This window comes from Sulfitobacter sp. AS59 (genome assembly GCF_038899995.1).
Classification (GTDB): domain Bacteria; phylum Pseudomonadota; class Alphaproteobacteria; order Rhodobacterales; family Rhodobacteraceae; genus Sulfitobacter.
Genome location: NZ_JBBMQK010000003.1, coordinates 286,020 through 342,230 on the forward strand (window position 1 = coordinate 286,020; position 56,211 = coordinate 342,230).

At 56.0% G+C, this 56,211-nt stretch carries 57 protein-coding genes (2 of these 57 running past the window's edge); 18 read left to right on the forward strand and 39 right to left on the reverse strand.

Annotation, left to right across the window (positions count from 1 at the left end):
- A protein-coding gene (locus tag WNY39_RS08840) for a carbohydrate kinase (RefSeq protein WP_342845194.1) crosses the window boundary here: on the forward strand, nt 1-143 show its end. It extends 781 nt beyond the left edge of the window; 143 of the gene's 924 nt are visible here — the last part of the coding sequence; the start codon falls outside the window, past its left edge; its stop codon occupies nt 141-143.
- On the opposite strand, the gene WNY39_RS08845 is transcribed toward WNY39_RS08840, so the two are convergent.
- The 7 genes from WNY39_RS08845 to WNY39_RS08875 form a co-directional block, all read right to left on the reverse strand.
- Nucleotides 129-1,517 carry a hypothetical protein gene (locus WNY39_RS08845; protein ID WP_342845195.1) on the reverse strand — a complete coding sequence of 463 codons (1,389 nt, stop codon included), beginning with the start codon at nt 1,515-1,517 and terminating at the stop codon, nt 129-131. The genes WNY39_RS08840 and WNY39_RS08845 overlap by 15 nt on opposite strands.
- A 41-nt stretch (nt 1,518-1,558) precedes the next feature.
- A complete protein-coding gene (locus tag WNY39_RS08850) occupies nt 1,559-2,326 on the reverse strand; it encodes a methyltransferase domain-containing protein (RefSeq protein ID WP_342845196.1) in 768 nt (255 codons plus the stop codon).
- Nucleotides 2,323-2,727 (reverse strand): GtrA family protein, encoded by a 405-nt coding sequence (locus tag WNY39_RS08855; protein ID WP_342845197.1) that lies wholly within the window; start codon nt 2,725-2,727, stop codon nt 2,323-2,325. Before WNY39_RS08855 ends, WNY39_RS08850 begins: the two co-directional genes overlap by 4 nt.
- Entirely contained in the window at nt 2,727-3,677 is a 951-nt protein-coding gene (locus WNY39_RS08860; protein ID WP_342845198.1) for a glycosyltransferase family 2 protein, read from the reverse strand. The genes WNY39_RS08855 and WNY39_RS08860 overlap by 1 nt, the downstream gene beginning before the upstream one ends.
- A 183-nt stretch (nt 3,678-3,860) precedes the next feature.
- Nucleotides 3,861-5,201, reverse strand: coding sequence for a polysaccharide biosynthesis/export family protein (locus WNY39_RS08865; protein ID WP_342845399.1), 1,341 nt, complete (start codon nt 5,199-5,201; stop codon nt 3,861-3,863).
- A gap of 78 nt (nt 5,202-5,279) precedes the next feature.
- Nucleotides 5,280-5,939 carry a YjbF family lipoprotein gene (locus tag WNY39_RS08870; protein WP_342845199.1) on the reverse strand — a complete coding sequence of 220 codons (660 nt, stop codon included), beginning with the start codon at nt 5,937-5,939 and terminating at the stop codon, nt 5,280-5,282.
- Nucleotides 5,936-7,987, reverse strand: coding sequence for a YjbH domain-containing protein (locus tag WNY39_RS08875; protein ID WP_342845201.1), 2,052 nt, complete (start codon nt 7,985-7,987; stop codon nt 5,936-5,938). Before WNY39_RS08875 ends, WNY39_RS08870 begins: the two co-directional genes overlap by 4 nt.
- 209 nt (nt 7,988-8,196) lie before the next feature.
- Between WNY39_RS08875 and WNY39_RS08880 the strand changes: the two genes are divergently transcribed.
- Nucleotides 8,197-8,922 (forward strand): metallophosphoesterase, encoded by a 726-nt coding sequence (locus WNY39_RS08880; protein ID WP_342845202.1) that lies wholly within the window; start codon nt 8,197-8,199, stop codon nt 8,920-8,922.
- A 95-nt stretch (nt 8,923-9,017) separates the two neighbouring features.
- Entirely contained in the window at nt 9,018-9,689 is a 672-nt protein-coding gene (locus tag WNY39_RS08885; RefSeq protein ID WP_342845203.1) for a sugar transferase, read from the forward strand.
- Nucleotides 9,690-9,722: 33 nt separating this feature from the next.
- Here WNY39_RS08885 and WNY39_RS08890 read toward each other — a convergent pair whose 3' ends face one another.
- Nucleotides 9,723-9,992 (reverse strand): hypothetical protein, encoded by a 270-nt coding sequence (locus WNY39_RS08890; RefSeq protein WP_342845204.1) that lies wholly within the window; start codon nt 9,990-9,992, stop codon nt 9,723-9,725.
- Nucleotides 9,993-10,107: 115 nt separating this feature from the next.
- On the reverse strand, nt 10,108-12,786 hold the full coding sequence (gene secA / locus WNY39_RS08895; protein ID WP_342845205.1) for a preprotein translocase subunit SecA: 2,679 nt from the start codon (nt 12,784-12,786) through the stop codon (nt 10,108-10,110).
- Nucleotides 12,787-12,961: 175 nt separating this feature from the next.
- Here secA and WNY39_RS08900 point away from each other — a divergent pair, with 175 nt between their 5' ends.
- The 6 genes from WNY39_RS08900 (at nt 12,962) to WNY39_RS08925 (ending at nt 17,468) form a co-directional block, all read left to right on the forward strand.
- Nucleotides 12,962-13,810 (forward strand): peptidylprolyl isomerase, encoded by an 849-nt coding sequence (locus tag WNY39_RS08900; protein ID WP_342845206.1) that lies wholly within the window; start codon nt 12,962-12,964, stop codon nt 13,808-13,810.
- Between the two features lie 6 nt (nt 13,811-13,816).
- Nucleotides 13,817-15,043, forward strand: a complete 1,227-nt coding sequence (gene argJ / locus WNY39_RS08905; RefSeq protein ID WP_342845207.1) for a bifunctional glutamate N-acetyltransferase/amino-acid acetyltransferase ArgJ — start codon at nt 13,817-13,819, stop codon at nt 15,041-15,043.
- On the forward strand, nt 15,040-15,438 hold the full coding sequence (gene mutT / locus WNY39_RS08910) for an 8-oxo-dGTP diphosphatase MutT (RefSeq protein ID WP_342845208.1): 399 nt from the start codon (nt 15,040-15,042) through the stop codon (nt 15,436-15,438). The genes argJ and mutT overlap by 4 nt, the downstream gene beginning before the upstream one ends.
- 115 nt (nt 15,439-15,553) lie before the next feature.
- Nucleotides 15,554-15,688, forward strand: a complete 135-nt coding sequence (locus tag WNY39_RS08915; RefSeq protein WP_341232761.1) for a hypothetical protein — start codon at nt 15,554-15,556, stop codon at nt 15,686-15,688.
- 71 nt (nt 15,689-15,759) lie between these two features.
- Complete coding sequence (locus WNY39_RS08920; RefSeq protein ID WP_342845209.1) at nt 15,760-16,680, forward strand: diacylglycerol kinase family protein; 921 nt, start codon at nt 15,760-15,762, stop codon at nt 16,678-16,680.
- Complete coding sequence (locus tag WNY39_RS08925; RefSeq protein WP_342845210.1) at nt 16,677-17,468, forward strand: metallophosphoesterase; 792 nt, start codon at nt 16,677-16,679, stop codon at nt 17,466-17,468. Before WNY39_RS08920 ends, WNY39_RS08925 begins: the two co-directional genes overlap by 4 nt.
- 12 nt (nt 17,469-17,480) lie before the next feature.
- Here WNY39_RS08925 and infB read toward each other — a convergent pair whose 3' ends face one another.
- From infB to pip, 8 genes are all read right to left on the reverse strand, one after another.
- A complete protein-coding gene (gene infB / locus WNY39_RS08930; RefSeq protein ID WP_342845211.1) occupies nt 17,481-19,967 on the reverse strand; it encodes a translation initiation factor IF-2 in 2,487 nt (828 codons plus the stop codon).
- A gap of 9 nt (nt 19,968-19,976) precedes the next feature.
- Nucleotides 19,977-20,597: an RNA-binding protein gene (locus WNY39_RS08935; protein ID WP_342845212.1), complete on the reverse strand. Its 621-nt coding sequence runs from the start codon at nt 20,595-20,597 to the stop codon at nt 19,977-19,979.
- 22 nt (nt 20,598-20,619) lie between these two features.
- Complete coding sequence (gene nusA, locus WNY39_RS08940; protein ID WP_342845213.1) at nt 20,620-22,242, reverse strand: transcription termination factor NusA; 1,623 nt, start codon at nt 22,240-22,242, stop codon at nt 20,620-20,622.
- Nucleotides 22,243-22,821: a ribosome maturation factor RimP gene (gene rimP, locus WNY39_RS08945; RefSeq protein ID WP_341232767.1), complete on the reverse strand. Its 579-nt coding sequence runs from the start codon at nt 22,819-22,821 to the stop codon at nt 22,243-22,245.
- 181 nt (nt 22,822-23,002) lie between these two features.
- Nucleotides 23,003-23,644, reverse strand: coding sequence for a hypothetical protein (locus WNY39_RS08950; RefSeq protein ID WP_342845214.1), 642 nt, complete (start codon nt 23,642-23,644; stop codon nt 23,003-23,005).
- Entirely contained in the window at nt 23,598-23,801 is a 204-nt protein-coding gene (locus tag WNY39_RS08955) for a hypothetical protein (RefSeq protein ID WP_342845215.1), read from the reverse strand. The genes WNY39_RS08950 and WNY39_RS08955 overlap by 47 nt, the downstream gene beginning before the upstream one ends.
- 168 nt (nt 23,802-23,969) lie before the next feature.
- Nucleotides 23,970-24,824, reverse strand: a complete 855-nt coding sequence (locus WNY39_RS08960; protein ID WP_342845216.1) for an ABC transporter substrate-binding protein — start codon at nt 24,822-24,824, stop codon at nt 23,970-23,972.
- Nucleotides 24,821-25,792 carry a prolyl aminopeptidase gene (gene pip / locus WNY39_RS08965; RefSeq protein ID WP_342845217.1) on the reverse strand — a complete coding sequence of 324 codons (972 nt, stop codon included), beginning with the start codon at nt 25,790-25,792 and terminating at the stop codon, nt 24,821-24,823. Before pip ends, WNY39_RS08960 begins: the two co-directional genes overlap by 4 nt.
- Before the next feature lie 48 nt (nt 25,793-25,840).
- On the opposite strand from pip, the gene ubiG reads away from it, so the two are divergent.
- Complete coding sequence (gene ubiG / locus WNY39_RS08970) at nt 25,841-26,587, forward strand: bifunctional 2-polyprenyl-6-hydroxyphenol methylase/3-demethylubiquinol 3-O-methyltransferase UbiG (RefSeq protein WP_341232770.1); 747 nt, start codon at nt 25,841-25,843, stop codon at nt 26,585-26,587.
- Here ubiG and WNY39_RS08975 read toward each other — a convergent pair.
- From WNY39_RS08975 to WNY39_RS08990, 4 genes are read right to left on the reverse strand one after another with little or no spacing between them, the layout of a single operon-like run.
- A complete protein-coding gene (locus WNY39_RS08975) occupies nt 26,584-27,021 on the reverse strand; it encodes a MarR family winged helix-turn-helix transcriptional regulator (protein ID WP_093916315.1) in 438 nt (145 codons plus the stop codon). The two genes, ubiG and WNY39_RS08975, sit on opposite strands and share 4 nt — an antisense overlap.
- Nucleotides 27,022-27,028: 7 nt before the next feature.
- The gene (locus tag WNY39_RS08980; RefSeq protein WP_342845218.1) at nt 27,029-27,859 is read right to left on the reverse strand and encodes a carbon-nitrogen hydrolase family protein; all 831 of its coding nucleotides are present in this window, start codon (nt 27,857-27,859) and stop codon (nt 27,029-27,031) included.
- A complete protein-coding gene (gene grxC / locus WNY39_RS08985; protein ID WP_093916313.1) occupies nt 27,859-28,116 on the reverse strand; it encodes a glutaredoxin 3 in 258 nt (85 codons plus the stop codon). Before grxC ends, WNY39_RS08980 begins: the two co-directional genes overlap by 1 nt.
- 37 nt (nt 28,117-28,153) lie before the next feature.
- Nucleotides 28,154-28,882 carry a ComF family protein gene (locus tag WNY39_RS08990; protein WP_342845219.1) on the reverse strand — a complete coding sequence of 243 codons (729 nt, stop codon included), beginning with the start codon at nt 28,880-28,882 and terminating at the stop codon, nt 28,154-28,156.
- An 18-nt stretch (nt 28,883-28,900) separates the two neighbouring features.
- Here WNY39_RS08990 and WNY39_RS08995 point away from each other — a divergent pair, with 18 nt between their 5' ends.
- Nucleotides 28,901-29,719 carry an SAM-dependent methyltransferase gene (locus tag WNY39_RS08995; RefSeq protein ID WP_342845220.1) on the forward strand — a complete coding sequence of 273 codons (819 nt, stop codon included), beginning with the start codon at nt 28,901-28,903 and terminating at the stop codon, nt 29,717-29,719.
- Between the two features lie 53 nt (nt 29,720-29,772).
- Entirely contained in the window at nt 29,773-30,819 is a 1,047-nt protein-coding gene (gene hemH, locus WNY39_RS09000) for a ferrochelatase (RefSeq protein ID WP_339761797.1), read from the forward strand.
- A gap of 137 nt (nt 30,820-30,956) precedes the next feature.
- Here the strand turns inward: hemH and WNY39_RS09005 are convergent, their stop codons facing one another.
- Both WNY39_RS09005 and WNY39_RS09010 read right to left on the reverse strand, forming a co-directional pair.
- Complete coding sequence (locus WNY39_RS09005; protein ID WP_341232775.1) at nt 30,957-31,136, reverse strand: hypothetical protein; 180 nt, start codon at nt 31,134-31,136, stop codon at nt 30,957-30,959.
- A 140-nt stretch (nt 31,137-31,276) separates the two neighbouring features.
- A complete protein-coding gene (locus tag WNY39_RS09010; protein WP_341232776.1) occupies nt 31,277-31,882 on the reverse strand; it encodes a L,D-transpeptidase in 606 nt (201 codons plus the stop codon).
- A 171-nt stretch (nt 31,883-32,053) separates the two neighbouring features.
- On the opposite strand from WNY39_RS09010, the gene WNY39_RS09015 reads away from it, so the two are divergent.
- On the forward strand, nt 32,054-32,566 hold the full coding sequence (locus WNY39_RS09015; protein ID WP_341232777.1) for a CAP domain-containing protein: 513 nt from the start codon (nt 32,054-32,056) through the stop codon (nt 32,564-32,566).
- A gap of 39 nt (nt 32,567-32,605) precedes the next feature.
- Here the strand turns inward: WNY39_RS09015 and WNY39_RS09020 are convergent, their stop codons facing one another.
- From WNY39_RS09020 to WNY39_RS09055, 8 genes are all read right to left on the reverse strand, one after another.
- A complete protein-coding gene (locus WNY39_RS09020) occupies nt 32,606-33,106 on the reverse strand; it encodes a L,D-transpeptidase family protein (RefSeq protein ID WP_342845221.1) in 501 nt (166 codons plus the stop codon).
- 85 nt (nt 33,107-33,191) lie between these two features.
- Nucleotides 33,192-33,965, reverse strand: coding sequence for an ion transporter (locus WNY39_RS09025; RefSeq protein ID WP_342845222.1), 774 nt, complete (start codon nt 33,963-33,965; stop codon nt 33,192-33,194).
- Between the two features lie 12 nt (nt 33,966-33,977).
- Nucleotides 33,978-35,216: a class I SAM-dependent RNA methyltransferase gene (locus tag WNY39_RS09030; RefSeq protein WP_342845224.1), complete on the reverse strand. Its 1,239-nt coding sequence runs from the start codon at nt 35,214-35,216 to the stop codon at nt 33,978-33,980.
- A gap of 39 nt (nt 35,217-35,255) precedes the next feature.
- Nucleotides 35,256-37,085 (reverse strand): ABC transporter ATP-binding protein, encoded by a 1,830-nt coding sequence (locus WNY39_RS09035; protein WP_342845225.1) that lies wholly within the window; start codon nt 37,083-37,085, stop codon nt 35,256-35,258.
- A 2-nt stretch (nt 37,086-37,087) separates the two neighbouring features.
- On the reverse strand, nt 37,088-38,923 hold the full coding sequence (locus WNY39_RS09040) for an ABC transporter ATP-binding protein (RefSeq protein ID WP_342845226.1): 1,836 nt from the start codon (nt 38,921-38,923) through the stop codon (nt 37,088-37,090).
- Between the two features lie 65 nt (nt 38,924-38,988).
- A complete protein-coding gene (locus WNY39_RS09045; RefSeq protein ID WP_342845227.1) occupies nt 38,989-40,179 on the reverse strand; it encodes a CCA tRNA nucleotidyltransferase in 1,191 nt (396 codons plus the stop codon).
- Nucleotides 40,158-40,700, reverse strand: coding sequence for a CoA pyrophosphatase (locus WNY39_RS09050; protein WP_342845400.1), 543 nt, complete (start codon nt 40,698-40,700; stop codon nt 40,158-40,160). Before WNY39_RS09050 ends, WNY39_RS09045 begins: the two co-directional genes overlap by 22 nt.
- A gap of 43 nt (nt 40,701-40,743) precedes the next feature.
- On the reverse strand, nt 40,744-41,730 hold the full coding sequence (locus WNY39_RS09055; RefSeq protein WP_342845228.1) for an Hsp33 family molecular chaperone HslO: 987 nt from the start codon (nt 41,728-41,730) through the stop codon (nt 40,744-40,746).
- Between the two features lie 77 nt (nt 41,731-41,807).
- Between WNY39_RS09055 and WNY39_RS09060 the strand changes: the two genes are divergently transcribed.
- The gene (locus tag WNY39_RS09060) at nt 41,808-42,254 is read left to right on the forward strand and encodes an NUDIX hydrolase (RefSeq protein ID WP_342845229.1); all 447 of its coding nucleotides are present in this window, start codon (nt 41,808-41,810) and stop codon (nt 42,252-42,254) included.
- Here WNY39_RS09060 and WNY39_RS09065 read toward each other — a convergent pair.
- The gene (locus WNY39_RS09065; RefSeq protein WP_342845230.1) at nt 42,241-43,503 is read right to left on the reverse strand and encodes a fused response regulator/phosphatase; all 1,263 of its coding nucleotides are present in this window, start codon (nt 43,501-43,503) and stop codon (nt 42,241-42,243) included. The two genes, WNY39_RS09060 and WNY39_RS09065, sit on opposite strands and share 14 nt — an antisense overlap.
- A gap of 150 nt (nt 43,504-43,653) precedes the next feature.
- Here WNY39_RS09065 and WNY39_RS09070 point away from each other — a divergent pair, with 150 nt between their 5' ends.
- The gene (locus WNY39_RS09070; protein WP_342845231.1) at nt 43,654-43,986 is read left to right on the forward strand and encodes an Hpt domain-containing protein; all 333 of its coding nucleotides are present in this window, start codon (nt 43,654-43,656) and stop codon (nt 43,984-43,986) included.
- Between the two features lies 1 nt (nt 43,987).
- On the opposite strand, the gene ilvA is transcribed toward WNY39_RS09070, so the two are convergent.
- Nucleotides 43,988-45,220, reverse strand: coding sequence for a threonine ammonia-lyase IlvA (gene ilvA / locus WNY39_RS09075; protein ID WP_342845232.1), 1,233 nt, complete (start codon nt 45,218-45,220; stop codon nt 43,988-43,990).
- A 124-nt stretch (nt 45,221-45,344) separates the two neighbouring features.
- On the opposite strand from ilvA, the gene WNY39_RS09080 reads away from it, so the two are divergent.
- Nucleotides 45,345-46,565, forward strand: a complete 1,221-nt coding sequence (locus tag WNY39_RS09080) for an argininosuccinate synthase (protein WP_342845233.1) — start codon at nt 45,345-45,347, stop codon at nt 46,563-46,565.
- Between the two features lie 86 nt (nt 46,566-46,651).
- Here WNY39_RS09080 and WNY39_RS09085 read toward each other — a convergent pair whose 3' ends face one another.
- Together WNY39_RS09085 and WNY39_RS09090 are read right to left on the reverse strand one after the other, a co-directional pair.
- Nucleotides 46,652-47,344 (reverse strand): HAD family hydrolase, encoded by a 693-nt coding sequence (locus tag WNY39_RS09085; protein WP_342845234.1) that lies wholly within the window; start codon nt 47,342-47,344, stop codon nt 46,652-46,654.
- On the reverse strand, nt 47,344-48,252 hold the full coding sequence (locus WNY39_RS09090) for a D-amino acid aminotransferase (protein WP_342845235.1): 909 nt from the start codon (nt 48,250-48,252) through the stop codon (nt 47,344-47,346). Before WNY39_RS09090 ends, WNY39_RS09085 begins: the two co-directional genes overlap by 1 nt.
- A 147-nt stretch (nt 48,253-48,399) precedes the next feature.
- On the opposite strand from WNY39_RS09090, the gene msrA reads away from it, so the two are divergent.
- Nucleotides 48,400-49,065 carry a peptide-methionine (S)-S-oxide reductase MsrA gene (gene msrA / locus WNY39_RS09095; protein ID WP_342845236.1) on the forward strand — a complete coding sequence of 222 codons (666 nt, stop codon included), beginning with the start codon at nt 48,400-48,402 and terminating at the stop codon, nt 49,063-49,065.
- On the opposite strand, the gene WNY39_RS09100 is transcribed toward msrA, so the two are convergent.
- Both WNY39_RS09100 and WNY39_RS09105 read right to left on the reverse strand, forming a co-directional pair.
- Nucleotides 49,055-49,942: a ribokinase gene (locus WNY39_RS09100; protein ID WP_342845237.1), complete on the reverse strand. Its 888-nt coding sequence runs from the start codon at nt 49,940-49,942 to the stop codon at nt 49,055-49,057. The genes msrA and WNY39_RS09100 overlap by 11 nt on opposite strands.
- The gene (locus WNY39_RS09105; protein ID WP_342845238.1) at nt 49,939-52,197 is read right to left on the reverse strand and encodes an NADP-dependent malic enzyme; all 2,259 of its coding nucleotides are present in this window, start codon (nt 52,195-52,197) and stop codon (nt 49,939-49,941) included. Before WNY39_RS09105 ends, WNY39_RS09100 begins: the two co-directional genes overlap by 4 nt.
- Before the next feature lie 253 nt (nt 52,198-52,450).
- Here WNY39_RS09105 and mutS point away from each other — a divergent pair, with 253 nt between their 5' ends.
- Nucleotides 52,451-55,072, forward strand: a complete 2,622-nt coding sequence (gene mutS / locus WNY39_RS09110) for a DNA mismatch repair protein MutS (RefSeq protein WP_342845401.1) — start codon at nt 52,451-52,453, stop codon at nt 55,070-55,072.
- Nucleotides 55,073-55,139: 67 nt separating this feature from the next.
- Here mutS and WNY39_RS09115 read toward each other — a convergent pair whose 3' ends face one another.
- Both WNY39_RS09115 and hrcA read right to left on the reverse strand, forming a co-directional pair.
- Nucleotides 55,140-55,703, reverse strand: a complete 564-nt coding sequence (locus WNY39_RS09115) for a nucleotide exchange factor GrpE (protein ID WP_342845239.1) — start codon at nt 55,701-55,703, stop codon at nt 55,140-55,142.
- 9 nt (nt 55,704-55,712) lie between these two features.
- Nucleotides 55,713-56,211 carry the 3' portion of a heat-inducible transcriptional repressor HrcA gene (gene hrcA, locus WNY39_RS09120; RefSeq protein ID WP_341232795.1) on the reverse strand. Its footprint extends 566 nt past the window's final position, so the window shows 499 of its 1,065 coding nt (coding positions 567-1,065); its start codon lies off the right edge, out of view; its stop codon occupies nt 55,713-55,715.

Here is a 56,211-nt window from a genome sequence, read left to right on the forward strand (position 1 = left end):
GCCTCACCAAGCAAGGGATCGCGACGCTTTCCGCCGATGATGCGCAAGCCGCGTTGCGTTTGGGCGCAGAAGTCGCCGCCGTCACCGTGTCACGCGCAGGCGCAAACCCACCGCTGTTGTCGGAACTGTCAATCCCGATCTGATGTGGCTTCCTCAAGCGGGGTAAAGATCACGAACTGCCCCGCATCCGTTGTCCGCAGGTGAATTTCGCGTTGGTCAGAATCGCCCAAATCTGGGCGCATCGGGCAATCATCCGGGGTCAGATCGCAATTGATCACTTCACGACCCGTAAGATGGCGGAATCGCAGCGAAAACGCTTCGCGTGCTTGAATGCTCGCCTTTTTTCCGGATGCGATGTCCATCGGGTTTCCGTAAACGAATATCGCCCCGTCAAGCGGCGCAATGTCTTGGGCAATCGCCTTGGTCTCGGCCTGCCAGTCCCGGAACTGGCCGTAAAACAAGAAAATCTGTATGAAATAGACGCCGATAATCAGCATAATGGCGTTCCGGCCCAGACGACTTGGCAAACCGCTTTGCGGGCTCAGCAACCCGACCGCCCGGACAATCGCCAACACGGCAAATACCCACATAAAGACAAAAGCACGCGGCGGCACGATAACGCCGATCTTGAGAACCTGCACAGTCACCAGCGCAATCCCTACGGACAGCCCGGCCAGGATATAAAGCGCCTCCATCCGGCGACGCTTGATCAGTATCGCGAATGACACGACCGTAAGAGCGGGGAAAAACAGCATCAAAGGCAAAAAGCCAAACCCGTTGCGGTGAAAGATAATCTGAAACGATTCGCGCAACTTGGGAAGGTTTTCCACCATCCCAACCAGACCCCGCGCAGACGTCGCTTCTCGCCACTCGGCCATGGGCACACCGAACACGCCATGCACCTGCCAGTTCAGCGCATAAACGGTGACCACCGCCGCGGCGAAGCTAACGCAGAACAACAGCAGCAACCCGGCCAGATCGCGCAGGGAACGATCTTTGGTTTTGGCGATACAGATGGCCAACAAAAGCAGCGGATAGGTCGTGTAGGCCATAAAGCTGACGATCACGAACACTGGCAAAAGCAAACGTAACGTGCGGTTTGATACCTTGCAGGCCAGTAGCCCGAACAGCGCCACAACAGCAAGGCCGGGAATCAACGTGTTGAACCATGGCGAGATTAGCATCGCCGACGGCGATACCATCAACATCAACGCCATCAGCACCGTGAACCGGTCGGCCCCTTTGCGTCCGCTTGCCACCACGGCGATGGATGCAACGCACAACGCCCACAGCCCTTGGTACAGGATAAAGTTCACCCAAGGCGGCGTAACGATAGGGCGCAGATGCCAGACATAGTTCAGCCAGCGCCCCTCGTGCAGGGTCTTATTCCAAAACATCGGCGCATCAGCGAAAAGCGCAGGAAAGTCATCGTGGCGGATCATGGGGTCGGCCAAATTCATCGCCGACATCAGCATCACCGCGATGAAAGCGACCAGTAAGGTCGGCCACAGGGTCAAGCTATTGCTGGTTGGGGGGTTCGCCATCGCTGCGATACAACTTAAGCCGCGCGGGCGGTCTTGGCCCGGCGGGCGCGGATGGCCAAAACCAATGCCCGCGCCTGTGCAATAAACGTCACCGCTGGCCGTGGCAGCAGTTTGACCAGCGCCAGCCGCAAGCGCCACCCTAGGTGACCCGTATTTCTAACCGGCTGACCGGCAGCAATTTCAGTGTCCAAAATATCCTGAGGCAACCCATCACGACCGGCCGCGTTCACATACAAGATCGTATTATAGCGGTACCAGGGCGCGACATGCCTGTTGTTCTTCAGCTCGGGCCGCACGCAATCAAACGCCACATATCCACGGGCGGTAAACAAATCTTGCCAAAACGACAAAGGTTGTTCGTTGATGTGGAATTCGCCACCCTGGCCCGTGACCGCAGCCGAAAATAGCACCCGATCAGATGCAAGTGTCAAGCTCTCCACAAGCGTTTCAGACGCCTCTGTTGGCAAATGCTCACCAACTTCAAGGCTTTGCGCCAGATCGAAACGGCGACCTGTTTCAACGGGTTTCGTCAAATCAGCGGCCAGGAAGTCTTCGGGCGCGACAGCCAACTGATCGCGATTCACATAGTCACCATCGACGGCAAGAACATCCACCGCACCGGCGCGTTGCCATTCATCCATCCAAACACCGCGGCCACTGCCCAGATCAATAACGCTTTGCGGCCGAAGCTTGGGAAACAGCAGCGCGATCAACGGTTTTGCGGATGCCCGTGCGCTTTGGTTGATATAGTCAAAAAACGTATCGTTATAGATATGGCTCATGATGTGATTTCCGTTCTGGAAAAAGGCACTGCAAAGACCCACAGGACCATGAATACAAAGTTCTGAACTGGCAAATATGTCGCCGCAATGGCAGCCGCCGCCCAGTCAGGCAGGCCGGTCAGCGAGGGCACAACCGATGTGATCAGGGCAGAACTGACAAAGCCCAAAACGACCATCACCGCAAACCGCAGGATCTGGCCAAGGTCATTCAACTGGCGGCTAAAAGTGAACGCCGCCTGACCCGCGTATTGCAGCATCACGGCCAGCCCAAAGGCAAACCCGTTGGCAAAAACCTGTGGTACATCTGCTGTCAAAAACGCCAGATACAGCAGCACATAGACCAACGCCGTGCCGCCCCCGACGAGGCAGAACCGAACCATTTTATGCTGCAAAATAGACATTAGGCACGCAAACGTTGGGGTGTCTGTGCGACGTCGCGGGTGTCTTCGCTCACGAAATACATCGGGCGGTTCTTGGCCTCGACATACAGGCGGCCGATATATTCACCCAATATCCCCAAGGTCAGCAATTGCACGCCCGAAAAGAAGCTGACGGCCAAAACGACCGATGCCCAACCCGGCGCTGTTTGATATACAACCAGCGAATAGATCACATAGACGGCCATCAATCCCGCCATCAACAGGCTGATAAACGACAAACGGGTGGCCAGCTTTAGTGGTTTGGTCGAAAATGCCGTCATCGCATCAATTGCAAACCGCATCATGGCCCGCAGGGGATATTTTGTTTCACCCAGCTCGCGCGGCGACCGGATATATTCGATGCCGACCTGCTTGAAACCGGCCCAAGCAAACATCCCACGAATGAACCGCGCTTTTTCCGGCATCGCCAGAACAGCATCCAGCGACCGACGGTTCACAAGCCGGAAATCACCTGTATCCTGCGGGATCGGTACATCGGACATTGCATTTAAAAAGCGGTAGAACAGGTGCGCAGTGGCTTTTTTGAACATCGTCTCGCCACGGCGTTCGCTGCGACGGCCATAAACCACGTCAAAGCCGCGATCCATCATGAACATCATATCTGTTAGCAATTCTGGCGGGTCTTGAAGATCGGCATCGAGCATAAAAATCCGCTCGCCCCGTGAGGCTTCCAAACCGGCGGTCAACGCGATTTGGTGACCTCTGTTCGCGGAAAGCTTTATCCCGCCAAGCTGTGGGCAGGTCAGCTTGGCGGCCTCAATCGCCTTCCAGGTTGCATCCGTTGATCCATCATCGACCAAAATAATCTCGGCCTGATCCTTCCAGGGTTTGATCGCCTGCGACAAACGCACCACGAGACCGGGGATAGACTCTTCCTCGTTCATGCAAGGGACAACAACTGAAAGATACATTCCGACACTCCGCCAGGATCAACGACCTGCTCAGAGGTAATGTTAATATGTGTCCGAAATTGGGCGCAGAATAGTCTAAAATTTGTAGCGCGATTCAATGTTACCGACACAGATTGAGAATCTGCGTCCAAAAATGCGAACGGCCGGGCATGAACCCGGCCGCTCGATCTAATGCGCTATGGGTTAGTTGGTCGCTATGTTACCGACGCTCAAGATTTGCGGCAGGATTTGCGACACGGCGCGGCTCCACTTGGTGACAGGCTGCTGGGCGATAAAGATGATGTCATCGGGGCGCAGTTCAAACCGTGGTGCCAAGGCAAAGTTCGCGGCATTACGCGCATCCAGATGCCATGCCGTAATGGCCCCGAATTCGCGTGGGTCAGACGACGACCGCAAGACATAGATTTGCGACACATCACCTGTCGAAGATGCAATACCATCAGAATCGTACATCGCGTCGGCGAGGCTCGCCTTGCGTTCAAATGGCAACGCAAACCGCGATTGCCTACCAACCTCACCCGCCAGATAGACATATTGTCGATTGTCGGCACCCAACTCGAGCCGCGCTTGGTAGTTCTCGCGCGCTTCACTAAGGTTGGCGCGGCGCAGGCCGACTTCGGCTTGAAGCTCGGCCAAAGCGGACGTCCGGGCAGCCTGACGCGCTTGGATCAACGTGATTTGCTGGGCGAAATAATCCTGCGCCTGCGACAGCTCGTATTCTGTATCCACAAAAACAGAATCACCTGGCAGCAGACGCGTCTTGGTCAAACTCGCATTTGAATAAAGCTGGGTTAACGGGATCTGATACAGCGTTCCATCACGGTACAAACGGATCGACGCGTAATCTTGATCTTGAACCGTAATACCGCCGGCGGCGGCTAGCACCTCCTCCAGATAGACGGGGGTTAGCGTCACAGGAACAACCGTCGGCGACGCAACCGCGCCCCCGATCGAGATTTTGCGCGAATTGAACTCAGAGATTTCCAGGCTGAATGTCGGGTCAATCTGGTTCTCGACAAGCCGCTGGAAAAGCGCGGCTTCGGCGTCTTCGATCGTCAGGCCAGCAATCCGCACACGACCGACGTCAGGGATGTTGATCGACCCATCATCCTGAACGGTATACCCTTGACGGGAGTTCTGCGCGGCCAGCAATCCGGAAAGCTGCTCAACCGAGGAAGCGGCGCGTGGCGTCGCGAGCAGAACAACATCGCCAACACCAATTTCATAAGGCCCGGCATTCACATCCGGTGGCAACCGCATTTCAAGCGCAGTAGGGCGCGTTTCGCTTTGGGCTGGTGGCGTGGGCAGCGCACCTGCCCCCCTTAGGCCAGAACCTGCCCCTGCCGTCTGCGAGAAAAACGCAGGGAGTGTTTGTGGCGTATAAGGTGATCGGTTGGCTTGGATCACTGTTTCAGGGTTCAAATCAAGGACCCGAACATTTGCCCCGCCTGCCACACCTTCGAAAACCTTAGGTGTGCGATAAACGGTGCCGCAACTGACCAGGCTAAGACCCAATACAACCATAAAAAGGTATTTCACGAAAACGTCACTCCTATCCAGCATTCTATGTCAGCGCTGCTACGCGCCTGACCCAGCCATAATTTAACGGATACCGGCCTGGGTGATAATATACCCAAACTCGTCCCCAGCCCATTGGCGCGACTGCACAATCTTACCATTAGCCACGCTCACCCAATAGGTGTTTGTAAACGACTGGTCCACACTTTTACAATCTTCAGTCATCACGCGCGTGGATACACGACCCATCTCTAGGTTGATCACGTCCGGCCCCTTGTTTTCCACCAAGCAGCGGTAGGTGCGGGTTTTGATCCGGTCATCGCCCGTAAGATTGCTGTGCAAACGGTCCGAATGGCCGGTTTTCCCGGATAAGATCAGACGCATCGGTTCTGAAATATCCGCCGCGAATAATTCGGTTCCGACGCCCCGCGTCCCACGAAGCATACCGTTTTGCATTATCAAAGCGCTCATATCCGCACTTAGCCAGGTGTCGACGCCGTTTACTGTGTCTTCTAACAGCAGACGACCGGATTGATTGCGGTTTTCAATGGTAACGACAAGCAATGGCACAGATGTGTCCGCCACCAGCGCCCCGAACCGCGGCGTGAATTGACCCGCGGGCACTTTCGCGCGTGCAGGGCCATCATCAACCATTTCAAGACCGCGATCTAACAGGCCTTGCGCGCCAGAACAGGCGGTCAAAGCCAAAGCCGTAATAAGAGTCACCACAACATGTCTAATCATCGCAGATATCTCCCCCAACCGTCGCTCAGCTCTTTGCCGCGGTAATCCCTGACAAAATCATGCAAACGGTTTTGAACCCTCAACCGCGCACCGCCATCTCGGGTAATTGGTTGGATGGTTTGCGAAATAGACGTTCTCGAAGGTTGTCCGGTAATCCACGACAAAGGAATTTCGATCCGCAAACCTTTGTCAAAAGAGCCTTCGCCAAAGGTGTCGAATGGCACGTCAGTCAACGTGAAATAGCCGCCAACCTTGAACCCGTTATTGAATTCCCGATCGATTGAAATCGTCGCACCATAGTCGCCGGCCAAATAGCGGCCCACATCCAGCTGGCCGTAGAACCCGTTTCCAAAATCGTAATAGGCCGACGCGTGGCCCGTAAGAACCTCATAATCTTGAAAGCCGAAAAGCATGTCAAAATCGCGCTGCTTTACATAGTTGATCTCAGCGCCCAACGCCAAGCGGCTAGATACCGGATACCATAAAACCTCGGCCGATACCCCGCCGAACATGTTTTCCAGATAGCCTGCGGAAACACGGCCAAACAAGTCCTGACCCGGACGGAACATATATTCAGCGGTTAACCTGTTAACTTCCAGCTCAGATTGCTGCGCGTATCGCACAGCATTGGTACGGACCGGTTCGATCAACGAATTTGAGACCCGCGTGGAATCTTCGATATTGCCAATCAAGGGGTACCGAAGCTGCCCGGCAAATGTCAGCCCCGGCGCGGGGCGATATGCCGCCTTTAGCTGCAGGCCGAAATCTGCCCGGATCGGGCTATCCGGGTCAAAATACGACGTCGCAACATATGGCCTGAAAGAGGAATCAAAAACCGGAAATGCATCTTCAACTGTGCCCAAACGGCTTTCGTCATGTGCATCTTCGATATCCGCACGTGCGAGGGTTCGCCAAGGCCCATCATAATCGAATTGCAGTTCTTCTAGGTCTGACCGCTGTGTCACAACCCGGCTGATCGGCACGCCGCTCTTTTGAAATACGACGGTAAACTCTTCGATCTCTGGGGGCAGGGTTGCCGCCATCGCCCGCGCTGTACGACCAGCGGCCTGCGCTTCCACGCCCCAACGCTTGTTGTCCACGCGCACAGTCACTTGACCGCCGCCCATCATAAAGCCTTGAAGCTCGATCCCCTCTGCAGCCAAGCGCGATTCAAGAACACGTTGAACCGCATCTTTCCCCCCGCCCTTCTGGGTGTTGTTCCAGTCCGCAATCGCCAATCGATTACGCGCCCCGACCGCGCGCGGCGCATTTTCCATGCCACCCGGAATGCTTGGCTTAAGCGGCTGCAGAACATAGCTCAGCTGAGCCCCAATTTCGTTGCCGCCTACGACGAACCCTTTCAGGTTCACACCATTTTTAAATCGATACTCAAGCCCAAGATTAAGCGGCGTAGAAATATCAATTCCAGTATAGGTAGATTCCTGACTGTATAGATCAGCGGAATACTCGGCAAAGAAGGTCGCCTGATCATTGATCTTCCACTTTACCCCACCAAACAAGGATGCAGGCCCGCGAAACCAGTTTCCGGTCTCAAGCTGGCCGCCGGTGTTTGAACCTTTTGTCCGGGTATCAAAACTGTCCGAAAAGACGCTCAACGGGTTAGAGAACGAATTACGGCCCGCCAAACGACCCCAGCCCATGCCGCCAGTAATCTCGATGTTCGGCCCAAAGCTTTTGGTGGCAACGATGTATTCGCTGCTGAAAATACCCGTTCCTAAAAAGTCACGCAGGCCGACCGCCATCGCAGGGCGGTACGTTCCCTCGTCAAACATTTGAAAATGGATGTCAAAACTACGGTCAAAGGTATCACCGCCTCGTGCGGTGTTGGGCGCGTAGATTTTGCTAATTTTCGTATACCGGAAACTGCCATAAACCCTTGGCAAAACCTGAAACGCAGCAGTGTAGCGATAATTGGGGCCAAATGCGCTTGCGGTAATGGCAAAATCGCCATCATTCATCACTTCCGCAGTGGGCATCTCAATCAACCCAGGCGTACCGTATGTTGTCAATGACTGCGCCGAGAGCACGGAAGCGCCCGTACTAGCGATCAGAAAAACCCCCGTAGCATATAATCTTCTTATGGTCCGCTCTTGCATCTGCGGTCCTTCTTATTATTTATACACAATAGGCGGACGATACGTAGGTTTGCTGAGAAGTTCACCAGACGGCACTGAATGTATCAGCTTTTTGACGAGTGATGCGCCAGTTTTGCAACACAGATTATCGGGCTGAATAAATGCTGGGAAAATGGTTTAAACGATCCAAGAAATCTCAGGCACATTTTGACCCTATTTGCCCGGATGAACCCGTTATCGCGATCGGCGATATTCACGGCCGGTTTGATATTCTGCAACGGTTTCAAATAGATAATCCAGATGCTCAGATTGTTTTTCTCGGCGATCTTGTTGATCGGGGTGAACAAAGCGCTGATGTTTTGAAAACACTGCACGAAGCGTCCAACGCGGTTTGCCTTATGGGCAACCACGAAAGAATGATGCTGGATTTCATCGACCAACCTGCAGAGCGTGGAGGGCGCTGGCTAAGATACGGCGGACTGCAAACACTGGGTAGCTTTGGTGTCTCGGGAATCTCCGAAACCTCCACCGGAGGTGATCTCGAGCGTGCACGCGATGCGCTGGTTGATGCCATGGGTCAGGATTTGTTGAATTGGGTGACCAACCTGCCCAATTGTTGGACGTCAGGGAACGTCGCATTGGTTCACGCTGGCGCAGATCCAGAGGTTCCGATTGATGCCCAAACAAGCACCACGCTGCTGTGGGGCCACCAGGATTTCGGCACTGTGGATCGGACGGACGGGATTTGGGTCGTTCATGGCCACACCATCGTCGACGCACCGGAAATGAAACCCGGGGTCGTCTCAATCGATACGGGCGCTTATGCCACCGGAAACCTAACTGCCGCAACGATCGTACCCGGCGACGTTTCGTTTAAGTATATTTAACCCTGATACTCGGCCACGCTTAACCCGAATTTAGCATCCGCTTCGCATGATCCGCCAATCTTGTAACGATTGGAAAAGGGTCGCGCGGGTAGATTATGGCGTTTCTCGACCATACTTCACGGCACATAAAAATCCTGCGCACCGGCCCCCCGCACGGGCTTTATGCACGGGGCGGAAAGCGCCTGTTTGATATCATGGTGTGTCTGGCTTTGTTGCCGGTCGTTGCTGTGACGATTCTGCTATTGTGGCTGATCGCCAAAACCCGCGCACCCTCTGGTTTGTTTGCGCACCCGCGTGTTGGCAAAAATGGGGTGGTATTTCGCTGTTGGAAAATTCGGACGATGATCGAAAATGCCGATCAGGCGCTGCTGGAAATTCTGGAAAACCACCCCGACAGAAGGTCGGAGTGGGCCACTACGCGCAAGGTTTCCAACGACCCGCGTATTCTTCCTTTTGGCAGGCTCCTGCGCCGGACAGGCCTAGATGAGTTGCCGCAAATTTGGAATGTTTTACAGGGGGATATGTCACTTGTCGGCCCGCGCCCCGTTACCCGGGCCGAGCTGTCATTATACGGCGATGGCAAATCAGATTATCTGGCGATCCGGCCCGGCATCACCGGGTTGTGGCAGGTGACGGCCCGCCGTGCACCCTGCTATATCCGCCGGGTAAAGCTTGACCGCCGATATGCGCATCATGTCACGTTCGCCGGGGATTTGCGCATTTTACTATCGACGCTTCCAGTGCTTTTTCGCCCAACCGGCCAGTGACCCTCCACATCCTGCAACGCATCTGTGGATTGCCTAAACAAGCCCCATAACGCCTGACGCCGTTGTGCCGCTGTTCAGCACACGGGCAATTCTGAACGGGTAAACCACACCTGCCATCAGGTTTGGCAACGTCACCGCATCGCCGCTTTTCAGCACCACCGAAAGATCGCCAGCGCCGGAAACCATGACAGCGCGTGTCACCTGCGCAATATCAGCGACATCATCGGGCGTGATTGGAAACCCACCACAAATTGGCCCCGTCAAACCGGCGCTATAATCATGAAAATTGTCAGTGGTTGGCATATTATTCTCCGTAATGAGGTTGGGCGACCATCCTTTACGAAGATTTAGCTATCCTTAACCAAACGCGCGCCCTGCAAAGCAAGACGCGCGTTTCATTCTAAGCTCAGGCTAGATTTCAGACGACACGGCCATGGCAATGTTTGAACTTTTTACCCGACCCGCAGGGGCATGGATCATTGCGCGACGGGTTTCCCCAGGTCGTCGGATCATCCTCTTTGAAACCCTCTATTGCGGCTTCATTTTCAACAGCCGGTGCCGCAGCGGGGGCTTGGCTTGCCTGCATCTGGGCAACCATCTCGCGCTGTTCTTCTTCGGTCATTGGCCGTATCTGACCCAGCTTTTGGGTAACATCAGTCCGCAAACTGTCGAGCATTGATTCAAACAGCTGAAAGGATTCGTTTTTATATTCATTCAACGGATCGCGTTGTGCATAGCCGCGGAAACCAACAACCGACCGCAAATGCTCTAGCGTCAGCAAATGGTCGCGCCATTTCGCATCGATCGCTTGCAAAAGAACCTGCTTTTCGATGTTGCGCATGTTCTCGGCACCGAACTGTTCTGCCTTTTTCGCCATCTGTTCTTCGCAGGCCTCGGTCAGGCGCTCGCGGATCACTTCGTCATCCACGCCCTCTTCCTCACACCATGCGGCAACAGGCAGATCAATGTTCAGCTGTTCCAGAACGGCCTGCTGGAAACCCGCTGTATCCCATTGATCGGCATAGGTTTTCGGGGGCATATACTGGTCAATTAGGTCGTCGATAACCTGTTCGCGCATGTCCGACGTAATCTCGGACAGGTCCGCAGCTTCCATGATGTCGCGACGTTGGCCAAACACAACTTTGCGCTGCTCGTTCATCACGTCATCGAACTTCAGCAACTGTTTGCGAATGTCAAAGTTACGGCCTTCGACCTTGGCCTGCGCGCGTTCAAGCGACTTGTTGACCCATGGGTGAATGATCGCCTCGCCCTCTTTGAGGCCCAAGGTTGTCAGCACTTTCTCAAGCCGTTCTGACCCGAAAATACGCATCAAATCGTCTTCTAGCGACAGATAGAAAGACGAACGCCCGGGGTCACCCTGACGGCCAGACCGACCGCGCAACTGGTTATCAATCCGGCGGCTTTCGTGGCGTTCGGACGCCAGAACATACAGGCCGCCAGCCTCGATCACTTTCTGCTTTTCATCGGCGTGCTCTGCTTCGATCTTGGTACGAATGGCAACCGGATCGGCGTCGGGGTCCGCATCAAGCGCTTCCAGCACTTTCAATTCGACGTTGCCGCCCAGTTGAATGTCGGTCCCGCGACCGGCCATGTTGGTGGCGATGGTCACAGCACCAAACTTGCCCGCGTCTGCAACAATCTGCGCTTCTTGCTCGTGCTGGCGTGCGTTCAGAACATTATGCGGAATGCCGGCTTCCGTCAGCATCTGGCTCAGCATCTCGGATTTCTCGATAGACGTCGTCCCGACCAGGCAAGGCTGACCCTTGGCATGGGCGACCTTCACCTCTTCAATCATCGCCTGATATTTCTCAAGCGCGGAACGGTAAACTTGGTCGTCATCGTCAATACGGGCGACGGGGACGTTCGTGGGAACGACAACGACACCCAGACCGTAGATTTCCATAAATTCTTCGGCTTCGGTTTCGGCAGTACCGGTCATCCCGGCCAGCTTGTCATACAAACGGAAGTAGTTCTGGAAGGTCACCGATGCCAGCGTCACGTTCTCTGGCTTGATATCAACGTTTTCCTTGGCTTCAATCGCTTGGTGCAGGCCGTCAGACAGACGGCGGCCCGACATCATGCGGCCAGTAAATTCGTCGATCAGCATGATTTCACCATCACGCACGATGTAATCTTTGTCGCGCTGGAACAGCTTATGCGCGCGCAAACCTTGGTTCACGTGGTGCACAATCGACGTGCTTTCGGGGTCATACATAGTCAGACCTTCCTCAAGCAGACCGCGTTTATGCAGCTCAGCCTCAAGGAATTCGTTCCCCTCATCGGTAAAGGTCACGTTGCGAGTCTTTTCGTCCAGTTCGTAATGGTCTTCTTGCAGCAGCGGGATCACGTCATCGACGATTTTATACATCTCGGAGCGGTCTTGCGATGGGCCAGAGATAATCAACGGTGTACGCGCTTCGTCGATCAGAATGCTGTCGACCTCATCCACAATCGCAAAGTTGTGGTGACGTTGGAAAATCTGGCTAAGCTCAGATTTCATGTTGTCGCGCAGGTAATCGAAACCCAATTCGTTATTCGTGGCATAGGTGACATCGCAATTATAAGCGGCGCGTTTGTCTTCCTCGGTCATGTTCGACACGGCTGCACCGGTTGTCAGACCCAGCGACGCAAACACCTTGCCCATCCAGTCAGCATCGCGCTGCACCAGATATTCGTTCACCGTAACGATATGCACACCCTTGCCGGTAAGCGCGTTCAAATATGCGGCCAACGTCGCGGTCAGGGTCTTACCTTCACCGGTCTTCTGCTCAGAGATATTGCCCTGATGCAGGAAAATCGCCGACATCAACTGTGTATCAAAGGCCCGCAAACCCAAGGTGCGGCGCGCGCCCTCGCGGCAGTTCGCGAAGGCCTCGGGCAGCAGGTCGTCCAGGCTTTCGCCATCCAACGCCCGCTTGCGCAGCTCTTCTGTTTTCTCTTTCAGACCTTCGTCGGTCAAAGCAAGAAATTGATCTTCCAGCGCGTTGATTTGCTCAACCAGCGGGCGGGTCGCCTTGATTTTGCGGTCGTTGGGTGTCCCAAAGACTTTTTTGGCGAGTGTTCCGATGCCCAGCATGTAATCTCCTGCCGAAGTTATGATCTATAGCGCTGATCTGCTTGCCGAGCCGCCGGACAACCCCTAGATACATGGCTGAACCAGCGCCAAAGCCGCGCCCATAGGGCGATGTAAGGGCCGTACCAAACCGTGTCAATGTGCAGCCCCCCGTGGCGGCCAAACCTAGGACAGATACATGCAGAAAACCCTCACTTTCTTGGCCCCCCTTTTCGTTGCCGCATCGCTTGCCCTGCCCGTCGCAGCACAAGACGAGGTCAAAGCCGATACAGTCGTCGCGACGGTCAATGGCACGGATATCACCCTTGGCCACATGATCATTGCCCGCGCCACCCTGCCCGAGCAATATCAGCAGCTTCCACCCGAGGTGTTGTTCAAGGGAATTCTTGACCAGCTGGTGCAACAAACCGCGCTCTCCCAAAGCTTTGAGGGGCAACTGCCTGCACGTGTCACCATGTCAATCGAGAACGAGCGCCGCCAACTGGTTGCAGGCGAAGTGATCGAAGAAAACATGGCCGCCGAAGTGACCGAAGAGGCCCTGAAAGAAGCCTATGAAGAAACATATGGCTCTGCCGGACCTACGGATGAATTCAACGCCGCGCATATTCTGGTCGAAACCGAGGAAGAAGCCCAAGCCATTATCGCCGAAGTCGAGGCAGGTGCCGATTTTGCCGAGGTCGCAAAAGAGAAATCAACTGGCCCGTCAGGCCCCAATGGCGGCAGCTTGGGTTGGTTTGGCCCCGGCATGATGGTCCCGGAATTTGAAACGGCTGTGGTCGCGCTGGATGTTGGCGCAGTGTCCGAACCGGTTCAGACCCAGTTCGGCTGGCACGTTATCAAATTGACCGACAAACGCCTGAAAGACGCGCCTGCGCTGGAAACAGTAAAAGCCGAGCTTGAAACCCAGATCCGTCAGATCCGCGTGCAACAATCGATCGAAGAGATCACAGCCGCCGCAGAGGTTGATCGCGCCGCCGCCGAAGGCATCGATCCCGCAATCCTGACCAACCTTGGCTTGCTGGAGTAACTCAAGATGGGCAAGGTAACTGCTGTTTCCCCCCTCGCGCCTGCGCAATTCCCCGATCTTCCTGTCATTGACGGGGTGCGCTTTGCGACAATCGCCGCTGGTGTCCGGTATCAGGGGCGCACCGATGTGATGCTGGCCGAGCTGGCACCGGGGTCGACCATTGCCGGCACCTTTACCAAGTCCGCAACACGCGCGGCACCGGTGTTGGATTGCCAGGCCAAGATCGGCGGCACCTCGGATGCCGGTGCTGCCATTTTGGTGAATTCGGGCAACGCCAACGCCTTTACCGGCAAGGGCGGGGTTACTGCGGTCGAAGCGATCACCAAAGCGGTCGCAGAGGTGTGTGACATCCCGCAATCGCGGGTGTTCACGTCCTCAACCGGTGTGATCGGTGAACCCTTGCCCCATGATCGGGTGACCGCCGTGTTATCCGACCTCAAGGCCAAGCTTGCCGAGGATGGTATCGCCGATGCTGCCAAGGCGATCATGACCACCGATACCTTTCCAAAAGGGGCCAGCGCAAAGGTCACGATAGGGTCTAAAACAGTCTCTATCGCAGGGATTGCCAAGGGTTCTGGTATGATTGCGCCGGATATGGCCACCATGCTGGTCTATATCTTTACCGACGCGGTGGTCAGCCAACCCGCGCTTCAGGAAATGCTGTCCAAGCACACCGATACGACGTTCAACTGCATCACCGTCGACAGCGATACGTCGACCTCTGACAGTTTGATCCTGGCCGCAACCGGTGCGTCTGGCGTTGATGCCAGCGACAGCGAAGAATTTTCGGACGCGCTGCATGATCTGATGCTGAACCTTGCGCATCAGGTCGTTCAAGACGGTGAAGGTGCGACCAAGTTCGTCGAAATCGCGATCACCGGTGCGGCCACGGACGAAGACGCCAAAACCCACGCCATGGCGATTGCCAATTCCCCGCTGATCAAAACAGCGATTGCGGGTCAGGACCCGAACTGGGGCCGCGTTGTGATGGCCATTGGCAAATCCGGTGCCGCCGCCGACCGTGACCGCCTGTCGATCCGGTTCGGTGATATCGAAGTGGCCAAAGACGGCTGGCGCAGCCCGACCTATTCAGAAGACGCCGCCGCCGCCCATATGAAGGGCCAGAACATCGTGATCGGCGTCGATTTGGGCCTAGGTGACGGTAAAGCAACGGTTTGGACCTGCGATCTGACCCACGGCTATATCGAGATTAACGCGGATTACCGTTCGTGAAGACGGTATTGGTTTCGGCGGTCGCCCTGATCGACGTGGACGGGCGCGTGCTGTTGGCGCAGCGCCCAGCCGGCAAATCTATGGCCGGGCTATGGGAATTTCCGGGCGGCAAGGTCGAAACAGGCGAAACCCCCGAGGCTGCCCTGATCCGCGAGCTGCAAGAAGAGCTGGGCATCGACACATGGGCGTCTTGCCTCGCCCCGTTAACCTTTGCCAGCCACAGCTATGACGATTTCCACCTGCTGATGCCTCTTTTCGCTTGCCGCAAGTGGGAAGGAACACCCCAAGGCCGTGAGGGGCAAAGGTTAACGTGGGTGCGTGCAAATGCCCTCAAAGACTACCCAATGCCGGCGGCAGACGTGCCCCTAATCCCCATTCTCCGCGATTGGCTTTGACCCTGAAAAGGTTGATCTTTTTGATCAACTTTCGCCCTAAATCGTGATTTTTTTCTAGACAGGTTAATCATTCCACTTATAAGTGAAAAGGTTAACACTTCTGGGGGGAATTGGAATGCTACGCACAATTACAATCGGGTCGACAGTGTCAGTTCAAGGCATTTACGTCTGCGACATGCCTGATGGCCGTGTGTCGGTAAAAGTTGATAACGACGTTTACGTCGGCAAGCCGATCGCCGCTAAAAACTAAGCGGGTCCACGAAACTTTGAACTATTTGATGTGGCTGCGCGTTAAAGCCGAAGCACATCAACAGGTTCAAAATGAAACCCGACAGCGTAACAATTATTCTAAACAGTGGGTCTGGCCGTAAAGACGGCCAAACCCGCAAGACATCGATTGAAGATCGGTTCAAGCATCACGGTATCAAAGCCAAGTTTGTTGCCTTTGAACCGAACAGCGATCTGAAAAACATCGCCAAGGATACAGCACAATCAGACCCTAACACGGCGATTATCGCCGCCGGTGGCGATGGCACCATCTGCGGCGTGGCGGCGGGCCTGCATGGTCTACCCAATCAAATGGGGATTATCCCTTCGGGCACTTTCAACTATTTCGCGCGGTCGCTGAACATCCCGGAAACGGTCGATGACGCCGTAGACGTAATCGCCGCCGGTCTGACACGTGACACGGACATCGCCATGATCAATGACAGGGTATTCCTGAACAACGCCAGCATCGGTGCCTATCCCGCGATTCTGCAAACCCGCGAGGGGGTGTATGAAAAATGGGGGCGCAGCAGAATTGCGGCGTATTGGTCCGTCGCCAAGGCATTGGCCCGCTTTCGATCACCGCTAAAGCTGACCATTACCGTTGACGGCAAGTCCTTCAAACACCGCACGTCCCTTGTTTTCGCCATCACCAATGCGTTCCAGCTTAGGGAAATGGGGCTGAATGGCGAAGAATGTATCGAAAACGGCGGTATGGTGTTGCTAATCGCACCCGATACGAACCGTTGGAAACTATTCAAACACGCGGCATCATTGGCCCTGGGGATTGCAAAACCTCAGACGGATTACGAAATGCACTGCGGAAATGAAATTGACCTCGACCTGCGCAGCCGCGCGCGACCCGTTGCCTGCGATGGCGAGCTGTCGCGCATGAAGGGGCCGTTCAAATTGCGCATGCAGCGCAATGCGCTGACGTTGATTGTGCCTGCCGGTTCAGAAACGGCGGTAAGATGAGCAGGGTAATCCACCTCTCTGACCTGCATTTCGGTCGGGACCGTCCCGATATACTTGGCCCGTTGCAGGACAGCGTGAACGGGCTAAACGCTGATTTGATGGTGATATCGGGCGATCTGACACAGCGCGCCCGCCACCATCAGTTTGAAGATGCGAAACAGTTCATAGGCAAGATTACCGCGCCCGTTTTAACGGTACCGGGCAATCACGACATCCCGCTGCACCGGCCCATCACCCGGTTTTTGGCGCCATTTCTGCGCTATAAGCAGTGGATCAATGCCGACCTGACCCCACAATTTGAAACTGATGATATGGTCGTCATCGGGATCAATTCCGTCGATCGCTTCGCATGGCAGGCCGGCCGTCTGTCAGCGCGGCGGCTAAGGCATGCTTGCACCGCCATGGAACGCGCACCCAAACACAAGGCGCGGATCATCGTCATGCATCATCCGCTTGAACATCCGGTACAGACCAAAAAGAAACCCGCACGCGGGGCCAAGCAGGCCTTGGATCAACTGCTGTCTGGCGGTGCCGACATGATCTTATCAGGGCACCTGCACGCGTGGCACGCCGAGAATTTCAAGGTGACGTCTGGCACACACAGCGCCGTTCAGCTGCATGCAGGCACAACCCTATCAACCCGCCTGCGCGGGGAGCCGAATGATTTCAACGTGATAGATATATCGCCCGCGTCATTCGACATTCAGCGGCTTAGCTTTGTTGAAGAAAACCAACGGTTTGAAACGACAGAAGCCCGACATTTCAGCCGGGCTTCTCTCAATTCCTGATCTCGACGCGGATTAGTCGAGCGTACGAACAACTTCTTCACGGGTGAAGATTTCGATAACATCGCCTGCGCGGATGTCTTCGTAGTTTTCGAACGCCATACCACATTCCTGGCCGGACGGTACTTCGGCAACTTCGTCTTTGAAGCGCTTGAGCGTTTTCAACGTGCCCTCGTGGATCACAACGTCGTCGCGCAGCAAACGTACACCAGCGGCGCGGCTTGCCTTGCCTTCGGTGACCAAACAACCTGCAACCTTGCCAACACCGGTCACTTTGAACACCTCTTTGATCGACGCATAGCCGATAAAGTGTTCGCGGATTTCGTTGCTCAGCAGGCCACTTGCTGCGGCTTTTACGTCGTCAACCATGTCGTAGATGACCGAGTAATAGCGGATCTCGACGCCTTTTTGGTTTGCAGTCGCGCGGGCCGATGAATTGGCCCGTACGTTGAAACCAATGATTGGCGCGTTCGATGCTTCGGCCAGACCAACATCGGTATCGGTGATCGCACCAACACCCGAATGCAGAACCCGCACGCGGACTTCGTCGTTGCCGATTTTTTCCATCGCCTGAAGGATCGCCTCGGCAGAACCTTGAACGTCGGCTTTGATCAGCAATGGCAGCTCGGACACATCTGCATCAGCTTTGGCATTCGCCATCAACTGTTCCAGCGTCGTTGCAGCACCCGCCGCAGCACGTTTGTCTTTGGCAGCTTTCTCGCGGTATTCAGCGATTTCGCGTGCCTGTGCTTCGGTATCGGTCACGTTCAACACGTCGCCCGCGCCAGGTGTACCGTTAAGGCCAAGAACCTCAACCGGGACAGAGGGGCCGGCTTCTTTGACGCGTTCGCCCTGATCATTGATCAGCGCACGCACCTTACCGTACTGTTCGCCCACAACGAAAATGTCGCCTTGGCGCAGCGTGCCGTTCTGAATCAGAACAGTCGCCACAGGACCACGGCCCACATCAAGCTGTGCTTCGATCACGGCACCAACGGCGGCGCGATTTGGGTTCGCTTTCAGTTCCAGCAGTTCCGCTTGCAGCGAAATCGCCTCAAGCAGTTCATCAAGGCCCTGACCCGTCGTGGCCGAGACTTCGACGTCCTGTACTTCACCAGACATCTTTTCAACGATGACTTCGTGCTGCAGCAGATCGGTGCGCACTTTGTCAGGGTTGGCTTCGTATTTGTCGATCTTGTTGATCGCCACGATCATCGGCACTTTGGCCGCTTTAGCGTGGTTAATCGCTTCGATCGTTTGGGGCATCACAGCGTCATCCGCCGCAACAACCAGCACAACAATATCAGTCACTTGCGCACCGCGCGACCGCATCGACGTAAACGCGGCGTGGCCGGGTGTGTCGAGGAAGGTAAGCGCCTGACCGTTGTCGGTTGTCACCTGATAGGCACCGATGTGCTGCGTGATACCGCCCGCTTCGCCGGACTGAACCTTGGCTTTGCGGATCGCATCCAGCAACGATGTCTTACCGTGGTCAACGTGACCCATGATCGTGATAACCGGAGGACGTGTGACCAGATCTTTCGGATCATCCATCTCTTCTTTGATCACGTCTTCGACGTCAGCATCGGAAACGCGAACCACTTTGTGGCCGAATTCTTCGATGATCAGTTCCGCGGTATCGGCATCAATCGTTTCGTTCTGCGTTACCATCATGCCGTTGTTCATCAGCGCCTTAACGACAGCACCAACACGTTCCGCCATGCGGTTTGCCAGTTCAGAGACAACAATCGCCGGGGGCAGGTTCACGTTGCGCACGACCTTTTCGCGCTCAACCGTGCCGCCCATCGCCTTTTGACGCTGACGTTCCTGCTTGCGCTTCATCTGCGCCATTGAACGCTGACGGCCGCCTTCGCCACCGGTCAACGCTTGGCTAACTGTCAGCTTACCAGAGCGACGGTCGTCGTTGCCCTTGTTGCGCTTGTTGGTTTCCTCGCGGTCGCCTTCTTTTTTGCGGACCACGGGGGCTGGTGCGCCACCTTTGGTGTTCGGCATCTTGGCCGATGCGGGCTGCGCTGCGGGCGCAGGGGCTGCCGCTGCAACAGCTGCTGCTTCGGCTTCTTGCTTGCGGCGCGCATCCTCTTCGGCTTTCGCCTTCAGGCTTTCCTCGCGCTCGCGCTCTTCCGCCTCTTTGGCATCGATCTCGGCACGACGGCGCTCGCGGTCTTCGGCGCGCGCTTTTTCTTCAGATGCACGTGCTTCCGCTTCTTCCGTCTCGCGGGCGCGGGCAGCTTGAACAGCCTTCAGGCGGCGTTCCATTTCGGAATCTGTGATACCTGCCGGGCGTTTCTTGGGATCCCCAAGAGACGGGTTTGACCCCGTGCCGGTTTTGGCACCCACAGGTTTTGGCACCACAACGCGCTTGCGCTTGGTCTCGACCACGACGTTTTTGGTACGCCCGTGGCTAAAGCTTTGCTTTACGTTACCCGGGCGCGCAGGCGCGCCACGCAGGCCCAATGTCTTTTTGCCGTCACTATCGCTCATCTAGCTCGTCTATCCTTTCGGGTGACCGTTGCCACCCTCGTTTATGCGTACGCCTCTTAGCCGTTGGGCCTCCTCTACAACACGAGAGGTGAGTCCACCAGAGGCGAGCGCCCCATGTATCACAGTTTGGCGACCGAATGCCAAACCCAATTCGTCTGCCGTCAGCCAACCAATGTAATGGCCAAAGTGCGGCGTGCTTAATTTCGACTTACCGCGACCGGATCCATCAACTGCTTGGATCAGAACTTCGGCTTCTTCCATCTGCAGCCAACTTTTGACCTTTTCGTATCCCGCGACGGCTTTGCCAGCCTTGCGTTGCAGCGAAATCAGGTCGACCACACGGCGGACAAGTTGCTTTTCAACCTCGTCTACCAATCCTTCATCAACCTTAACAGCCTGTTTAGCCGCGCGGGAAAACAGGCCTTTCTTTACGGCCAGCAACAAGGCGTCGCGATCTGCCGCCACATACATACCCCGACCGGGAAGTTTCCCCAGAATATCCGGGAAAACCTGCATGTCAGGGCCGACGACGAAACGGATCAGCCCGTTTTTAGGCTGCACTTCGCCCGTGGCGATGCATTTCCGCTCAGGACCGTCTTCTCGATCTTTAGAAATGCCACCACGCACCATATCGTTCTCCAAGGCCCTGCGATCAGGCCTCGGCCTCCTCGTCTTCTGCGCCGTCAATGTCTTCTTCGACTTCGGCTTTCTCAAGCTCGGCCGGGTCAACCCAACCCAGCAATACGCGGGCTGTCATGATCAGGTGCTGCGCTTCTTCCAGCGACATGTCAAACGGTTCCAACGTGCCGTCGTCTTTGGTCCGAACGCCGTCAACTGTGGTCCAGCCGCCGGCCAGCTCCCAGTCTGCGCATGTTGCAAAGTCTTCCAGCGTTTTCACATCGTCTTTTGCCAACGCCTCAATCATTTGGGGTGTCAGACCTTCGAATTCAATAAGCGTGTCATCCACACCCAACGCACGGGCTGCATCCAGCGCCGCTTTGTTTTGCGCTTCCAGCACATCACGGGCACGGGCCTGCAATTCGCCAGCGGTTGCTTCGTCAACACCGTCGATCACCAGCAGTTCGTCAACTTCGACATAGGCGACTTCTTCAAGGTTGGTGAACCCTTCGGATACCAGCAACTGAGCAAAGAATTCGTCCAGATCAAGGTTGTCCATGAACAGCTTGGTGCGCAGTTCAAACTCGGCCTGACGGCGCGCGCTTTCCTGCTCTTCTGTCATGATGTCGATGTCCAGACCGGTCAGTTGCGACGCCAAACGTACGTTTTGACCACGACGGCCAATCGCAAGGCTCAACTGCTCTTCTGGAACGACAACTTCGATTTTGCCGGCTTCTTCGTCCAGAACAACCTTGGACACCTCAGCAGGCTGAAGCGCGTTCACCAAGAATGTTGGCTGGTCTTCGTTCCACGGAATGATGTCGATTTTCTCGCCCTGAAGCTCGTTCACGACGGCCTGAACACGGCTACCGCGCATACCAACGCAAGCACCGACAGGATCGATGGAGTTGTCATAAGAGATCACAGCGATCTTGGCGCGCGAACCGGGGTCACGGGCCACGGCTTTGATCTCGATGATGCCATCATAGATTTCCGGCACTTCCATCTTGAACAACTCGGCCATGAATTCTGGCGCAGTCCGGCTCAGGAAGATTTGCGGGCCACGCTGTTCGCGGCGCACATCCTTGATGTAAACGCGGATACGGTCGTTCGGGCGATAGGATTCGCGGCCGATTTTCTCGTTGCGGCGCAAGATCGCTTCGCCAGCGCCCACATCGACGATAACGTTGCCGTATTCCTCGCGCTTGACCAAACCGTTGATGATCGTGCCTGCGCGGTCTTTGAATTCTTCGTACTGGCGGTCACGCTCGGCTTCGCGCACCTTTTGCAGGATCACTTGCTTGGCGGATTGTGCGGCAATGCGGCCCATTTCAACTGGCGGCACTTCTTCGCTGAATTCCTGACCCACTTCTGGGTTGTCCATGTACTGCTTGGCTTGCTCGACCGTGAACTCGGCCTGATAGTTCTCAAGCTCGTCATCGGCCACAACGGTGCGCACGCGGGTGAATGTTGCGCGGCCTGTCTTGCGGTCAATCGCCACGCGAATGTCCATCTCAGCGCCATAGCGGGACTTCGCCGCCCGGGCGAGCGATTCTTCCATCGCTTCGACCACCAGATTGGGGTCGATCATCTTTTCGCGGGCAACAGCCTCGGCGGTTTGCAGCAGTTCCAGCTGGTTGGCAGATGTAATGGCCATTTAGTCGTCTCCCTCGGTGGACCCTTCGGTCTCGATGTCATCGAATTTGGTTTCGTCAATTGCGCCCGACGCCTTGCGTTGGCGCAGCATTTCTTTGATCAGATCGTCGGTCAGGACCAGTTTCGCGTCCGTAAGCCAGTCGAATTTCAGGCCAATCGTGCCTTCTTCGACGTTGATCAGAACCTCGTCCCCGTCGATCCCGGCCAGCGCACCCTTAAAGCGGCGGCGGCCATCAATCAGATCACCGGTTTCAATCTTGGCCTCATAGCCTTCGAACATGTCGAAATCCTTGAGACGCGTCAGAGGTCGGTCAATGCCGGGGCTGGAAACTTCCAGCGTGTATTCTTCGATGATCGGGTCTTCTACGTCCAGCACGGCGCTGACGGCCTGGCTTACCAAAGCCAGTTCATCAACTTCGATCCCGCCATCGGGGCGGTCGGCCATAATCTGCAACGTGGTCTGTTTCCCCGACATCAGGCGGACGCGTACCAGTTCAAACCCCATATCCTCGATCACCGGTGTGATGATCTCGGCCATGCGGCGGTCAATGGCGGCTTTAGCAATCAGGTCGTTGTTCATAGTCTCTCTTATCATCCTGCAATTTTCAGCAGGCATAAAAAAACGGGCGCGCGGCCCGTGTTCAAGATCGGTGGAGCATCTGGTGTGGACCCGAATGCGCCGCTGTTACGATGGGATATACGCCTTGATCCGCGAAACTGCAAGCCCCGTTGCTTCGATCACGGCTGAAACCCTGCCAACTTCACGCCAAGGATATTGTAATAAAGGCAATGACAACAGCGGCAACAATACCGGCGGCAGATAGCGCAAGAGTCAACAATGATTTTTTTCCACTCTCAGCGCGGTCTGAGATAATCTTATTAAGCTCGGATCTAGCTCGATCTAAACGGCCACAAATCTCAGCCAACTCAGCAAAGTGCGCTTTATGTTTTTCATAGTCAATTGCCTGCTCATCACCGCGCTGTCGAGCAGCAATAATTGCCTCCCTGGCATCATCGCATTTTTTGAGGATTTCTATCCAATCCGGTAAAACCGGCACAATTGGAACCCTGTCATAATCCTCTTTAAATTTGTCAACCTTCTTGAAAGCAACGAAGGTTCCCGCCTCACTAGCGTCATAACTTGCACGCTGACAATGGGCGATAGCTTTATCCAACTCAAGTTCGGAAGTTGTTTCAGGATTTGTTAAGCTTAGAAGTAAATGATGCCCAGCGTACCTGAGCTCATTTATTGCAGGAATACCCGCCTTTTTTACAAAGCTTTGTACATCTCTAGCAAGCTTATCAGCAGTATCATACTCTACCTTGAGTTTCGCTAGTTTGATTGAAAATCCAGGCTCACTGATTTGCGAATTTGTAATCTTTAAATCGCTCATAATCAGCATCTACTTCCTCTTGCATGTAAAACTCGGCAAGCTGCAACCAGATATTCCCATGTGATTGCGCGCCAACAATTTCATCCGTCTCATCCTTTGACAGATTTCCAGTCCCACTTGGCACAGCAGGTTGAGCAAGAGCGAGCTTGATATTGTCGATAAGCATTTTTCTAGCCTTTTCAATTTCGAGCCTGCATTTGGGGCCATTTAGGGACAACGTCAAGCGTGCAGGCGTATATATTTTCCTTGACTCTAGCAGATGTATACGAACTTACAAGAATCAGTATATGGTGTGCCTTGCAATTTCTTCAAATATCATTGATGGGAAATAAAACTAGGCGAACCACCAGCGTTCAGCCGCGCGTAGGTTGTCTAGCGGGCGGTGCTGGCCGGTTCTGACAGGCATCGCAACGCTGCGAGATGCCGCATGGGTCATGCCACGCGCAAACGGCAGCGGGGCGATATCATCAAACCCTTGAAGCAAACCCGCATCCTCCAGATCCGCCGCGTCGACCAGATATTCGGCCAACGCCTGCGCCCGCACGGCATCAGAGGGGATCGAAACCAGTTCAACCGCGTCGAACCATCCGGCGGTATTACCTTTGTAGTGATCTGTCACGCGTTCCGCCAACAGCTGCTGGCCCGGCGTGAACCGTTTCAAACGATATAGCCCCGTGCCAACCCCCAGATCGGCGGCATGCTGGGGCCGGATAACATGGTCAGGCCCCGCAAGTGTAAACGGTAAATCCATCGCAGGCTGATCAAGGGCGATACATATCTGGTGGTCCGTCAAAACCTCGACCCGCCCGCCGACCTGCAAGGACGCGGCAACATCCCTTGCCATCATAGGCTGCCCGTCATGAAAGGTCACATCCTGACGCAGATCGAATATCCACATCCGGCCATCGTCTGATCCCTGCCAATCGGTGGCCAACTCCCCGCGCAAAGTGCCATCGGCGGCGACCTCCGTCAGGGTGTCATAAATCAACCCTTGGCGCGCGACCTTCATGAACAGACCATCGCCATTCACCCAACTGTCGCTGCGCAAGGCACCCGACAGCGCCATGCGCAACCGCCCGCCCTGTTTTGGCAAAGCAGCGGCAGACACACCCGTTGCCGCCAGCAAAGCTGCGGCGGCACCCGTGGCAAACAGCGCACGGCGATCCATCAAGGAACGGGTTTTGGTCATAGGGTGGCAATCCTGTCCATCGTGCGCACCAGTTCTGCACTGATCCCCGGCTCTGACAAGGCATGACCGGCATTGCGCACCATCTTTAACTCGGCATTCGGCCAGGCCTGTGCAATATGATAGGCGCTGGTCGGCGGGCAAATCATATCATAGCGGCCCTGAACGATCACACCGGGAATATGCGCAATCCGTGGCATATGCGCGATAATCTGCCCGTCAAACTCAAGAAAACCGGCATTGGTGAAATAGTGGTTTTCCAGTCGCGAAAACGTCCGCGAATATTCCCCCGGCCCTTCGTGGCTGCCGCCCGACGAATGGATCGACGCCAGCGCGTTTTCCCAAGCGGCCCATGCCTTGCCGTATTTAATCTCGGTCGGCATATCGCCGCTAAACAGCCGCCGGTGATAGGCTGCGATCAGATCGTCGCGTTCATCCTGCGGGATCAGGTCGACAAAGCGCGCCCATAAATCCGGCCAGAATTTCCCCGCACCGCCGCCATAGAACCAATCCAGCTCGGCTTGGGTCATGGTGAAAACACCGCGCAACACGATATTGCGCACACGGTCAGGATGGGCCTGCGCATAGATCAACGCCAGCGTCGCGCCCCAACTGCCGCCAAAAGCGATCCATTTGTCGATGCCCAGCGCCACGCGGATACGTTCAATATCAGCGACCAGATCCCATGTCGTGTTATTGGTCACCGACGCAAAGGGCTTGGACCGCCCACAACCGCGTTGATCAAATAGAATCACCCGATATTGCCGGGGGTTGAAATAGCGCCGCATCGACGGGCTGCATCCGCCACCGGGGCCGCCATGCAACACTACAACGGGGATGCCATCGGGGTTCCCGCATTGCTCAAAATACACAGTATGACCATCGCCCACGTCCATCATCTGCTGATCAAACGGATCAACAGGCGGATAAAGATATTGAACTGCGCGCTTTTGGTCCGGGATTTTGTCCATTACAGGCCTATATAGTCTTTGGACCTAAAAGAGCACAGAGAGATCAGAATGCAAGCGCCACTAAGCACCGTTGACCCCGCCGAGATTGAAAAGTTTCAGGCCATGGCCGCCGAATGGTGGGACGAGAATGGCAAATTCAAACCCCTTCACATGCTGAACCCCTGCCGGTTGGATTATATCGCCAACCAGATTGCGGGCGAATTTGACCGCGATTTGAAAACGCCGCTGCCGTTCAAGGGGCTGCGTATTCTCGATATCGGCTGCGGTGGTGGGTTGCTCTCTGAACCCATGGCGCGGCTCGGGGCCGAAGTTGTCGGTGCCGATGCAGCCGCAGGGAACATTCCCGTGGCGCAGGTCCATGCCGAACAATCCGGCCTGACCATTGATTACCGCCACACCACAGCCGAGGCGATGGCAGAAGCGGGCGAACAGTTTGATGTGGTTTTGAATATGGAGGTGGTGGAACATGTTGCATCCCCCATCGATTACCTGATCGCCTGTCGCCAGTTGCTAAAACCCGGTGGCTTGCAGATTTGTTCGACCCTGAACCGCAATCCAAAGTCCTTTATGATGGCGATTGTCGGGGCTGAACATGTGATGCGCTGGCTGCCAAAGGGCACGCATGACTGGTCAAAATTCATTACCCCCGATGAATTGTTCGATCTGCTGCGCAATGCGGGGCTGACCCCGGTTGATCGCAAGGGTTTTGTGTTCAATCCGATCACGTGGTCATGGCGTCTGTCTGATCGCGATCTTAGCGTGAATTACGTCACCGCCAGCACAAAGCCTGCTTAATCTTCGGAATGTCTGCGCAAGGCGCGCAGCGTTTCAAGGGTGGCGCGCACCTGATCCTCGCCCAGCTCATCCGCCACATCGTTAATCAACGGCGTAATTGAACGGATCGCATCATCACGGGCGTTTCGTCCAGCGGGGCTGATCGCCACCATCTTGCGGCGGGCATCATCCCAATCGGGCCTGATATGCACATATCCCGCCCACAGCAGCTTGTTCAGCGTGTTGGTCATGGCCCCGCGTGTGACATTGAACGTCTCGGCCAGTTGGGCAGGTGTCTTTTCACCATCGTGCCACGCAAGGTTATTCAGCACCGAAAAATGCGAGATTTCCATGCCCTTGGGCAGCACCCGCGTCAGGCGGTTGCGCATGCGTTGATCGGCGGACAACAGCTCGCTGATCAACGTAATCGCCAATGAATTTCGGTTTTCACTCATACGTTAACTAAGGTGCCTGAAAGTCACGGCGGTTGGCAAGGCTTGGCACGCGGGCACGCGCATCGGCAACGCGGGCCATGTCCATTTCAAACGGGTAAACCCCCGGTGCGTCGCCCGCATCCAATATCACCTCGCCCCAAGGGGCGACCGCCAGCGAATGGCCGTAGGTGGACCGAGATTTGTTGGCCTCACTTAAGTGTTCGCCCGTTTGCGCAGGGGCCAAGACAAAGCATCCATTCTCAATCGCTCGTGCCCGCAGCAATGTATGCCAATGCGCGGCACCCGTGACGGGCGAAAACGCGGCTGGCATCGTCAGAATGTCAGCGCCGGCATTGGCCAAGGTCTGATACAACATCGGAAACCGCATGTCATAGCAAATGGTCATCCCGACGCGTGCAAAGTCGGTATCAGCCACAACCGCCCTATCCCCCGGACGGTACCCAGCTGATTCGCGGTAGCTTTCGCTGGCATCAATATCCACGTCGAACATGTGGATTTTATCATAACGGGCGACGATCTGCCCCGCCGGGTCAATCATGAATGACCGGTTGGCAAAGCGGCCATCCACATCATCCGTCTTAAGGCCCAGTGACCCGATCAACAGCCAAATTCCCTTGTCCCGCGCCACATCGCGCAGCGCGGCGAGGGTTATATCATCTGCCTCATGCGCCAGCACAGCGCGCTGGTGTTCGCGGCTGGTTGATACGCAATTCGTCACCTCGGGCGTCAGGACAAACCGCGCGCCCTGATCCGCCGCATCCCGCACCATTTCAACCGTGCCCGCCAGATTGCGGGCCGGATCATCCGTGACATTCAGCTGGATCAGGGCGGCTTTCATCAGGCGGCCAACAACGCGTCCAGCTTGCCCGCGCGTTCCAGCGCGTACAATTCGTCACATCCGCCAACATGGGTGTCGCCGATAAATATCTGCGGCACAGTGCGCCCACCATTGGCACGCTGCATCATTTCGGCCTTACGCTCTGGCTGGGCCAGAACGTCCACCTCGGCAAAGCTGACGCCTTTTTCATTCAGCAGCCGCTTGGCCGCGTGGCAAAATCCGCACAGCGGCGAGGTGTAAATCTCAACGGGTTTCATAGCTGTGTCCTTTTCAGCAAATCAGTTGAACACAGACTTAGGTGTCTTTGGCCACTCTTGCCAGTGTAACGACGCGTATCGGACCTGCGCCAGCGTCAATACAGGCCCGCGCCGCCGCAAATAACGTCGCGCCAGAGGTCATAACATCGTCAACAATCAGCACCGACCGCCCCTGCATCAAATGCTGGCGCTTTGGATGGGCGCAAATCGCGTTCTCCAAAATCTCGAACCGCTCGTGGCGGGTTTTACCCTCTAGTGACACGGTTCTGCGCACCCGTTGCAACAAATCAGGGCACCATTCCAAACCGGTTTCCAACGCCAAGGCACGCCCAAGCAGGGCAGATTGGTTATAGCGACGCTTAATCAATCGCTGCCAATGCAGGGGCACCGGGGCAATCAACGTATCAGCGGGTAATTTGCCCCCCAAAGCGCGGGCCATCCAAACCGCGGCAGGTTTTGCGATTTCCTGCCTGTCACCGTGTTTCAGCGCCAGAACCATTTTGCGGCCCATGTTCGCATATAAAAGCGCCGAACGCCCCTGTACCCAAGGTGGCGGATGGGCAAGGCAACTGTCGCAATGCGCCACCTCCCCCACTTCCCCACCGGGCAACGGGATACCGCAGCTGTCGCATATCACACCGCCAACAAAGGCCGTATCGCGCCAACATGGGCCGCACAGACCAGCATGCGCATCCACCGCCCCGCCGCAACACAGACAGGCGGGCGGATAAATCAGACCAACAGCGGTTTGTAACTGGGCCAGCATGACCTTATTATTCCTTGCATGAACGCACAAAACATCCTCACGGACATCTCCGCCCTATCCCGCAGCCGCAACCGTGCCAGCGATGATGGATTATTCCTGCACCGCGCCGCCCTGGACGAGGTTCAGGATCGGCTAAGCTTGGTTAACAGGACGTTTAACAAACCGGCAATTGTCACCGGATTTCCGCAGGTTTGGGGCGATCTATATCCTGATGCACCCGTCGTGGCGGATACGGACACCCTGCTGCTGGACCAAACTGCGCATGATCTGGTGGTGCACGGGCTCGGCCTGCACTGGGCGAATGACCCCGTTGGCCAAATCATCCAATCGCGTCGCGCGCTAGAACCCGACGGGCTGTTTCTATCGGTCAGCTTTGGTGGCCAGACCCTGAACGAACTGCGCGCCTGTCTGGCACAGGCCGAGGCGCAGATTACCGGCGGATTATCCCCCCGCGTGGCACCCATGGCCGAACTGCGCGATATCGGGGGTCTGTTGCAACGCGCCGGCCTTGCCCTGCCTGTCGCTGATTCCGTAACGCTGAAAACCGAATACCGCGACATCTGGCACCTGATGCGCGACCTGCGCTCCATGGGCGAGGCGAACGCCATGCAGTCCCGCCTGCGCAAGCCCACACGCCGCGCAGTGTTCAACGCCGCCGGGCAGCTGTACCAAGACAACTTTGCCACGGACACGGGCCGCATCTCGGCAACCTTCGAAATGATCTTTCTGGCGGGGTGGGCACCGTCCGACAGCCAGCCCAAACCACTGCGCCCTGGATCAGCGCAACAGCGGCTTGCCAATGCGCTTGCCACTGCTGAAACGCCGCTGACCGATTGACCTATCAGACAAACCGTCTATCTCACGGCTAATCACCCGAAAAGGATACACCAATGACCAAGACCTGCCCAGTTCATGCCCAGCCGGATCACCCCAAGATCCCGACACCCAAAGTGGGCATTCTGTTGGCCAACCTTGGTACGCCAGATAACTATGATTACTGGTCAATGCGCCGTTATCTAGGGGAATTCCTGTCGGATCGCCGCGTCATTGATTACAGCCCGTGGCTGTGGCAACCGCTGTTGCAGCTGGTCATTTTGACCAAACGCCCCTTTACCAGCGGCGCTGCGTACAAATCGATCTGGAACGAAAAAGACGGCGAAAGCCCGTTGATGACCATCACCAAAGCACAAACAGCCAAGATCAAAGAGACGATGCAGGCGCGGTATGGTGACGCAGTTATGGTCGATTTCTGCATGCGCTACGGCAACCCGTCGACGGAATCCAAGGTCAAAGCGATGGTCGAAGCAGGCTGTCAGAAAATCCTGTTTTTCCCGCTGTATCCGCATTACGCCGGGGCCACATCTGCCACGGCAAATGATGCGTTCTTTGCCGCTTTGGCCAAGGAAAAATGGCAACCGGCCGCGCGCACGGTCCAACCCTATTTCGACCGTCCCGACTACATCGAAGCACTGGCCACCTCGATCGAGCAGGCCTATGCGAAAATGGACACCAAGCCGGACAAGCTGCTGTGCTCATACCACGGCGTGCCGCAGCGCTATTTGATGGAGGGCGACCCCTATCACTGCCAGTGCCAGAAAACGACGCGCTTGCTAAAGGAACGGTTGGGCTGGGACGACACCCAGATCATGACGACCTTCCAGTCGAAATTCGGCCCCGAGGAATGGCTGCAACCCTATACCGTGGAAGAGGTCGCGCGTCAGGCCGAGGCTGGCAACAAAAAGATCGCCGTTTGCGCGCCTGCGTTTTCCGCCGATTGCATCGAAACGCTCGAAGAGATCAACGAAGAGATCAAAGAAAGCTTTGAGCACGCAGGCGGTGAGGAGTTTCACTATATCCCCTGCTTGAACGACGACGAATTGCACATCAAAGCGCTGTCGAACGTGATCGAGGAAAACCTGCAAGGCTGGATCGACTAGGCAAAATTTGCCAGATCATTTCGCGTTATCCGCCCCTGCATAAGGACCGGATAGCGTGTGGTCTTTTTCCAGATTGAAGACACAAAAAAAGGCGGTGCAAAAGCACCGCCTTTAATTTGATTAGTCGCGTGACTTAATTAGTCAGCAACAGCAGCGGCTACGAGAACCAGCAGCATCAAAGGAATCAAAACACCGGAAGAAGAAGAGGTGGACTCTTCAACGATTACGGGTGCTTCGATGACGGGATCTGCCAGCGAGCCAGCAAATGCAGTCGATGCAGCAGCTGTCAACGCAGCGGCGAGAACGAGTTTCTTCATATCATAACCTCCAGAAAAGGCGTGCCTCACAGTGTGATAGCACGCGCCCAAGACTTACCTCGTAAAACTTTCTAAACAGCATCTGCGCGCGATTGCAAACCCGGATTCAGAGTTTTATCCCCACAAACACGCAAATATCGTCAAATTAGCAACACTTGTGTGCCTACATTAGTCAGCTCGAAAAGCTCGGCGATATGTTCGTTGTACAAACCGATGCATCCGTTCGACGAACGGCGACCGATCTTGCGCGTGTCATGGGTGCCGTGGATACGATAATACGTCCAGCTTAGATACAGCGCATGGGTGCCCAAGGGATTGTCCGGGCCCGGCCCAATAACGGCTGGCCACTCAGGGTTGCGCTCGAGCATCGAAGGCGTCGGCCGCCATGTCGGGCCTGTCACCTTTTGAATAACGCTTGTCCGGCCACGGCGCGTCAGCTCGGCGGTCAGCGGCACACTGGACGGGTATAGCTTGTAAACCGACTGATCCTCAGACCAAAAATGCACAGCGCGGCTGTCGATATCAACCAGAACGGCACCCTTTTTGGTGTCGTTGAAATAGGGCCGCCAATCCAACGTGCGAAAGCTTGAAATATTCCGGCGGACGGTCTCGTTGATGTCCCGCTCGGTTTCTGTGGTTTCGGCACTGTTTACAGTGCTTTGGGCAAGCGCAGGGCTGGCCAGCATTGCGGCACTGCCTGCCAAAAATGCACGCCGCGACGAGAGATTAAACTTTTGGTCAGACATTCAATGTCTCCTGGGATTGGTAAAAGCCATTTATTGTTACACATATATGACCCGAAAGCCGCAGTATCAAATCAAACCAACGTCAACTGGCGCACTCACGCCGATGTGCGTTTGATCTGCAACGCAGGTCAGGGTAAGGCATCGGAAACCTCAAATGCGTGGAGCTGCGCCATGATCCGTTTATTTTCCGTCCTGATTGCCCTTTCCGTGGCCCTTGCGGCCTGTGCGCCCGCCCCTACAACAACGATAGGTTCGGATGGCAAACCCCTGCCAAAGCTATACCGCATCAGCCGGAGCGATTCAGGAAAACTGCAATTCCGCATGCTTGATTCCGTCAACGCATTGCGCGGCGCGTCCGGTCTGGCCGAAGTGCAACTGGATGCAGCTCTAAACGCCGCTGCCGCCACCCATTCCCGCGATATGGCCAACCAAAACCGCCCGTGGCATTTCGGCTCTGACGGGTCATCCCCCGTCGATCGCATCCAACGCGTTGGATACACCGGCGAGTTGGTAGGCGAGGTGATCTCGGAAACCTATGAGACCGAACTTGAGACCCTTGCTGCGTGGATGGAACAGCCCGACACGCGCCGGATCATTATGGAAGCTGACGCGCGGAACTTGGGCTTTTCTTGGTACCAAGAAAGCAACGGCAAAATCTGGTGGACAATGGTGTTGGGCAAATAACCGTCAAAGGTTACTTGCCCTTAGATTTACTGTTCTAACTCAAGGATATAACGCGATTGGCGTGCCATCGCCCACCATCGCGTAAATCTCTTCAATGTCTTTATTAGAAACCGAAAGACAGCCCCATGTCCAATCATGGCGGTTCTTTTCACCGGGACGTTTCTGCCCGTGGATAAAAATATCCCCGCCCGGCTTTTTATTCATCGACGCGGCCATCGCGCGGTCAGTTTGATTTGGGTATGAAATACCCAAAGACAGATGGAATTTGCTGTTCGGATTGCGCCGGTCAATCAGGTACAAACCTTCGGGTGTTTTTCCGTCGCCTTCGAACCGTTTATGACCAACAGGCGCGAACCCCAGCTTAAAGTCATAGGTTTTCAGCACTTTGTCTTTGTGCATCAGGAACATACGGCGGTCGCCTTTGTTGGCGATCACATAGGTAACCTGCGGGCCGTTATACCGTTTAAACTTGCTCTCACCGCCACACGCACCAAGGGCCACCAACGCGGTGCCGCCCAGAATTAGATTTCTGCGTTTCATTCTCATGCCCCGTTTCGCCATGGCCTTTTCGACCTTTATCAGCTTCGCCTAGCATGTAGCAAAAATTTTGAACCTCAAAAAGCCGTTACTGGTGCTGCTTTTCTGCCAACTGCTTCTCAATCGCCACCAGCTTGCGCATGACTTCCTCACGGTAGACGTCTGTACGCTCTACCTCGTCGGCCTGATGGGCGTCTTGCATCGAGTTGACGATCAAACCCACCAAAAGGTTCACCACGGCAAAGGTCGTCACCAGAATGAACGGCACGAAAAACGCCCACGCATAGGGATAAACCTCCATCACGGGGCGCACGATCCCCATGGACCAGCTTTCCAACGTCATGATCTGAAACAAGGAATACGCACTCGCCGGCAGCGACCCGAACCATTCAGGGAACGCATCGGCAAACAGCTTGGTCGCGATCACAGACCCGATGTAAAAGATGATCGTCATCAGCAAGAACACCGACCCCATGCCCGGCAAGGCGGTGATGAACCCTTCGACGACGCGGCGCAAACGCGGTGCGACCGAGATCACCCGCAAGATACGCAAAATACGCAGCGCCCGCAGGACCGACAGCCCCTGCACGGCGGGAACAAGCGCAATCCCCACGACCGCAAAGTCGAACAAATTCCAACCGTTTCTGAAAAACCCCGTGCCGCGTGCAAAAATCTTGATCGTGATTTCGACGATAAAAATCGCAAGGCAGACGGAATCGAGAAACATGATCGCCGGGCCAAACGCATCCATCAGCGCGGGCGCAGTTTCCATGCCCAGCAGCGCGGCATTAAAAATGATCACACCAATAATGAAATTGCTAACCATTGGGCTTTCGACCCAATTACCTAGACGTTCGCGCATGAAGATGATGCCTTAATTACGTTTGCGTTTAACCTCGGGGGCAGTGAACTGCGCCGCAAGCTCCACATGGGAAGACCAGCGGAATTGGTCAACAACCTGCACCCAATTCAATGCATACCCCGCAGCAATCAAAACGGCGGCATCCCGTGCAAAGGTCACTGGATTACACGATACATAGGCCACGACGGGCGGCATCGCTTTGGCGATCTCGGCCACCTGCGCCTCGGCTCCCGCGCGGGGCGGGTCCAGCACAACCGCGTCGGTTTTGGCCAATTCATCGGGCAGCAACGGACGACGGAACAAATCGCGCGCCTCAAACGTCACGGGCTTTAGCCCCTGCGCCATCCGCCAACCGTGATCCAACGCTGCTGTCATCAGCGCGTCGCCCTCAACGGCATGCACTTCGGCATTTTCGGCCAAGGGCAGGCTGAACGTGCCGCACCCTGCGAACAGATCAATAACGTGACGCGCAGTCCCGACCGCTTCGCGCACTGCTGTCACCAACGCCGCTTCGCCCTGCGGGGTGGCCTGCAAAAACGCACCGGGGGGCGGCGTTACCTTGGCAACACCAAAGCGTTGGACCGGCGGCGTGCGCATCGCAATCACGTCGCCATCCCACGTCAGACGGGCAAGGCCCAGACTGTCGCACAGATGCGCAAGTTCTTGGCGCAAAGGGCCATCCAGCTCTTTGCCATTTTGCGCCGAAATATCCAGACCAGCGCGTGACGTGGTCACGGTCACTGCCAACGGTGCCTTGCGACTGGTGCCCACAACGGCCAATTGTTCAGTGATCGGTCTCGCTGCCATAACCGCCGGATCCAGCAGTTGGCAGCCCGGAATTTCGATCACAACATCCGACCCGCGCCCGTGAAACCCGGCCATCGCGCCCTTTTTCGTGCGCTTGGCGGCAAAGGTCGCCCGGCGACGCGATTGCGCGGGCGAGGTTTGGATCGGCTTGAATACAGTCTCTATCCCGTGGGCATCCAGCGATGCCTTGACCACACCCATCTTGAAATCCGCGACATAGTCATCCGACGCGTGCTGCAATTGGCAGCCACCGCAGGCTTTGAAATGGCGGCACGGGGCCGCAACACGGTTTTCCGATGGCTTAACGATGCGGATGTCCGTCAGGGTTTGCCCAACAGGCACGCCTGTCACGACCTCCCCCGGCAAAGTCATGGGGGCAAAGAGCGGGCCAGCGGCAATGCCGTCGCCCAAGTGACCAAGTCGCTGAATTACATATTCTGTCATGCACCGCGCATAGCGCGAAGGACGCGCCAGCAAAAGCCCCTATTCAGCGGCCTTCACATCCAGAAACCCGCCCGACTGCCGCTGCCAATACCGCGCATAAAGCCCGTCTTTCGCCAACAGCGCGTCATGTGTGCCCATTTCCACGATCCTGCCCGCGTCCATGACGGCGATCCTGTCCATCTCGGTCAGGGTCGACAGACGGTGCGCGATGGCCAGAACGGTCTTGCCCTCCATTACGCGGCTCAGGGCGGATTGAATGGCGGCCTCAACCTCGCTGTCCAGCGCGCTTGTCGCCTCGTCTAGAATCAAAATCGGCGCGTCTTTCAAAATCGCACGGGCCAAGGCGATGCGCTGGCGTTGCCCGCCAGACAGCTTAACGCCCCTTTCACCCAGATGCGCGGCATAGCCTTTGCGCCCGGTGTGGTCTTGCATCTCTTTGATAAATTCATGCGCCTCGGCCTTGGTCGCGGCGGCGATCACTTCATCCTCGGTCGCGTCGGGTTTACCATACCGGATGTTATCAAAAGCCGACCGGTTAAACATGGCCGTTTCCTGCGTGACCATCCCGATCTGACGCCGCAGGCTTTCTTGGGTGACGTTTGCAATATCCTGACCGTCAATCAGAATACGCCCTTCCTCAAGATTATAAAGACGCAACAGCAGCGAAACGAGGCTGGATTTACCGGCACCGGACGCGCCCACAATGCCCAGCTTCTCGCCCGGTTTGATATCAAGCGTCAATTGTTCGACGCCGCCGGTTTCACGCCCATAGGTGAAGCGAATATCGTCAAAATTGATCGCACCGTTGCTCACGAACAGATCCTGCGCGCCGTCTATGTCACGCAGCTGCTGGCGCGGTGTTAGCGTGCGCATGCCGTCTTCGACCTCGCCCATATTCGCGTAAAGCGCCATCAACGTGAAGCTGACCCAGCCGGTCATCTGCGCCAACCGCAAAGACACCGCACCGGTCGCCGCGATATCACCCGCCGTCACCAGCCCCAGCGACCAATACCAAAGCGCGCCACCGACCAAAAGCACCGGCAAAAGCCCGGCAATCGTCATCAGCCAAAACCGAAATGCGACACTAACCTGGCCGAAATCAAGGCTTGTGCCCAGAAATTTGTTCATCGCGCCCAGCGCGGCGCGGTCTTCAAAATCGGCATGAGCGAACAGTTTCACCGTTTTGATGTTGGTAATCGTATCAACCACCTGCCCCGTCACCATCGCCCGCGCACCGGCACGCGCCTGAGAAAACTTGCGGATGCGTGGCATGAAATGGCGGATCAAAAAGATATAGCCGACCATCCACAAAACCAACCCTGCGGCGATCCGCCAATCCACGGTGCCCAGCAGCATCACAGCGCCGACAAAGGACGCCGCTGCGAAAATGATGGTGTGGATCATTTCGACCACAACATCGGTCAAGGCGCGGCTGGTTTGCATTTCTTTTTGGGAGATCCGGCCCGCAAAATCATTGTCGAAAAACGTGACAGCCTGACCCAGCGTATAGCGATGTAACCGCGACAGCGAGATGTTGAGTATATTCGGCCCAATAACAATCGACTGCATATAGGATGCCATCCCAAAGAGCCCGGGCCGCAGGATCAGGAAGAACACCAAACAGCCAATCATCAAGCCGATCTGATCGCTAAAAACGGCGCTTGGCGTAGATGACAACGCCGCATCAACAACCCACCCCAACACAAGCGCGGCCAATACCTCGACCACACCGGCGATCATGGATAGGAAAGCGGCCAAAGCTAGCGCGATCCAGCACCCCTTGAGGGCCCAGCCAAAAAACGGCAGCAAGCGTTGCGGCGGGTCACCATCGGCGGGCGCAAAGGGGTCAATCAAATCGGCAATCTTCATCTTTAATCGTCTTCCGTCTTGAGGAACCCGCCGGATTGCCGGCCCCAGAAATCAGCATATAGCCCGCCATTCGCCAAAAGCATGTCATGCGTGCCTTCTTCTACGATGCGCCCGTCATCCATCACCAAAATCCGGTCCATCTCGGCGATGGTCGAAAGACGATGCGCGATGGCGATAACGGTCTTCCCTTCCATCATGCCATAAAGCGTTTCCTGAATGGCGGCCTCGACCTCGCTATCCAGCGCACTTGTCGCCTCGTCCAGCAGCAGGATCGGCGCATTTTTCAGGATCACACGGGCAAGTGCTATCCGTTGGCGTTGCCCGCCAGACAGCTTTACACCCCGTTCACCGACCTGTGCATCATACCCCGACCGCCCGTCAGCATCTGCCAGATCATGAATGAAATCATGCGCTTGCGCTTGTTTCGCGGCAGCGACGACCTCCTCGGTCGTTGCGCTTGGTCGGCCATACAAGATGTTTTCGCGAATGGTGCGGTGCAGCAATGCGCTGTCTTGTTGCACCATCCCGATGTTTTGCCGCAGGCTGTCTTGCCCCACCTTGGTGATATCCTGACCGTCGATCAAAATCTGACCGTTTTCAGGATCATAGAACCGCAAAAGCAGCTTGACCAAGGTCGATTTGCCCGCGCCCGACCGCCCGATCAACCCGATCTTTTCGCCCGGTTTGACGACCAGATTAACGTTGTTCAAACCACCGGACCCACGACCATAGTGATGCGACAATCCGATCATTTCGACCCGCCCGTCGGTCAGCTCAAGCGGGCGCGCATCAGCGTCATCAACCAGCGCAATGGGTTGGGCAATCGTCTCCAGCCCCTCGGCCACGACACCAAGCTGCTGAAAGAACGTCGAAAGCGCCCACATGATCCAGGCCGTCATTGAATTCAGCCGCAAGGTCAGCGCGGCGGCGGCGGTCACGGCCCCGACGGTGGCATGACCCGCAGACCACAAATAAAACGCCCAGCCCACGACACCAACGATCAAAAGACCGTTCAACATGACCAGACACACATCCATCACCGTGAAAATGCGCATCTCTTTCTGAAAGGTTTTGCGGGCGTTTTCGATGGCGGATTTGGCATAATTCACCTCGCGGTCGTGATGGGCAAACATCTTGACCGAATGAATATTGGTATAGCTGTCAACGACACGGCCTGTGACCTCGGACCGGGCATCGGATGCCGCTTTGGACGCGACGCTGACACGCGTTACCGTCCAACGGGTCAGCAACATATAAAGCGAGAACCAGATCACCAGCGGAATAAGCAGCTGCCAATCCGACGTGGTCAACAAAATCGCGGCACCGATCAAATAGGCCAGCGAATACGAAATCGCATCGAAAACGTGGAATATCACCTCGCCTGCGGCGGGGGGCGTTTGCATGATTCGGTTGGCAATACGCCCGGCAAAGTCATCCTCGAACCAGCCGACGGATTGCCGCAACACCTGCCGATGCGACCGCCAGCGAAACAGCGCCCCGTAATTCGGCAAAATCGCATTGTTCAGCAACAGCACGTCTAAGCCCTGCATCAAGGGCCGCAAAAGCAGAATGAAAAGCGCAACCAGAATAAATTCGGTCTTATAGGTTTGCCAAACCTCGGCAGGCGATCCATCCAGCAGATCCACCAGACGGCCCATGTAATAGATCAGCCCGATCTCGATCCCCGCGACAATGATCGACATGAAACCTGTCAGCCAAAACAGCTTTTTGAACGGTTTGCTATAATCAAGAAAGAATGCCCACAGCCCGGTTGGGGGCGTGTCCTGTTCAGGATACTCGACATAAGGGTCGACAAGGTTTTCAAAGAAACGAAACATGACAAGACTTCCAAATATATGGGTCGAGATATTCAGACCGCGCGGCACAAGTCCACCTTTTGCGGTCAGGTATTTGGCGTATCCAACAAAGCGGCGCGATCGGCAGCAAACCCCGATGCGATCCAAACCGCCTCAAGCTGCTTGAGCCGTTTGCCCAGATCAGGGCCTGAATATTCCGGCATCAGGTCCGCCGATTTGATCGGGAAAACCGCTTGGCTCGCCTGCTGAATCGTCTCTAACACGGACAAATCGGGCGGTGTTTCGGCGATACAGGCGCGCAGCAACCATGCACCTTGCGCGATTTTCACACCATGACGATAGGCCAGCTCGGCAATGGGTGCTCCTCCGAACGCGGCATCCTTTATACGGTCCAGATCACGCGCATCAGCTTTGCTAAGCCTCAAACGACCCGCAACATCATCGCCCCCCAACGCGGCCAGCCGCCACAACCACGTGGCCGGCAAACCCGCGAGCCGTTCGAAATGCACCAACATCGCGATCCAGCGGTCATCTGATCCGGGCAATATAGCGCCCAAAACACCTGTCTGACGCATCGCGGCCAGGGCTGGCGCGGGATCGGGCGCGCGCAAAATCTTTTGCATCTCGGCTCCGACACGCTCCGCCGAAAGCGTCTCTAACCCGTCGGTATTCGATGCGATTGCCGATAATGCATCTGCATCTGCATCAAACCCTTCGGCGGGGTCCGAATACCACGCACAAAACCGGAAAAACCGCAATGTCCGCAGATAATCCTCGCGAATGCGGGCATTGGCATCTTCGATAAACCGCACACGGCGGGCGCGCAGATCGGCCATCCCCTCAAGCGGATCAATAACGCGGCCCTCGGCATCGGCATAAAGCGCGTTCATCGTGAAATCACGGCGGCGGGCGTCATCATCAATATTATCGGAGAAGGCGACAACAGCGCGGCGACCATCGGTTTCAACATCTCGGCGAAAGGTTGTGACCTCGAACCCTTTGCCGCCACTGACGACCGTCACCGTTCCATGTTCAACACCGGTTGGAACCGCCTTTAACCCAGCCTGACGCGCCAACGCCATCACCCGTTCGGGCAAGGCATCTGTCGACATGTCCACGTCACTATCCGGCAGACCCAACAATGCGTTGCGCACGCAGCCCCCGACAAAGTAGATACGGTGGCCGCCCGCCTCGATCGCGTGGGCGACCGCTTGCGCATCCGCATCGGCAAGCCAACTGGTATCAGCAGGAAGGGTTATGTCATACGTTCGCACCATGCCCGCAGCATACGCGCGGTTGCCCCCCAAATGTAATAGGGGCCGTAGGGAACAACGTAATAATGCCGTTGTTTTCCGCGCCAGCGACGCGATTGCACCAGATAATTATCGGCGTTCAGCACATGGCTTAGCGGAACGGTGAATACTTCCTCGACCTCGCCGGGTTCAGGGATAATGTCAAAAACGTCTCTAACAAGGCCAATAACGGGGGTCACATGAAAATTGGTCACTGTTTCATGGGCTGGAAGCGTACCCAACACATCGACCAGTTCGGTCGGCAGGCCGATCTCTTCACGCGCCTCGCGCAGGGCGGCGGCAATCACATCGGCATCGCCATCGTCCTGCTTGCCGCCCGGAAACGCGATTTGCCCCGGATGATGTTTCAACGCAGAGGACCGTTTGGTCAGGATAAGTTCGAACTGGCCGTTTTTCTCAACAATCGGGGCAAGCACACCTGCAGGTCGCAATATGCGATCTGCGGGCAGCAACACATCCTTGTTCAGGTCAAAATCGGACGACATGACGCCAGTTTGCGCCAGCGCCGTCCGAAAATTGTTTATCTGATCATTCAGCACGGGCGGATTCGGCGTCAAACCCGACTGTTTTCGGATCCAGATCGTAATGCGCGCTGCAGAACTGGCAATCTGCGGTCACACGGCCGTCTTCCGTTGTCATCTTTTCGATGTCCTTGGCCGAATAGATCGACAAGCTTTGGCGCACGCGCTCTTCCGAACAGGAACACCCGAAACGTACGGCCTGCGCGTCATAAACACGCGGCGATTCCTCGTGAAACAGGCGCAACAACAGATCCGTGGGCGGCAAGCTGGGGCCGATCAGCTCCAACTCGTCCACAGTATCCAGCAGCACATTGGCGCGCCGCCAGTTTTCGCCCTCTTCACCATCGACCAGATCATCAGGCGTCAGGATTTCACCTGTACCTTCAGTTTTTGCGGCAAATGGCGACGCTTTGGGCATGTGCTGCAACATCACGCCGCCTGCACGCCAATGTTCGGCCTCGCCCGGCATGGACGATTTACCAAAGCTGAGCTGAAAGCGCGTCGGCAGCTGTTCGGACTGCGCAAAATAGGATTCCGCACAGGCAGACAGCGACCCACCGGCAAGCGGCGTGATCCCTTGATAGGGTGTCATGCCCTCGCCTTGGTCGATCATGACGGCAAAATACCCTTTGCCGACCTGCTCAAACGCGGGCGCATCGGTAATCCGATCCGCGTCAAAGCTGGCATAGGCGCGAATACGGGCCGGGGCTCCTTCGTCGGTCGGGCCATAATAATCGACGGCAATCATGCGCACGGGGCCATCCGACTGGACCTGCAACTGCAATTTCCAACGCAGCTTGATCGTTTGGCCGATCAACGCGGCCAGCAACGCCATCTCGGCGACCAATGCTTCGACCTTTTCAGGATAGTCGTGCTGACGTAGAATCCCCTCAAGGACGCCATCCAAACGGGCCACACGGCCGCGAATGTCGGACGCATCCAGTTGAAAGGGCAGAACGGTGTCGTCCCACGCGATTTTATTTCCTTGGTTCATCAGACTTTCCTTACAGGCGGGCAGTTGGCATACCGCGTCTATATAAGGGCAACAAGCCACACGAAAAGGGGTGTTATATGCTGCGAAGATTTGGCGAGCCGCCATTGGCTGGCAAAAACTATACCATTCGGCCCGGTGCCTATGCGATTTTGCCGCTGAAAAACCGGTTTTTAATGACCGCGCAGATGTCGCCCCAGGTGGATGTGCAATTGCCAGGTGGCGGTATTGATCCCGGCGAATCCCCCCTTCAGGCGCTGCACCGCGAAGTGATGGAGGAGATCGGTTGGAAGATCGGATACCCCCGGCGGTTGGGCGCGTTCCGGCGGTTTGTGTATATGCCCGAATATGACCTCTGGGCGGAAAAGCTGTGCCATGTCTATGTCGCGCACCCAATCCGCCAAATCGCCGATCCCATCGAACCGAATCATACAACCATTGTGCTGTCTGCCGATGAATCCCTAGCCGTTTTGGGCAATGATGGTGACCGGTCATTCCTGCAGGAATACTGCGCTAACGGCCTGTAAATTCAAATAAAATTCCTGAAACATCATCAGGAAACTCGGCATGTCCGGAAAACTCGGACAGCTTCCACAAGATCGCCTCGAGCAGCGGCGGGCCTGACACATCGCGCAGCGCGAAAAGCATCTTGGCGAGGCCCTCTTCCTCCATCATCGTCCCCTCTGGATCGGGGCATTCGGTCACCCCGTCCGACAGGATCAAAAGCCGGTCGCCGGGGGATAAATCTACGTCGAATTTTTCGTATTCGACCTTGGCCATCAGCCCGACGGGAAAACCACCGGGACCGTTTTGTTCAATTTTGCCATCGCGGCGCTGCACCACGGGATGGGGGTGGCCCGCCTGACACATCGACACATGGCCCGATTTCAAATCAACCTCTGCCAAAAGCAGCGTAAAATAATGTTCGGTTTCCATCTCGCTGAGCACCAGATCGTTCAATTCGGAAACGACCTGTTCCGGCGGGCGCATCTTATATTCACCACCGTGATCGCGGGTTAGGGCGATATTCTGGTCAGGCACGGCGGCCGAAAGATAGCCCGCCAACCGCGCCGTCATCAGCGCAGAGCTGATCCCGTGGCCTGAAACATCAATTCCGAAAAGCCCAAGTTTCGTGTCGTTCACCGGAAAGAACCCGACCAGATCCCCGCCGACATGACCGCTGGATCGCAGCAACAGCGATAGCTTGCCCCCGTCAAAATCGCGGGTACGTTCGCGGACCAGTGATTGTTGGAGCTTCTTTGCCTCGATCAGATCCTTATCCAGCAGGTCATAAACACGCTGCAATTCGTCCAATGTGTGGGTGATAATCAGGTTTTTATCAATCAACTGGCGCTGCATTTCCAAGATACGTTCGCCCGCCGCGATCCGGGCGCGCAGTTCGTGCACATCAACCGGTTTGCTTAGAAAATCATCGGCACCGCTGTCCAATCCCTTGGCGACTTCGGCCTTTTCGCTTTTCGACGTTAGTAAGATAAAATAGCCGTATTGCGTTTCGGATAACGCACGGAATTCGCGGCAAAATTCCAACCCGGACATCCCCGGCATCACCCAATCGCTTAGCACCAGATCGGGCAATTGCGCCTTACACTTCTCAATCGCTTCGGGGCCCGATGCAGCCTCGACCACGGAAAACCCCCATTTCCTAAGCGACGCACCCAGAATGCGACGCTGCAGTTTGCTGTCATCCACAACCATAGCAAGCTGCATGACGCCGTGGCGCTGCGGCTGTTCTGAAATTTTCGGATTGTGGTGCATCAAATTGACCGTTCAGAGAGGTGAAAGCACAGCTCTACTGCACAGCTGTTTAACAGCCCATGAAACCTAAAACTTGAACAAACAATCGCCAGTGACCCACCTGCCGTTAATCAACTTGTTCTATCGTTTCCGGTGAAAGGAATCTGCACCATGATTGACTGGGCACAGGTTAACACCCTGCGTGATGACGTTGGAAAAGAAGACTTTGCTGAAATTGTTGAAATTTTTATCGACGAGGTGGAAGACGTTATCGAAAAGCTGCGCACCGTGCCCGACCTGAACACGCTTGGCGACGACCTACATTTCCTTAAAGGCAGCGCGCTGAACCTTGGGTTTCTGGCCTTTTCGGAACAATGCCAACTGGGGGAAACAAATTCAGCCGCTGGCCACGCCGATCAGGTTGATATTTCCGCGATTGTTGCTGCTTATGATTCATCCAAAACGAAATTTATTGCCGAAATGCCCACGGCGCTGACCGCCTAAATCACAGCACGAACTGGGCCAGCGTTTCGTCGTTCGTAATGTCAGTATAAGTAAACCCTGCGTCATTCAGCTGAGAGAGGAACGGGCCAAAACTGTCCGGGCTGCGGGTTTCGATCCCGATCAGAACCGACCCAAAGTTACGGGCGGATTTCTTGAGGTATTCAAACCGGCAGATGTCATCATCAGGGCCAAGCATAGCCAAGAAATCCTTTAGCGCGCCGGGGCGCTGCGGCATGCGTAGGATGAAATATTTTTTCACGCCAGAATACCGCTGGGCGCGTTCCTTAACCTCGGGCAGGCGTTCAAAATCAAAATTGCCCCCCGACGCGACGCAGACAACGGTTTTCCCTTTGATCTGATCCGCAACATCACCCAGCGCCTCAATCGACAGGGCACCGGCTGGTTCTAGCACGATCCCTTCGACGTTCAGCATTTCGATGATGGTCACACAAATGCGATCTTCGGCCAGATTAATCACGTTTGCCGGATCAACCCCCTTGAGACGGTCAAAATTCCGCTGACCGATTTTGGCCACCGCGGCACCGTCCACAAAGCTGTTGATCGGCGAAATATCCACCGGCACCCCATGGGCCAAGGCACCTGCCAAGCTTGGCGCGCCTTTGGGTTCAACAAAGGTATATTCGCAGGCATCCCCGAAATAACTGTAAATCCCTGATGACAGCCCACCGCCACCAACGGGCAGGATAACGCGATCCGGAATGCGGCCCAACTGCTGCTCGATCTCGACCGCGACCGATGCCTGCCCTTCAATCACATCCTCATCGTCGAAGGGCGACAGAAAATGCGCGCCTTCGCTGGCACAAAACTCCTGCGCGGCAGACAGGGTTTTATCGAAATAGTCGCCCACAAGCCGCACTTCTATCTGGGCGCCGCCAAACATCTTGGTTTTCTGGATTTTCTGCTGCGGCGTGGTCACCGGCATGAAAATCACGCCTTTCACCCCGAAATGGCTGCACATAAAGGCAACGCCCTGCGCGTGGTTGCCCGCACTTGCGCACACAAACAGCGATTGCTCCGGGATCACCTTGCGCATCGCGTTAAATGCACCGCGCAGCTTGTACGACCGAACCGGGCTTAGATCCTCGCGCTTGAGCCAAATATCCGCATCAAACTTTTCTGACAGATGTTCATTGCGCATCAGGGGTGTCGCAGGGAACACATCGCGCATCGCTTTGGTCGCATTTTGCGCCAAGATCTGGAATTTATCGGTCATCAATGGCCTCATAAGGTGATTATCCTTCGATACGGCCCCTAACACGGGCGGTCAACGCAGCCTTCAATCTTGCTCACGCCTGTAAAACCCGATACCTCGCGATGCAAACCGCAAAGGAAACAACATGTCCGCGCCCAAAAAAGTTGTGCTCGCCTATTCCGGTGGGCTTGATACGTCGATCATCCTGAAATGGCTGCAAACCGAATACGGTTGCGAGGTGGTGACATTCACCGCCGATCTTGGCCAAGGCGAAGAGCTGGAGCCCGCCCGCGCCAAAGCCGAAATGATGGGTGCCTCTGAGATTTATATCGAAGATGTCCGCGAAGAATTCGTACGCGATTTCGTTTTCCCGATGTTCCGCGCCAATGCCCTGTACGAAGGGCTGTACCTGCTGGGCACATCCATCGCGCGGCCGCTGATTTCCAAGCGTCTCGTTGAGATTGCTGCCGAAACCGGTGCCGACGCTGTGGCCCACGGTGCGACCGGCAAGGGCAACGATCAGGTGCGCTTTGAGCTGGCCGCTTATGCGCTGAACCCCGACATCAAAGTCATCGCACCATGGCGCGAATGGGATCTGACCAGCCGCACCAAACTGCTTGAATTCGCTGAGAAAAACCAAATTCCCGTCGCCAAAGACAAACGTGGCGAGGCACCGTTCAGCGTTGATGCGAACCTGCTGCACACGTCCTCCGAAGGCAAAGTGCTGGAAGACCCCGCCGTTGACGCGCCCGAATATGTCTATCAGCGCACCGTCGCCCCAGAAGACGCGCCAGACACGCCCGAATACGTTGAAGTCGGTTTCGAAGCCGGCGATGCCGTCAGCATCAATGGCGAAGCAATGTCGCCAGCCACGATCCTGACCAAGCTGAACGAATTGGGTGGCAAACACGGCTGTGGCCGTCTTGATCTGGTCGAAGGTCGCTTTGTCGGGATGAAATCGCGCGGGATTTACGAAACCCCCGGCGGCACATTGCTGCTTGAGGCCCACCGCGGGATCGAATCGATCACCCTTGACCGTGGCGCGATGCACCTGAAAGACGAACTGATGCCGCGTTATGCCGAACTGATCTATAACGGTTTCTGGTTCAGCCCCGAACGCACTATGTTGCAGGCCGCAATCGACGCGTCACAAACCCACGTGACCGGCACCGTGCGCCTGAAACTGTACAAGGGCCACGTGCGCACCGTCGGTCGTTGGTCTGATCATTCGCTCTATTCCGAGGCGCATGTAACCTTCGAAGACGACGCTGGTGCCTATGACCAAAAAGACGCCGCCGGCTTTATCCAGCTGAACGCCCTGCGTCTGAAGCTGCTGGCAGCCCGTGACAAACGTCTGAAAAGCTAATCGGCAAAGATAATGAAAAGGCCCGGGCAGATTGGTTTCTGTCCGGGCCTTTTTTGTTGATGCCTAGCATTTCTGAGAGTGGCCATTCACTTAATACGTTGATCATAAAGCGTATTATAATGGGGCAGCGCTTCCTCCAGAAGCTGCCTCTCATCCCCCGATAGCTTTGGCAACGGCCCCTCGGCCCCGGCGAACCCCGTGCTTTTATGCACAGCGCCATACCAATGCGACGCCCAAACACCATCCTCGGGCCGGGCACCCGCTGGCCATGACAGCATCGCCGGATCGAACGGCAGATCGATCGCATCACACAGCTTGCGCAACATACCATCTGGGTCAGCGCGGATATCGGCGGAATCGATGACCAAGCCGCCGATCTGGTCATAAAGCGCCGTCTGCTGACCAAATCCGATATCGGCAAAGCTGGGCGCCTCGCGTTTCGCGGCATAGCTGGCAATCACACGGGCGGGGTGCCGGATCAGGTGAATGTGCACGCAATCCTTGGCCCATTCCATCGGAAAACCGTCCAGCATGTGATGCGGCATATGTTTCATATAGATATGCGGCCTGCCTGGCTGCGCACAAAGTGCGGCGACCTGCGCAGGGTCATTGTCTTGGGCGGCCAATATCTCGGCCCGCATCGGATGATCCACGCCAGTTGCCGCCAGATAGGCCGCATAAAACGGTTCATCCATCACCGCGAAATCAGCGCGGTTGCCAAAGCTGTACATCATCGCCGTGCTCAGATTGCGCGGGCCGGACCACATCGCGATCCGCATCAGGCGCACTCCTGCTTGATCAGATCCTTGTACAGATCGCGCAACCGCAACGTCATCGGCCCCATTTCACCGGTGCCAATCTGGCGGCCGTCAATGGATGCAACAGGCGTCTGCGCGCCAAATGTCCCGGTCAAAAACGCCTCGTCCGCGCCATAGGTATCAACGAGTGAAAAATTACGCTCAAAAACGGGAATATCATTCGCGCGACACAGATCGATCACCTTTTGCCGCGTGATCCCGTTCATACAATAATCGCCCGTGCTGGTCCAAACCGCGCCCTTACGCACGATGAAAAAGTTACAAGCGTTGGTCGTGTTCACGAACCCATTGATATCCAGCATCAGCGCCTCATCCGCACCTGCCTTTTCCGCAGCGATACAGGCCAGAATGCAGTTCAGTTTGGAATGGCTATTCAATTTCGGGTCTTGGGTCATCGGCAAACCCCGCAGATGTGGCACCGTGGCCAAACGGATCGGGCGCGGAATGCTGGGGCGTGAATGCTCCATAATAATGGTAATCGTCGGGCCGGATTGCGACAGCGACGGGTGCTGGAACGGTCGAGTTTTGACGCCGCGCGTGATCATCAAGCGCGCATGGGCGTCGGTGGTCATATCATTGGCTTTTTGCGTCTCTATCAAGGCGGAAATCAACGCCTCGCGGGTCATTCCGATGTCGATATCGATGGCTTTTGCGGCCTCGAACAGGCGGTCAAAATGTTCATCCATGAAGGCCCAGCAGCCATCATACAGGCGCAGCCCTTCCCAGATGCCATCGCCCAACATGAACCCGCTGTCATACACGCTGACCATCGCTTGGGCCTTGGGAACAATCTGGCCGTTCAGGTAAATCAGTATCTCGTTGTTGCGCGCGTCTTCTTCGGCCTGATGTGTGGTCACGTGATCTTGCATCGGTAATCCCCTTTTCACCGCGACGCTAAGAACTTCACCGCCCCGCGCCAAGCCTGAAATTGAATTCAACAGCGCGTGAGATGCCCAAGCTGTGTGTTGCGCCACGCTGCGAACCGCGTCACCGTTTGGCAAAAGAGGAGACCCCCAATGCGCATCTTAACCAATATCAAGCTGATCGCCCTTTCCGTCACCATCGGTTTGGGCCTGATCGCGCAAGGCACCAGCGCCAAAGCCGCCGGTACAGAGACGCTTTTGGTGGCTGGCGGGTGTTTTTGGTGCGTTGAATCCGATTTTGAAGGCGTCAACGGCGTGAAGGAGGTCATTTCCGGTTTTGCAGGCGGATCGGTCAAAAACCCGACCTACAAACAAGTCGTCGCAGGTGGCACAGGCCATTACGAAGTCGCGCAAATCCAATTTGATCCTGCGGTGGTCAGCACCGATCAACTGCTGGCGATGTTTTTCCGGTCGGTTGACCCGACGGACGCCGGCGGTCAGTTTTGTGATCGCGGCGACAGCTATCGCACAGCGATCTTTGCCGACGGTCCCCCACAAAAGGCCGCCGCCGAAAAGGCCAAAGCAGATGCACAAGCCGCGTTGGGCAAAACAGTGGTCACACCGGTTTTAGGCAAAGCCGCATTTTACCCCGCCGACGATTATCACCAGAATTACTATAAAAGCAGCGACCGGCTGGCGTTCAGCAGCGTCGGTCTGGGCGTTAAGAAATCCGATGCCTACAAACGCTATCGCGACAGATGCGGGCGGGATCAGCGCGTGAAACAATTATGGGGCGATGCTGCACCATTTACGCATTAGGGTCGCCGTCGAAATTGTGATCCTGAATTTCCTTCAGGTCCGGGATCACATCTGCCGTGCCCTGCCGCGTCACCATCAAAGCGGCGGCTTGCATGGCCAGCGTAATTGCGTCCGACATCGTCAGCTTGCGATCAAGCGCGGCAACCAAATAACCGGTAAACGTGTCGCCGGCACCCGTCGTATCGACCGCCTTGACCGCGTAGGCAGGGAAAAACTGTTCGCTTTTCCCTTTGTTAGAGACCCATTTACAGCCGTTTTCACCCAAGGTGACAATGATGTCGTCAATGGGAAGCTGCTCCAACGATTTGCCCAGCGCCTGAACCAGATCAGCCGCTTCGCCCTCGTTCAACACCAGTAAATCGACATCATCCATCACGTCGGCCACAACGTCTGCCTCGAACGGGGCCGCGGCATAGGCCACACGCAGCCCGAGGGTTTTCGCAGTACGGGCGGCAAATTCCTGACCCAAGGTTTCGTTCTGCATCAACAGAAAATCACCGGGCGACGCCTCGGACAGGGCACCGCCGATGATCCTGTCGTCAACCTCGTAATTTGCCCCACCAAATAGAACGATATTATTCTCGCCGTCTTCGGCGACACAGATATTCGCGTGGCCCGTGGGCATGTTGATCATGTGGATATGCTGCGTCTCAACCCCGTATTCCAACAGACGTTCGACCGCCCATTTCCCATCAGGCCCGACCGCACCGATATGCATCACTCGGGTACCCGCGCGGGCGGCGGCGACTGACATATTCGCGCCCTTGCCGCCCAAACCTTGGTTAAAATCCTCGGCCGCGATGGTTTCGCCGGGTTTCGGCAAATGACGCAGGTAATAAAAGTTATCCGCGTTGATCGAGCCGAGGTTCCAAATCATTCGCCGACCTTACATGCCGCCAGGATTGCCATGTTCAGAATGTCATTGGCCGTCGATGTGGTTGAACAGATCTGGATCGATTTATCCAAGCCGGTCAAAATCGGGCCAATCACCGTCGCACCGGCCATTTCCTGCATCAATTTGACCGAAATGCTGGCGGAGTGACGCGCCGGAACCACCAAGATATTCGCAGGCCCCGTCAACCGCGAGAACGGATAGTTCTTTTGGCTTTCCGCGTTCAGCGCGACATCGACGGTCATCTCGCCTTCGTATTCAAAGTTAACGCCACGGGTGTCCAGAACGTTTGGCGCGCGCTGCATTTTCTCGGCCCGTTCGGAAATCGGATAACCGAATGTCGAAAAGCTGACGAAGGCCACGCGCGGCTCAAGCCCCAAATGCCGCGCAACCTTGGCACCGCTTTCAGCGATGTTCGCCAGATCGTTTTCATCCGGCCATTCATGCACCAGCGTATCGCCGATAAACACGATCCGGCCTTTGTGCAGAACGGCGGTAATGCCAACCGCGCCATGCTGCGCGTCGGCGTTAAACACATGGTTAATCCGCTCGAGGACATGGGCGGATTTGCGTGTCGCGCCGGTGACCAGACCATCACCATGCCCGTGCGCCAACATCAACGCCGCGAAAACATGGCGGTCGCGTGCGGCAAGACGGTGAATGTCTTTGCTGTCAAAACCACGACGTTTCAGGCGATCATACAGAAACGTTTTATACGCGTCCAAGTGGGTCGTATTGGCCGCATTCACGATCTCAAGCTCGCGATATGCATCTTCCAAACCGGCGGCTGCCAGCTTGGCCTTTACGTCGTCAGACCGACCAACAACCAACGCTTTGCCCAGACCGGAACGTTGATACGTGACCGCAGCGCGCAACACCTTGGGGTCGTCCCCTTCGGCAAAGATCATGCGCGCCTGATTTGCACGCGCACGGGCATTGATCCCGCGCAGAATATTCGCCGTCGGGTCCATGCGCGATTTCAGGCTCAGCTCGTAGGCATCCATATCGATGATCGGGCGCCGCGCGACGCCAGTGTGCATCCCAGCGCGGGCCACGGCGGGTGGAATGCGGTGGATCAGACGCGGGTCAAACGGCGTGGGGATGATATAATCACGGCCAAAGCTCAGGTTTTTACCATAGGCCAACGCGACCTCATCGGGTACGTCCTCGCGGGCAAGATTGGCCAACGCATGGGCGCAAGCGATCTTCATCTCGTCATTGATGGCGCGGGCATGAATATCCAGCGCACCGCGGAAAAGATAGGGAAAGCCCAACACGTTGTTCACTTGGTTCGGGTAATCACTGCGGCCCGTGGCAACGATGGCGTCGGGGCGGACTTCGTGCGCTTCTTCGGGTGTAATCTCCGGATCGGGGTTCGCCATGGCAAAGATCACCGGATTATCCGCCATGCTGGCAACCATCGCAGGGGTCACAGCACCCTTGACGGACACGCCTAAAAACACATCGGCGTCTTTCATCGCCTCTTCCAGACTGCGCAGATCGGTCGATGCGGCGTGGGCAGATTTCCACTGGTTCATACCCTCGGTACGGCCCTGATAAATAACGCCTTTGGTGTCACACATGATGCAGTTGTTGTGCTGTGCGCCCATCGCTTTGAGCAGCTCAAGACAGGCGATCCCGGCCGCCCCGGCACCATTTAACACAATGCGCACGTCTTCGATTTTCTTGCCGGAAATATGCAGCGCGTTCAGCAGGCCCGCCGCACAAATCACCGCTGTCCCGTGTTGGTCGTCGTGAAAGACGGGAATATCCATCTCTTCTTTTAGACGCTGTTCAATGATGAAACATTCAGGCGCCTTGATATCCTCAAGGTTAATGCCGCCAAAGGTCGGGCCCATCAATTTAACCGCGTTAATGAACGCTTCTGGGTCTTCGGTATCCAGTTCAATATCGATCGAATTCACATCCGCGAACCGTTTGAACAGAACCGCCTTGCCTTCCATCACCGGCTTGGACGCCAACGCACCCAGATTACCCAAGCCCAAGACAGCCGTGCCGTTCGAAATCACCGCAACCAGATTGCCCTTGTTGGTGTAATCATACGCCAGTTCAGGGTTTTCAGCGATCGATTCACAAGGCACCGCAACACCGGGCGAATAGGCCAGGCTCAGATCGCGCTGCGTTGTCATGGGGACAGTCGCCGTAATCTCGAACTTGCCGGGCGTTGGCTCTAGATGAAAGGCAAGCGCCTCTTCGGATGTGATGCGGTTCTTGGACACTGGCAAAGCTTCCCTATTGTTTCAGGGCTTAATATCGACGAACCGCCCTGCGTACAATCATGATGGCGCTCACAGGTCTGCGACGTAACGAAGCCAATCGCGTGAACCGGTAAATTTGACATGCGGTTTTGGGAAATCCGACGGCACGCGCAGCTGTGCCAATCAGGATCGCCCCTTTCATGCCCGCCCGTGTTTTTGTAGACAGGCATATGCCGAACAGGGGTTTGTAGTGAGCGACGAAAAAATCACGCCAATGATGGCGCAGTATCTTGAGTTGAAAGCGCAATATGCCGACGCCTTGCTGTTTTACCGCATGGGCGACTTTTACGAGATGTTTTTTGATGATGCCGCAGCCGCAGCCGAAGCGTTGGATATCGCGCTTACCAAACGCGGCAAACATGGCGGTGAAGATATCGCGATGTGCGGCGTTCCCGTTCATGCCGCCGAAGGATATCTGCTGACCCTGATCCGCAAAGGGTTCCGCGTCGCCGTTTGCGAACAGATGGAAAGCCCGGCAGAGGCCAAAAAACGTGGATACAAGGCCATCGTCAAACGCGATGTGGTGCGTTTGGTGACCCCCGGCACATTGACCGAAGAATCCCTTCTCGACGCGCGGCGTCATAATTTCCTTGCCGCTTTTGCCGAGGTGCGCGGCCAACATGCGCTGGCTTGGGTGGATATTTCCACCGGCGCATTTCACGTGATGCCCCTCACTTTGGCACGGCTCGGTCCGGAGTTGGCGCGCTTATCCCCCTCCGAACTGATCGTGTCGGAGGCGAAAGAGGACGAACTGCGCGACCTAGTGGCCGATTTCAATCTATCGCTGACGCCCCTCGCCCGCTCCGCCTTTGACAGCACCAGCGCCGAGAAAAGCGTTTGCGATCTGTTCGGCGTCAGTTCGCTTGATGCCTTCGGCAGTTTTGAGCGCGCCGATATTTCGGCCATGGGTGCCGTCATCGAATATCTCGAGATCACTCAAAAGGGCAAACTCCCCCTGCTCCGCCCCCCGCAAAAGGAATCCGAGGCCCGCAGTGTCCAGATTGATACCGCCACGCGCCGCAATCTTGAACTGACCCACGCGCTATCTGGGGGCCGCGCCGGAACGTTGCTGTCGGTCATGGACAAGACAGTTACCGCAGGCGGTGGGCGTCTGTTGGAACGGCGCATTTCGTCCCCATCCCGCGTGTTAGAGACGATTCATGCCCGGCTGGACGCAATAACTTTTGCCCTTGATAACGGTCGGTTGCGCCAAGATCTTCGCGATCATCTGCGCAATGTTCCCGATCTGGAACGCGCCTTGTCCCGCTTGTCACTGGATCGCGGTGGCCCACGCGATCTGGCCGCCATTCGCAATGGCCTCGCCGAGGCCGGCCTGCTTGCAGACAAGACCGACAGCAGCGACATGCCCGATCTTTTATCGAACGCTATCAAGGGGTTGCGGGGTCATGACACATTAGTTGATCTTCTCGATCAGGCGCTGGTCGCCGAACCACCGCTTTTGGCCCGCGATGGCGGCTTTATCGCCCCCGGTTACGATAGTGATCTTGACGAGGTTCGCACCCTGCGTGACGAGGGCCGCAGCGTTATCGCACAAATGCAGCAGGAATTCATATCCAAGACCGGAATTTCCGCGCTAAAGATCAAACATAACAATGTCTTGGGCTATTTCATCGAGGTCACCTCGACCCACGCCGAAAAGATGCTATCGGCCCCTCTATCCGAAACATTCATCCACCGGCAAACCACCGCGAACCAGGTCCGGTTTACCACGGTCGAGCTGTCCGAGATGGAGACCAAAATCCTCAACGCAGGCAATCACGCGCTTGAGATTGAAAAGCGGCTCTATGAAACGCTAAAAGCCGCAATTCTGGCCGAGGCAGGCCCCATCGGTGTCGTCTCTGCGGGTCTGGCCGAGATTGATTTGGCCACCGCGCTGGCCGAACTGGCGCAAGCCGAAAACTGGGCCAAGCCGCACGTCGATAATTCGCGGGCTTTCGAAATCTCGGGCGGGCGTCACCCCGTCGTGGAACGCGCGCTGGCCCAGCAATCCGGCACCGCCTTCATCGCAAACGATTGTACGTTGTCTGCAAGCGATGAAAACGCGCAGATCTGGCTGCTGACCGGCCCGAACATGGCCGGTAAATCGACCTTTCTGCGCCAAAACGCATTGATCGCCCTGATGGCGCAGATGGGCAGCTACGTCCCCGCGACCACTGCAAATATCGGTCTGGTCAGCCAGATCTTCAGCCGCGTCGGCGCGTCTGACGATCTGGCCCGCGGGCGGTCCACTTTTATGGTCGAAATGGTCGAAACCGCGGCGATCCTTAATCAAGCAGACGACCGGGCGCTGGTCATCTTGGATGAAATCGGCCGTGGCACCGCAACCTATGACGGGCTTTCAATCGCTTGGGCAACGCTGGAGCATCTGCACGATGTGAACCGCTCCCGCGCGCTATTCGCCACGCATTACCACGAAATGACCGCCCTTTCGAACAAACTGGACGGCGTCGAAAACGCGACCGTCACAGTCAAAGAATGGGAAGGCGAGGTTATCTTCCTCCACGAGGTCAAAAAAGGTGCCGCCGATAGATCATACGGTGTTCAAGTCGCGCAGCTCGCCGGCCTGCCGCAATCGGTCATCGCCCGCGCACGCGTCGTTCTCGAAGCGCTTGAAAAAGGCGAACGCGAAGGCGGTGCCACACAGAAAACGCTGATCGATGATCTTCCGCTGTTCTCTGTCGCACCAACGCCGCCACCCCAACCCGCAAAGGTATCCAAGGTCGAAACGGCCCTCGCAGATATCTTGCCGGATGAGCTTACGCCCCGCGAAGCTTTGGATGTGCTCTATCAACTAAAAGAGGCGGCCAAAGATTGACCGCCTCCCCTATATTCCAAATGGAAATAAATCCTCCCCGAAGGGTCCGCAGCTAAACCAAAGCGGCTCAGCTCGCGGGCATTGACGAAACGCCAACTTGCGCGGGGCGCAGCAGGCGGTCGTGCAACATGAAACCCTCGGTCGCGACCTGAATGATCTCTCCGGCTACGGTGCCAGGAACCGGCGCTTCAAACATCGCCTGATGCTGCTGCGGGTCAAACTTGTCACCAACCTCGGGCGCGATCACTTCGATGCCGTGCTTTTTGAACACGTTCAAAAGCTCGCGCATTGTCAGCTCGATCCCTTCCAGCAACGGCCCGGAGATCGTGCGCTGCTCATCTGTGACGGCCTCCAACGCGCGTTTCATGTTGTCGTAAACGGGCAGCATATCGCGGGCCAGCTTGGACCCACCATAGTTCTCTGCTTCACGACGGTCCTTGTCCGACCGCTTGCGCGCGTTTTCGGCATCGGCCAGCGCACGCATAAAGCGGTCTTTCAACAAGTCACGCTCGGCACGCAACTGGTCTAGCTCCAACGCTTCATCGTCAATTTCTTCCATTTCATCAGCATAGGCTTCGGCCTCTGCATCATCAATGTCGTCCAAAAATTCGTTCTCTCTCGGCTCTGCCATATTCCACCTCTAGCTGCGGTTCGAGATAAGTTTCCCAACCAGCTGCGCCGTGTAATTCACAATCGGCACGATACGTCCATAATTAAGGCGGGTGGGGCCAATCACGCCGACGGCACCAATCACCTTACGATCAGCGTTCATATAAGGGGAAACGACCAGAGAGGAACCCGAAAGTGAAAAAAGTTTGTTCTCAGAGCCAATAAAAATGCGCACACCGTCCCCACCGTCGGCCAGTTCCAGAAATTCAGCGATATCCCGCTTACGTTCCAGATCATCGAACAGCTGCCGGATCAGCTCTACGTTCTCGGCCTCGCCTTCGGCGTTGATCAAATTCGAACGCCCGCGCACGATCAACCGCTCGGGGTGTTCCCCGTCATCCTGCCACAGCGCCATACCGCTTTCGACCAACTGCTGGGCCAGAATATCGATCTCCTGCCGACGTTCGTTGATCTGAAGCGTTATGGCGCGCTGCAGTTCGGATATGGTTTTCCCTTCAACCAAAGCATTC

What these genes read in the sequence shown, in the direction of transcription:
- WNY39_RS09085 (WP_342845234.1), bottom strand. Translation starts at nt 47,344, where the DNA reads ATGCGGATCGCGATGTGGTCCGGCCCGCGCAATCTGAGCACGGCGATG.
- WNY39_RS09115 (WP_342845239.1), bottom strand. Translation starts at nt 55,703, where the DNA reads ATGGCAGAGCCGAGAGAGAACGAATTTTTGGACGACATTGATGATGCA.
- WNY39_RS09070 (WP_342845231.1), top strand. Translation starts at nt 43,654, where the DNA reads ATGATTGACTGGGCACAGGTTAACACCCTGCGTGATGACGTTGGAAAA.
- WNY39_RS09060 (WP_342845229.1), top strand. Translation starts at nt 41,808, where the DNA reads ATGCTGCGAAGATTTGGCGAGCCGCCATTGGCTGGCAAAAACTATACC.
- secA (WP_342845205.1), bottom strand. Translation starts at nt 12,786, where the DNA reads ATGCTGGGCATCGGAACACTCGCCAAAAAAGTCTTTGGGACACCCAAC.
- WNY39_RS08990 (WP_342845219.1), bottom strand. Translation starts at nt 28,882, where the DNA reads ATGCTGGCCCAGTTACAAACCGCTGTTGGTCTGATTTATCCGCCCGCC.
- WNY39_RS08885 (WP_342845203.1), top strand. Translation starts at nt 9,018, where the DNA reads ATGGCGTTTCTCGACCATACTTCACGGCACATAAAAATCCTGCGCACC.
- WNY39_RS09020 (WP_342845221.1), bottom strand. Translation starts at nt 33,106, where the DNA reads ATGAAACGCAGAAATCTAATTCTGGGCGGCACCGCGTTGGTGGCCCTT.
- hemH (WP_339761797.1), top strand. Translation starts at nt 29,773, where the DNA reads ATGACCAAGACCTGCCCAGTTCATGCCCAGCCGGATCACCCCAAGATC.
- nusA (WP_342845213.1), bottom strand. Translation starts at nt 22,242, where the DNA reads ATGGCCATTACATCTGCCAACCAGCTGGAACTGCTGCAAACCGCCGAG.
- WNY39_RS08935 (WP_342845212.1), bottom strand. Translation starts at nt 20,597, where the DNA reads ATGGTGCGTGGTGGCATTTCTAAAGATCGAGAAGACGGTCCTGAGCGG.
- WNY39_RS08955 (WP_342845215.1), bottom strand. Translation starts at nt 23,801, where the DNA reads ATGCTTATCGACAATATCAAGCTCGCTCTTGCTCAACCTGCTGTGCCA.
- WNY39_RS09050 (WP_342845400.1), bottom strand. Translation starts at nt 40,700, where the DNA reads ATGTCGTCCGATTTTGACCTGAACAAGGATGTGTTGCTGCCCGCAGAT.
- WNY39_RS08880 (WP_342845202.1), top strand. Translation starts at nt 8,197, where the DNA reads ATGCTGGGAAAATGGTTTAAACGATCCAAGAAATCTCAGGCACATTTT.
- WNY39_RS08870 (WP_342845199.1), bottom strand. Translation starts at nt 5,939, where the DNA reads ATGATTAGACATGTTGTGGTGACTCTTATTACGGCTTTGGCTTTGACC.
- WNY39_RS09040 (WP_342845226.1), bottom strand. Translation starts at nt 38,923, where the DNA reads ATGTTTCGTTTCTTTGAAAACCTTGTCGACCCTTATGTCGAGTATCCT.
- infB (WP_342845211.1), bottom strand. Translation starts at nt 19,967, where the DNA reads ATGAGCGATAGTGACGGCAAAAAGACATTGGGCCTGCGTGGCGCGCCT.
- WNY39_RS08925 (WP_342845210.1), top strand. Translation starts at nt 16,677, where the DNA reads ATGAGCAGGGTAATCCACCTCTCTGACCTGCATTTCGGTCGGGACCGT.
- WNY39_RS09055 (WP_342845228.1), bottom strand. Translation starts at nt 41,730, where the DNA reads ATGAACCAAGGAAATAAAATCGCGTGGGACGACACCGTTCTGCCCTTT.
- WNY39_RS08920 (WP_342845209.1), top strand. Translation starts at nt 15,760, where the DNA reads ATGAAACCCGACAGCGTAACAATTATTCTAAACAGTGGGTCTGGCCGT.
- ubiG (WP_341232770.1), top strand. Translation starts at nt 25,841, where the DNA reads ATGCAAGCGCCACTAAGCACCGTTGACCCCGCCGAGATTGAAAAGTTT.
- ilvA (WP_342845232.1), bottom strand. Translation starts at nt 45,220, where the DNA reads ATGACCGATAAATTCCAGATCTTGGCGCAAAATGCGACCAAAGCGATG.
- msrA (WP_342845236.1), top strand. Translation starts at nt 48,400, where the DNA reads ATGCGCATCTTAACCAATATCAAGCTGATCGCCCTTTCCGTCACCATC.
- WNY39_RS08915 (WP_341232761.1), top strand. Translation starts at nt 15,554, where the DNA reads ATGCTACGCACAATTACAATCGGGTCGACAGTGTCAGTTCAAGGCATT.
- WNY39_RS09005 (WP_341232775.1), bottom strand. Translation starts at nt 31,136, where the DNA reads ATGAAGAAACTCGTTCTCGCCGCTGCGTTGACAGCTGCTGCATCGACT.
- WNY39_RS08980 (WP_342845218.1), bottom strand. Translation starts at nt 27,859, where the DNA reads ATGAAAGCCGCCCTGATCCAGCTGAATGTCACGGATGATCCGGCCCGC.
- WNY39_RS09015 (WP_341232777.1), top strand. Translation starts at nt 32,054, where the DNA reads ATGATCCGTTTATTTTCCGTCCTGATTGCCCTTTCCGTGGCCCTTGCG.
- argJ (WP_342845207.1), top strand. Translation starts at nt 13,817, where the DNA reads ATGGGCAAGGTAACTGCTGTTTCCCCCCTCGCGCCTGCGCAATTCCCC.
- WNY39_RS09100 (WP_342845237.1), bottom strand. Translation starts at nt 49,942, where the DNA reads ATGATTTGGAACCTCGGCTCGATCAACGCGGATAACTTTTATTACCTG.
- WNY39_RS08995 (WP_342845220.1), top strand. Translation starts at nt 28,901, where the DNA reads ATGAACGCACAAAACATCCTCACGGACATCTCCGCCCTATCCCGCAGC.
- WNY39_RS09010 (WP_341232776.1), bottom strand. Translation starts at nt 31,882, where the DNA reads ATGTCTGACCAAAAGTTTAATCTCTCGTCGCGGCGTGCATTTTTGGCA.
- WNY39_RS08960 (WP_342845216.1), bottom strand. Translation starts at nt 24,824, where the DNA reads ATGACCAAAACCCGTTCCTTGATGGATCGCCGTGCGCTGTTTGCCACG.
- WNY39_RS09090 (WP_342845235.1), bottom strand. Translation starts at nt 48,252, where the DNA reads ATGCAAGATCACGTGACCACACATCAGGCCGAAGAAGACGCGCGCAAC.
- WNY39_RS09045 (WP_342845227.1), bottom strand. Translation starts at nt 40,179, where the DNA reads ATGGTGCGAACGTATGACATAACCCTTCCTGCTGATACCAGTTGGCTT.
- WNY39_RS08855 (WP_342845197.1), bottom strand. Translation starts at nt 2,727, where the DNA reads ATGTCTATTTTGCAGCATAAAATGGTTCGGTTCTGCCTCGTCGGGGGC.
- WNY39_RS08975 (WP_093916315.1), bottom strand. Translation starts at nt 27,021, where the DNA reads ATGAGTGAAAACCGAAATTCATTGGCGATTACGTTGATCAGCGAGCTG.
- mutS (WP_342845401.1), top strand. Translation starts at nt 52,451, where the DNA reads ATGATGGCGCAGTATCTTGAGTTGAAAGCGCAATATGCCGACGCCTTG.
- WNY39_RS08950 (WP_342845214.1), bottom strand. Translation starts at nt 23,644, where the DNA reads ATGCTGATTATGAGCGATTTAAAGATTACAAATTCGCAAATCAGTGAG.
- WNY39_RS09080 (WP_342845233.1), top strand. Translation starts at nt 45,345, where the DNA reads ATGTCCGCGCCCAAAAAAGTTGTGCTCGCCTATTCCGGTGGGCTTGAT.
- WNY39_RS09035 (WP_342845225.1), bottom strand. Translation starts at nt 37,085, where the DNA reads ATGAAGATTGCCGATTTGATTGACCCCTTTGCGCCCGCCGATGGTGAC.
- WNY39_RS09065 (WP_342845230.1), bottom strand. Translation starts at nt 43,503, where the DNA reads ATGCACCACAATCCGAAAATTTCAGAACAGCCGCAGCGCCACGGCGTC.
- rimP (WP_341232767.1), bottom strand. Translation starts at nt 22,821, where the DNA reads ATGAACAACGACCTGATTGCTAAAGCCGCCATTGACCGCCGCATGGCC.
- WNY39_RS08860 (WP_342845198.1), bottom strand. Translation starts at nt 3,677, where the DNA reads ATGTATCTTTCAGTTGTTGTCCCTTGCATGAACGAGGAAGAGTCTATC.
- WNY39_RS09030 (WP_342845224.1), bottom strand. Translation starts at nt 35,216, where the DNA reads ATGACAGAATATGTAATTCAGCGACTTGGTCACTTGGGCGACGGCATT.
- WNY39_RS09025 (WP_342845222.1), bottom strand. Translation starts at nt 33,965, where the DNA reads ATGCGCGAACGTCTAGGTAATTGGGTCGAAAGCCCAATGGTTAGCAAT.
- WNY39_RS08900 (WP_342845206.1), top strand. Translation starts at nt 12,962, where the DNA reads ATGCAGAAAACCCTCACTTTCTTGGCCCCCCTTTTCGTTGCCGCATCG.
- grxC (WP_093916313.1), bottom strand. Translation starts at nt 28,116, where the DNA reads ATGAAACCCGTTGAGATTTACACCTCGCCGCTGTGCGGATTTTGCCAC.
- WNY39_RS08850 (WP_342845196.1), bottom strand. Translation starts at nt 2,326, where the DNA reads ATGAGCCATATCTATAACGATACGTTTTTTGACTATATCAACCAAAGC.
- pip (WP_342845217.1), bottom strand. Translation starts at nt 25,792, where the DNA reads ATGGACAAAATCCCGGACCAAAAGCGCGCAGTTCAATATCTTTATCCG.
- WNY39_RS08890 (WP_342845204.1), bottom strand. Translation starts at nt 9,992, where the DNA reads ATGCCAACCACTGACAATTTTCATGATTATAGCGCCGGTTTGACGGGG.
- WNY39_RS08865 (WP_342845399.1), bottom strand. Translation starts at nt 5,201, where the DNA reads ATGGTTGTATTGGGTCTTAGCCTGGTCAGTTGCGGCACCGTTTATCGC.